This is a genomic window from candidate division KSB1 bacterium, assembly GCA_024655945.1.
Lineage (GTDB): Bacteria > Zhuqueibacterota > Zhuqueibacteria > JANLFK01 > Oleimicrobiaceae > Oleimicrobium.
The window spans coordinates 1-57,671 of sequence record JANLFK010000015.1; the positions used below are offsets into that span (position 1 = coordinate 1).

General features: G+C 62.5%; 49 protein-coding genes (1 of these 49 running past the window's edge). 17 read left to right on the plus strand and 32 right to left on the minus strand.

The annotated features are described in order from the left end of the window. Positions 1-70 precede the first annotated feature (70 nt). Together NUW13_14505 and NUW13_14510 are read right to left on the minus strand one after the other, a co-directional pair. Positions 71-1,549, minus strand: a complete 1,479-nt coding sequence (locus NUW13_14505; GenBank protein MCR4440230.1) for a transposase — start codon at positions 1,547-1,549, stop codon at positions 71-73. Positions 1,550-1,695: 146 nt separating this feature from the next. After that, positions 1,696-1,980: a hypothetical protein gene (locus tag NUW13_14510; protein ID MCR4440231.1), complete on the minus strand. Its 285-nt coding sequence runs from the start codon at positions 1,978-1,980 to the stop codon at positions 1,696-1,698. Between the two features lie 205 nt (positions 1,981-2,185). Between NUW13_14510 and NUW13_14515 the strand changes: the two genes are divergently transcribed. The 4 genes from NUW13_14515 (at position 2,186) to NUW13_14530 (ending at position 5,103) form a co-directional block, all read left to right on the plus strand. Beyond that, positions 2,186-2,581: a hypothetical protein gene (locus NUW13_14515; protein MCR4440232.1), complete on the plus strand. Its 396-nt coding sequence runs from the start codon at positions 2,186-2,188 to the stop codon at positions 2,579-2,581. Positions 2,582-2,971: 390 nt separating this feature from the next. Further along, on the plus strand, positions 2,972-3,310 hold the full coding sequence (locus NUW13_14520; protein MCR4440233.1) for a hypothetical protein: 339 nt from the start codon (positions 2,972-2,974) through the stop codon (positions 3,308-3,310). Positions 3,311-3,889: 579 nt separating this feature from the next. After that, a complete protein-coding gene (locus NUW13_14525) occupies positions 3,890-4,585 on the plus strand; it encodes a dual specificity protein phosphatase family protein (GenBank protein ID MCR4440234.1) in 696 nt (231 codons plus the stop codon). 98 nt (positions 4,586-4,683) lie between these two features. Continuing rightward, a complete protein-coding gene (locus NUW13_14530) occupies positions 4,684-5,103 on the plus strand; it encodes a hypothetical protein (GenBank protein ID MCR4440235.1) in 420 nt (139 codons plus the stop codon). 105 nt (positions 5,104-5,208) lie between these two features. On the opposite strand, the gene NUW13_14535 is transcribed toward NUW13_14530, so the two are convergent. Further along, positions 5,209-5,598, minus strand: a complete 390-nt coding sequence (locus tag NUW13_14535; protein ID MCR4440236.1) for a transposase — start codon at positions 5,596-5,598, stop codon at positions 5,209-5,211. Between the two features lie 177 nt (positions 5,599-5,775). Here NUW13_14535 and rlmB point away from each other — a divergent pair, with 177 nt between their 5' ends. After that, positions 5,776-6,522 carry a 23S rRNA (guanosine(2251)-2'-O)-methyltransferase RlmB gene (gene rlmB, locus NUW13_14540; GenBank protein MCR4440237.1) on the plus strand — a complete coding sequence of 249 codons (747 nt, stop codon included), beginning with the start codon at positions 5,776-5,778 and terminating at the stop codon, positions 6,520-6,522. 4 nt (positions 6,523-6,526) lie between these two features. On the opposite strand, the gene selA is transcribed toward rlmB, so the two are convergent. The 7 genes from selA to NUW13_14575 all read right to left on the minus strand — a co-directional run bounded on the left by selA (position 6,527) and on the right by NUW13_14575 (position 16,689). Continuing rightward, positions 6,527-7,987: an L-seryl-tRNA(Sec) selenium transferase gene (gene selA / locus NUW13_14545; GenBank protein MCR4440238.1), complete on the minus strand. Its 1,461-nt coding sequence runs from the start codon at positions 7,985-7,987 to the stop codon at positions 6,527-6,529. Between the two features lie 69 nt (positions 7,988-8,056). Next, complete coding sequence (locus NUW13_14550) at positions 8,057-8,740, minus strand: hypothetical protein (protein ID MCR4440239.1); 684 nt, start codon at positions 8,738-8,740, stop codon at positions 8,057-8,059. Positions 8,741-8,937: 197 nt separating this feature from the next. Continuing rightward, on the minus strand, positions 8,938-10,548 hold the full coding sequence (locus NUW13_14555; GenBank protein ID MCR4440240.1) for a hypothetical protein: 1,611 nt from the start codon (positions 10,546-10,548) through the stop codon (positions 8,938-8,940). Between the two features lie 48 nt (positions 10,549-10,596). Next, positions 10,597-10,878, minus strand: a complete 282-nt coding sequence (locus NUW13_14560; GenBank protein ID MCR4440241.1) for a hypothetical protein — start codon at positions 10,876-10,878, stop codon at positions 10,597-10,599. Between the two features lie 160 nt (positions 10,879-11,038). Next, the gene (locus tag NUW13_14565; protein MCR4440242.1) at positions 11,039-14,035 is read right to left on the minus strand and encodes a carboxypeptidase regulatory-like domain-containing protein; all 2,997 of its coding nucleotides are present in this window, start codon (positions 14,033-14,035) and stop codon (positions 11,039-11,041) included. A 50-nt stretch (positions 14,036-14,085) separates the two neighbouring features. Beyond that, positions 14,086-15,063 carry a hypothetical protein gene (locus NUW13_14570; GenBank protein MCR4440243.1) on the minus strand — a complete coding sequence of 326 codons (978 nt, stop codon included), beginning with the start codon at positions 15,061-15,063 and terminating at the stop codon, positions 14,086-14,088. A 138-nt stretch (positions 15,064-15,201) separates the two neighbouring features. Beyond that, the gene (locus NUW13_14575) at positions 15,202-16,689 is read right to left on the minus strand and encodes a hypothetical protein (GenBank protein MCR4440244.1); all 1,488 of its coding nucleotides are present in this window, start codon (positions 16,687-16,689) and stop codon (positions 15,202-15,204) included. 429 nt (positions 16,690-17,118) lie between these two features. Here NUW13_14575 and NUW13_14580 point away from each other — a divergent pair, with 429 nt between their 5' ends. From NUW13_14580 to NUW13_14620, 9 genes are all read left to right on the plus strand, one after another. Continuing rightward, the gene (locus NUW13_14580; protein MCR4440245.1) at positions 17,119-19,071 is read left to right on the plus strand and encodes a tetratricopeptide repeat protein; all 1,953 of its coding nucleotides are present in this window, start codon (positions 17,119-17,121) and stop codon (positions 19,069-19,071) included. A gap of 173 nt (positions 19,072-19,244) precedes the next feature. Next, positions 19,245-19,886: an outer membrane lipoprotein-sorting protein gene (locus NUW13_14585; protein MCR4440246.1), complete on the plus strand. Its 642-nt coding sequence runs from the start codon at positions 19,245-19,247 to the stop codon at positions 19,884-19,886. Beyond that, positions 19,883-20,833 carry a glycosyltransferase family 2 protein gene (locus NUW13_14590; protein MCR4440247.1) on the plus strand — a complete coding sequence of 317 codons (951 nt, stop codon included), beginning with the start codon at positions 19,883-19,885 and terminating at the stop codon, positions 20,831-20,833. The genes NUW13_14585 and NUW13_14590 overlap by 4 nt, the downstream gene beginning before the upstream one ends. An 85-nt stretch (positions 20,834-20,918) precedes the next feature. Then, positions 20,919-22,007 carry a glycosyltransferase family 9 protein gene (locus tag NUW13_14595; GenBank protein ID MCR4440248.1) on the plus strand — a complete coding sequence of 363 codons (1,089 nt, stop codon included), beginning with the start codon at positions 20,919-20,921 and terminating at the stop codon, positions 22,005-22,007. Continuing rightward, on the plus strand, positions 22,004-23,128 hold the full coding sequence (locus NUW13_14600) for a glycosyltransferase (protein MCR4440249.1): 1,125 nt from the start codon (positions 22,004-22,006) through the stop codon (positions 23,126-23,128). Before NUW13_14595 ends, NUW13_14600 begins: the two co-directional genes overlap by 4 nt. Before the next feature lie 17 nt (positions 23,129-23,145). Next, positions 23,146-24,546 (plus strand): glycosyltransferase, encoded by a 1,401-nt coding sequence (locus tag NUW13_14605; GenBank protein ID MCR4440250.1) that lies wholly within the window; start codon positions 23,146-23,148, stop codon positions 24,544-24,546. A 207-nt stretch (positions 24,547-24,753) separates the two neighbouring features. Then, positions 24,754-25,920 (plus strand): glycosyltransferase family 4 protein, encoded by a 1,167-nt coding sequence (locus NUW13_14610; GenBank protein MCR4440251.1) that lies wholly within the window; start codon positions 24,754-24,756, stop codon positions 25,918-25,920. Between the two features lie 44 nt (positions 25,921-25,964). After that, positions 25,965-27,893, plus strand: a complete 1,929-nt coding sequence (gene gatE, locus NUW13_14615) for a Glu-tRNA(Gln) amidotransferase subunit GatE (protein ID MCR4440252.1) — start codon at positions 25,965-25,967, stop codon at positions 27,891-27,893. A 100-nt stretch (positions 27,894-27,993) separates the two neighbouring features. Continuing rightward, the gene (locus NUW13_14620; GenBank protein ID MCR4440253.1) at positions 27,994-30,159 is read left to right on the plus strand and encodes an RNA-binding transcriptional accessory protein; all 2,166 of its coding nucleotides are present in this window, start codon (positions 27,994-27,996) and stop codon (positions 30,157-30,159) included. A gap of 579 nt (positions 30,160-30,738) precedes the next feature. Here NUW13_14620 and NUW13_14625 read toward each other — a convergent pair. From NUW13_14625 to NUW13_14695, 15 genes are all read right to left on the minus strand, one after another. Beyond that, entirely contained in the window at positions 30,739-32,331 is a 1,593-nt protein-coding gene (locus tag NUW13_14625) for a hypothetical protein (protein ID MCR4440254.1), read from the minus strand. After that, positions 32,328-32,876: a hypothetical protein gene (locus NUW13_14630; protein ID MCR4440255.1), complete on the minus strand. Its 549-nt coding sequence runs from the start codon at positions 32,874-32,876 to the stop codon at positions 32,328-32,330. The genes NUW13_14625 and NUW13_14630 overlap by 4 nt, the downstream gene beginning before the upstream one ends. Then, positions 32,873-33,964, minus strand: coding sequence for a hypothetical protein (locus NUW13_14635; protein MCR4440256.1), 1,092 nt, complete (start codon positions 33,962-33,964; stop codon positions 32,873-32,875). Before NUW13_14635 ends, NUW13_14630 begins: the two co-directional genes overlap by 4 nt. Before the next feature lie 511 nt (positions 33,965-34,475). Next, a complete protein-coding gene (locus NUW13_14640) occupies positions 34,476-35,036 on the minus strand; it encodes a hypothetical protein (protein ID MCR4440257.1) in 561 nt (186 codons plus the stop codon). Between the two features lie 31 nt (positions 35,037-35,067). Further along, complete coding sequence (locus NUW13_14645) at positions 35,068-35,487, minus strand: hypothetical protein (GenBank protein ID MCR4440258.1); 420 nt, start codon at positions 35,485-35,487, stop codon at positions 35,068-35,070. 3 nt (positions 35,488-35,490) lie between these two features. Then, a complete protein-coding gene (locus NUW13_14650) occupies positions 35,491-36,090 on the minus strand; it encodes a hypothetical protein (GenBank protein ID MCR4440259.1) in 600 nt (199 codons plus the stop codon). A 17-nt stretch (positions 36,091-36,107) separates the two neighbouring features. Then, positions 36,108-37,415 carry an N-acetylmuramoyl-L-alanine amidase gene (locus tag NUW13_14655; GenBank protein MCR4440260.1) on the minus strand — a complete coding sequence of 436 codons (1,308 nt, stop codon included), beginning with the start codon at positions 37,413-37,415 and terminating at the stop codon, positions 36,108-36,110. Positions 37,416-37,475: 60 nt separating this feature from the next. After that, positions 37,476-38,027, minus strand: coding sequence for a hypothetical protein (locus tag NUW13_14660; protein MCR4440261.1), 552 nt, complete (start codon positions 38,025-38,027; stop codon positions 37,476-37,478). Between the two features lie 252 nt (positions 38,028-38,279). Next, positions 38,280-39,509: an AmmeMemoRadiSam system protein B gene (gene amrB / locus NUW13_14665; protein ID MCR4440262.1), complete on the minus strand. Its 1,230-nt coding sequence runs from the start codon at positions 39,507-39,509 to the stop codon at positions 38,280-38,282. 48 nt (positions 39,510-39,557) lie between these two features. Further along, a complete protein-coding gene (locus NUW13_14670) occupies positions 39,558-40,811 on the minus strand; it encodes a DUF1343 domain-containing protein (GenBank protein MCR4440263.1) in 1,254 nt (417 codons plus the stop codon). Continuing rightward, positions 40,792-42,801: a LysM peptidoglycan-binding domain-containing protein gene (locus tag NUW13_14675; GenBank protein ID MCR4440264.1), complete on the minus strand. Its 2,010-nt coding sequence runs from the start codon at positions 42,799-42,801 to the stop codon at positions 40,792-40,794. The genes NUW13_14670 and NUW13_14675 overlap by 20 nt, the downstream gene beginning before the upstream one ends. A 141-nt stretch (positions 42,802-42,942) precedes the next feature. Then, on the minus strand, positions 42,943-43,440 hold the full coding sequence (locus tag NUW13_14680) for an SWIM zinc finger family protein (GenBank protein ID MCR4440265.1): 498 nt from the start codon (positions 43,438-43,440) through the stop codon (positions 42,943-42,945). A 37-nt stretch (positions 43,441-43,477) separates the two neighbouring features. Then, positions 43,478-44,644, minus strand: coding sequence for a M48 family metallopeptidase (locus tag NUW13_14685; protein MCR4440266.1), 1,167 nt, complete (start codon positions 44,642-44,644; stop codon positions 43,478-43,480). A gap of 109 nt (positions 44,645-44,753) precedes the next feature. Beyond that, complete coding sequence (locus tag NUW13_14690) at positions 44,754-46,820, minus strand: S8 family serine peptidase (GenBank protein ID MCR4440267.1); 2,067 nt, start codon at positions 46,818-46,820, stop codon at positions 44,754-44,756. Beyond that, on the minus strand, positions 46,821-47,477 hold the full coding sequence (locus tag NUW13_14695; GenBank protein ID MCR4440268.1) for a peptidylprolyl isomerase: 657 nt from the start codon (positions 47,475-47,477) through the stop codon (positions 46,821-46,823). A gap of 226 nt (positions 47,478-47,703) precedes the next feature. On the opposite strand from NUW13_14695, the gene NUW13_14700 reads away from it, so the two are divergent. The 3 genes from NUW13_14700 (at position 47,704) to NUW13_14710 (ending at position 51,348) form a co-directional block, all read left to right on the plus strand. Next, a complete protein-coding gene (locus NUW13_14700; protein MCR4440269.1) occupies positions 47,704-49,206 on the plus strand; it encodes a bifunctional metallophosphatase/5'-nucleotidase in 1,503 nt (500 codons plus the stop codon). A gap of 70 nt (positions 49,207-49,276) precedes the next feature. Then, positions 49,277-50,584, plus strand: a complete 1,308-nt coding sequence (locus NUW13_14705; protein MCR4440270.1) for an MFS transporter — start codon at positions 49,277-49,279, stop codon at positions 50,582-50,584. Between the two features lie 23 nt (positions 50,585-50,607). Then, positions 50,608-51,348 (plus strand): hypothetical protein, encoded by a 741-nt coding sequence (locus NUW13_14710; GenBank protein ID MCR4440271.1) that lies wholly within the window; start codon positions 50,608-50,610, stop codon positions 51,346-51,348. Positions 51,349-51,622: 274 nt separating this feature from the next. On the opposite strand, the gene NUW13_14715 is transcribed toward NUW13_14710, so the two are convergent. From NUW13_14715 to ptsP, 7 genes are all read right to left on the minus strand, one after another. Next, positions 51,623-51,904, minus strand: coding sequence for a co-chaperone GroES (locus NUW13_14715; protein ID MCR4440272.1), 282 nt, complete (start codon positions 51,902-51,904; stop codon positions 51,623-51,625). 55 nt (positions 51,905-51,959) lie between these two features. Next, positions 51,960-53,297 carry a P-loop NTPase gene (locus NUW13_14720; protein MCR4440273.1) on the minus strand — a complete coding sequence of 446 codons (1,338 nt, stop codon included), beginning with the start codon at positions 53,295-53,297 and terminating at the stop codon, positions 51,960-51,962. Positions 53,298-53,434: 137 nt separating this feature from the next. Further along, complete coding sequence (locus tag NUW13_14725; protein MCR4440274.1) at positions 53,435-53,947, minus strand: hypothetical protein; 513 nt, start codon at positions 53,945-53,947, stop codon at positions 53,435-53,437. Next, on the minus strand, positions 53,944-55,203 hold the full coding sequence (gene ahcY, locus NUW13_14730; GenBank protein ID MCR4440275.1) for an adenosylhomocysteinase: 1,260 nt from the start codon (positions 55,201-55,203) through the stop codon (positions 53,944-53,946). Before ahcY ends, NUW13_14725 begins: the two co-directional genes overlap by 4 nt. A gap of 20 nt (positions 55,204-55,223) precedes the next feature. Beyond that, positions 55,224-56,363, minus strand: coding sequence for a methionine adenosyltransferase (gene metK / locus NUW13_14735; GenBank protein MCR4440276.1), 1,140 nt, complete (start codon positions 56,361-56,363; stop codon positions 55,224-55,226). Between the two features lie 110 nt (positions 56,364-56,473). Beyond that, entirely contained in the window at positions 56,474-57,532 is a 1,059-nt protein-coding gene (locus NUW13_14740; protein MCR4440277.1) for a bifunctional phosphoglucose/phosphomannose isomerase, read from the minus strand. After that, positions 57,529-57,671, minus strand: partial view of a phosphoenolpyruvate--protein phosphotransferase gene (gene ptsP, locus NUW13_14745; GenBank protein MCR4440278.1) — the 3' portion only. It continues 1,639 nt past the right edge of the window; only the last 143 of its 1,782 coding nucleotides appear in the window; its start codon lies beyond the right edge, outside the window; its stop codon occupies positions 57,529-57,531. Before ptsP ends, NUW13_14740 begins: the two co-directional genes overlap by 4 nt.

A 57,671-nucleotide genomic window follows, 5' to 3' on the forward strand; every position in this document is an offset into this window, starting at 1 on the left:
GGGTATCGATCGCGAGCGGTCCTTTCTACCCTGTTACTCCACTGGCTCGGCCGCCTAAGGATGCCCACATTCATGCGCAAACTCGCCTGAGGAGCCAAGAAACAAAGGGACTGGTCCCCTCTTGAGACCGCACGTAGCCCCAGAACAGGCTCAAGTTGGCCACCATTGCCGTCAGAATGGCTTGCAGGAGCACTTTGTCCCTGCCGAAGTACCGCGCTTTTCGCATGCCCAACTGAGCCAGGCGGGCAATCCGATGCTCCACCACCACTCGTTTCCTGTATCGGTCACGGAAGCTCTCCGTCGCCTGCTCCTGTCGAGCCGCCGCCAGGTAGTCCTCAAAGGGGTGGACGGTGATCGACCGGCCGTTGCTGCGCCGACTGCTGACACACTGCCGGTAGAAGGGGCACTTCCTACAACCCCGGGCCGGAAACACGAACCGACGCCCTTCGAACTCCTTTCCCCCGATCTTGACCTTCTGAACCGACCAGGTGTGGGTGGTGTGGCCGGCGGGACATCGCGCCCACTGTTTGTCAGGGTCCGTGGCGAAAGCCTCTTTGGCGAAATCCCCCTTCTGTGCACTCCCAGGAACCTTCGCCGTTACTTTCACGCCGCGCTCAGCCCAATGCGCTCGACTGGCTTCATCCCCGAAGGTGCTGTCGGCGATGATTTCCTCGACTTTTTCGCCGATGGCTCGCTCGGTCTGCTCCACCAAAGTCTGGGAGAAGCTCCCATCGTGGCGGTTCGCAGGCGCTACCGCCACCGCGGCGATTACCGCCGTGTCGGTGTCGGCCGCCACACCCGACTTGTAACCATCGAAACGCACCGACTCACTTTTGCGCCCATGTCGCATCTCCGGATCTGTCGTCAACACAATGCGACCCCGCGCCACCCCTTGCTTCATCGTCGCGGTGCCGTCGCGCTTGTCCTCCACATTCTGCGTTATGATTTCGTCCACAAGCGACAGCTTCTCCCTGAGCTGTTGCTGCAGTCTCTCAGGCAGACGCTTCACTTGCCCTGTGGCCATCGCTTCATGGGCCAGGTGCCGTACTCTTCTCGCATCGGCCACCACCTGAGCCAGGAGCGTGTCCCGCTCGGTCGGATCGTCCCAATTGATGCGGCACATGCCCTTGAAACTCTTTCCAAAGTACCGCCCGAACTGGTGCTTCCGGGCCCATGCCGCCGGTTGAGAGCCTTTCGCCTGCGTCAGCAGGATCAGCACGGTGCGGATCAAGTCAGCCAGCAGATTGAACACGTCCTTGACGGCCCCGCGCCCGAACACCGGGGTGGTGTCCAGAGCGATTCGTTTTCCCCAGCGCCGCCCACGAGGCCTGCCCGGCATCGCCGCCTCGATTTTCCCAACGATCCGTTCGAACAACGCACGCTCCTTCTGCGAGCTCAAAAGCTTGGCGCGGAACACCACCAGGGTGCTCTTGGCCGTGAAGGGAATTTCCTCGGGCGCAATGTCCAGAGCCACCTTCCAGGACAGATCGGCCCGAACCCGACGCACCGCCGAGAATGCGTCTCGTTGCGGATTCCTGGCTCGAAACATCGCTCAGCTCCTTGATGTTGCGACGACATCTGATGGCTGAGCCCAAAATATCACAACAACAAACACTCAGCAAGTGATTTTTCGACCGGGTTTCTAGGCATCCTATGTTTTTCCGGGACGTGGTCTGTGACTTTCTCGATGTGTGCTCACGGCATCAACTGGATATTGGTTTCAGTTTTGCGCAAAATGAGTACAACAAGAAGGGCTGGGAACGAATAGAGAATGAGCAAGCTGCCGACGACACCGAAGCCAAGTGGCTCGATGCAATTCGTGAGTTTGTCAACAACTTGCGAAGCGGTAACCGCTGACAATCGCATGCAGCGCATGACGCCCGGCCCTGCTGCTAATGCCGAACGTTCGACCAGCGGAGGTTGTTGTTGTCGTCTGAGGGCGACAGTGAACGGGCCGTCTGCGTGATTGGCGATGTCCACGGGCACCTGCAACTGGGCCTGTGCGTAGCCGCGCGATGGCAACGCCATCTGGGGCTGGCGTTCGAGGCGGTGTTCCTCTGCGGGGACGTCGGGACGTTCACGTCCGAGGACCAACTGGACAGGGCGACTCGCCGGCACGGGAAGGCGAACCCGTGTGAGCTGGAGTTCCTGTACCAGTGGGCCGTGGACCCGCAGCCAGAGTGTCTTGCGAAGATCTTCGAGCCAGCTGAAGAGGGGGCTCGGTTTGCTCTGCCCGGTAGTCATGGTCCACGGCAACCACGAGGGGTTTGCCCACCTGCAAACTCTGGTTTCACCGCAAATCCCTGACGAGCCAGCCGAGTTACTGACACTACCGGCTGTCGAGCCGGGCCGGCACATTCGCTACCTGCCAAGTGGGTGGCGGTGCCGTACTCCGTCGGGGCTGGTGGTTGCGGGCGTCGGTGGGATCGAGCGCAACCAGCGGCGTGTCAACTATCATGAGATGGTGTACATCGACCAGGACGCCGTGGCCCATTTGTTGGGCCAGCCCGCGGTCGATGTCCTGATCACTCACCAAGGGCCCAGCGTCCTGCAGGGACAGAGTGGGTCGGACACACTGTAACTCCTTCTTGACGAGGAGGTGGCCCGGGTTTGGTTCCACGGTCACTCGATTGCCAACCCGGACATCATCCGGGCGGGCCCTCACCGGGCTACCTTGGTCGTCCCCCTGAAGGGTATTGGCTTTTCGAGCAGGGGGCCCAACGGTGATGATCCGGGGGAGGAGGGCTGGGCCCTCCTCTTCGGAGGTGGAGACGCGGTGTGCCGCCAGCGGCCGGAATTCTGGCGAGAATACCGAAAGACGAGGTGGAAGGTGGTCGATGAGCGTCGGCTGGTCTGCCCAGATCTCGTCCGCTTTGTTAGGCGCAAGAGGCTGGCTGAATAGCAGCATCCAACGGACGACGCTGCGCGGCGCCGGTGATCCCCCACCTTAACCAAAGTGGGAGGAGGGTACATGATCGTTTGCCATGAAGCCGCTGACAGGTTCTTCGACTGGCTCACTGCCTATGATCATGGTCCATATCACGATGTGGGAGATGCTCTTGCTTGCTGGCTCGTACACGACAGCGGCGTCCGGCAACTGGCCGATGATTACTCAATCTTCTTACTTACGACCATCTCTGTGCTCCTTGACAGCAGCCTTGCTGCCGGTGTAACGGTCAGGCAAAGAGGGGGGCGTTCTATTGCGATTCATCGTCCCAAAGAAGCTGATTGGATAGATAAAATCGGGCCCGATGTGTTCGCACGCGCAGTTGTGGAAGTTGCGGCATGGGATGCTCGGTTTCCGCGGTAGCCGCTAACAAATGCATTCAGCGGATCGCGCCCCGCGCCACCGCCGATGCCGGACGTTAGGCCCTTACCCGCAGGGGGGACAGGGGGTGAACAGCCAGGTTAAGGTCGCTCTCTCGGTGATGGGATTGACCTTGCACGTCAGCCCGGTGGGGGGCGGTCTCCCACAGCGGGTCAGGTGACTGGCCCGGTTGGGAGTGCGCGGAGAGAAGAGGCCCCGGGTGGGTACGGCGGGCGGATCGGGTGATGTGGTTGGGCTGCCAGAGCGGTGGTGGGGGGGCGGTGCCCCTACGGCGGGGGAGAGAGCGCTTGAGGTTGAGGCTGGCAGGCACTAGGGTGAGCGGGGCGGTGTTGATGGGGGTGGCAGATTGAGGACCAGGGCCTGGTTGTCGGTGGGGCAGTGAAGGCAGTATGGCGGTTGGGAAAAGTGGGGCTAAGTGCAGAGAGGTGGAAGGTCAGAGAGCAAGGGCGCGTCTATACTGGGTGGAGGTGCATGCTCAGGGGAGGCGGGCCTTAGCTGCGCGTCGAACCAACACCGCTTCGCTCCCTGGCTCGGCGCTGCGGCTGAGCTCGGTGCCGTTAGATGGTCAAAGACCGAATGAAAACCGAACAAGAGCTTTCACTCTTAGCGCAGCGCGTTGAAGAAGCCTTGGAACAGTTATCTGCAGATGCAGATGGCTGCGTGCAGCTAGCTGATTCAGTGCTTAAGGATCTTCGAATCACCTTAAGAGCAACATCAGCCGGCACCGTACATGGACCTTTGATCGGCGCTTTGGAGAAGGCGAAGAAGATTCGATCAAAGGGCGGCCCTCTTCATCGGCTGAAGGTGGGTAACGGTTTTATCACGATTGGACCTAGGCCGAAATTCAGAGCGATCCACTCTATGCGGTCGCGAGGCATCACCCATATTCTGACGATACTTGGGGAATCTGAAGGAGCCTTCGAGATTCGAAACCAAGCCAGAAAGGCGGGTATTGAGTGGCTCTGGTTGCCTTTAGAATGCGCGCAGCAACCGAGCAATCAGTGGCTGCCGAAAATCCATGATCTTTACCAGCAATTGGCAAAGATTCTCGACAAAGGCGGTGGAGTTTACGTACATTGTTCGGCCGGCATTCATCGAACAGGAATGATTGTATATGGTTTCCTGCGCAGTATAGGCTTCTCAAGATCCGAAGCGAAAGATGCCCTGTCGAAGCTTAGGTCAGCAACCGCAACTGATGTGGGGGAAGATCGCTTAGCTTGGGCCGATCAGTTCGCCGACAAGCAGACCGGTGATTAGCCATCTAACAACGGAATACAACGGGCACTGCTCCGCGCTGTCGCTGATGCTGGACGTTAGCATTGGAGAGACGCGAAGAATGAGGCTTTTTTTCCTACATCGTTCGACATGACACTGGATTCGCGCCCATCCCGTTCGGGGGCTATTGTACGCTTGCCAATTGCAAGGTGGCAACAAGACGGAAAGCGAAAGTGGGGGATTGGATCGTCGGACTGAGTCCAAAAAGTAGCGGTAATCGTGTCGTATTTGCTATGGAGGTGGAGGAGATTCTCGACTGTAAGAGTTACTTTAACCACAAACCTCTTGCCAACAAAAACCGGGCTGCACAAAGGGGGACGTGCTGTGAAGGGTGGAACAACATCTGGAGACCGCTATCAAATGGACACTTCCAAAAGTTGCGCTCCATGCACTCGATCGGCGACAAAGGGAATGCCGAAACGAAGGGCGATGCCTTGAGTGGCGTGAATCTTCTCGTGGCAGAGAAGAAATGCCCCCGCTCACGCGAATTTGTGCACTAATGTGGGCATCTTGACGCCGCCCAGACAGTGGAGCAATAGGATGGAAAAGGCCACCGGGGATCGATATGCCCCGTGCCCTGAGGCTGATCACGTTGGCACTGGCATTCATTGGCTCTGCAAGGCCGCTGTCAATGGGAAACGCAAAACCCGCACCCCATCGCGATGCCCTCTGCGCAGGGAGGCGAACTCGTGCATCGGCCGGAGCTGCGACTCCATGGCCATACTGACCCAGTGCCCCAGGAACGCCGTTGCCTCTGGGCGAGTCCGCTTCTCCCAGAGATGACGCAGCTGCTGCTTGAGCAGATAGGCGCGACTGATCTGGAGATTCAATCCCTCTAAGTAGCCGAGACGTTGCCGCTCCGGAGGAGTCAGCTGCGCAGGGTTTTTCAACCACAGATAGCGTGTCCCCTCCAGAAGCTGCGGATTGCTCTTGCGCAGACGGTGTGCCTCCTGCGGCGGCCGGGACCTCGTGCCGTCTGACCTGGTCCACGGCATGCATGAGCTGACGGACAACATGGAAGTTGTCAAAGACCAATGAGGGAGAGGGGACTACCTGCCGGATCATCTCCTCCACCTCCCAGTTTCCCCTTGACCAATTGCTGGACGTTTGGTATTTTTCCGACCAAGGAAGGTGGCGTCTTACTCGGCTGCAGTTACAACCAAGGAGGCCAATTGCAAGAGCTGGTCTACGGTCGCAATCCGGTGCGCGAGCTTTTGCGCAGCAGGCGGGGCGTGCGCCGCCTGTGGCTTGCTGCCACCCTGAGCCCGGCAGCGACGCAAGAGTTCCTCGCCCTGGCTGCAGCCGCCAACGTGCCGGCCGAACGTCTGCCCGCCGAAGAACTCACCAGAATGACCCAGACCTCCAAGCACCAAGGGGTGGCCGCCGAAGTGGAACCGTTCGCCTACGCCGGCATTGACGACATATTCCACCGTGCCGATGAGCACCACGAGCCGCCTTTGTTAGTGGTGCTGGATGGCGTAGAGGACCCTCACAATCTCGGCGCCATCATCCGCTCCGCCGAGGCAGCAGGGGCACATGGGGTCATTATCCCGCGCGACCGTGCTGTGGCCGTCACCCCAGCGGTGGAGAAAGCTGCCGCTGGGGCCACCGTCCATCTGCCGGTGACGCGGGTCACCAATCTGGCACGGACTATGGAAGAGCTAAAGGAAAGGGGCGTATGGTTATTCGGCGCAGCCGAAGATGCCCCGCAGGACTACACCGCCACAGATCTCACTGGGCCCACTGCGCTGGTCTTGGGCGCGGAAGGACGGGGACTCCGACGCCTGACGCGGGAAAAGTGCGACTTTCTTATTCGCATCCCCATGCACGGCAGGATTAGTTCGCTCAACGTCTCAGTGGCAGCGGGCATCCTCCTTTTTGAGGCCCGCCGCCAGCGCCAGCTCCGCGGCCGAAGGTGAGGGGCTACCTTCGCCCAGCCGCGGTTCTCGTGCCAGTCACTTTGCCCAGGGCTTTTGCGAGGAGCGGCACCTCGTCATCCCGCACCGTGCGCATGTCCAAGTAGAGCTCCTCTCCTTGCACATAGCCTATCACCGGCAGCGGCAGGCTGCGTAGCCGACTGGCCAGCTCGCTGGCGCTGAGGCCGTCGCAGCTCACCACCACCGCGCGGCTGGGGATCTGCTCCAACGGCAATGCCCCGCTTCCTGCCTGGGAGCTGCTCTGCTGGACGCGCAGATGGAGCCTGTCGGCGTGCGCGCCCACCAGGAGCTCCACGAGCCGCCGCGCACGAGCCTCCACCGTGCTCACAGGCGCCGAGAGCATGCGCAGCGTGGGGTTGTCGACGAGGAGGCGTTCCTCGTCCAGGAAGAGCCGCAGCGTGGCCTCTAAAGCGGCGATGGTCATCTTGTCACACCGCACTGCGCGCATCAAGGGGTTGCTTCTGATGGCTTCCACGTGGACACGTCGGCCCACGATGATGCCCGCCTGTGGCCCACCCAGCACCTTATCGCCGCTGAAGGTGACGACGTCGACCCCTGCCTGCACGCTCTCCTGCACGAGCGGCTCATAGGGAAGCCCAAGTTTGCGCAGGTCCAGGAGCACACCGCCACCCAGGTCGTGGATCACCGGCACATCGTGCGCATGGGCCAGCTCCACGATTTCCCGCAAGGCCGGCTCTGCGGTAAAACCCAGGACGCGGTAGTTAGAGGTGTGCACCACAACCACCGCGCCGGTTCTGTCGGAAATGACGCGCTCATAGTCGGTGAGCTTGCTCTTGTTGGTGGTGCCCACTTCCACCATGGCCGTGCCGCTCTTCTCCATGACTTCCGGCATGCGGAAGGAGCCGCCAATCTCTACAAGCTGCCCGCGCGAAATGATGGCCTCTTTGCCGTAGGCCAGCGTGTTCAAGGCTACCAACACCGCGGCGGCATTGTTATTGACCACGCACGCAGCTTCGCCCCCGCTCAGGCGACACAGCAACTCTTCCACGTGGTGCAGGCGATTCCCGCGCTTGCCGCTCTCAAGGTCAAGCTCCAGGTTGCAGTAGTGCTCGGTAACGGCCAGGACGTTCCGGCGCACTGCCTCAGCCAAGGGCGCCCTGCCCAGTCCAGTGTGCAGCACGATGCCGGTCGCGTTGATTACCCTCCTGAGCGAAGGACGCTGCAGAGCACTCAGACGCCTGCGCACCGTCCGCAGCACAGAGGTCACCACGGCTGGACGCGTGCCGACTCTGAGCTTCTGGCCCGCCAGCATGTGGCGGCGCAACTCGGCCAGCTGGTGCACCACTTCTTCCTTGACCAGCCAACGCGGAAAACGTGCGCAGAGCTTCTCCCCCTGCGTTGACGAAAGCACCGCCTCCACCGAGGGGAGCAAGCTCACGGAGCTTGCGCCTTCTTGTTGTGCCTTGACGTCCGGTTTGGCTCGCATATCACCACCGCAGTCTTCTCGTGCGCTGTACAATAGCCAAGCAAATCTTAAGAAAACTGCGGCCAAATGTCAAGCTGTTTCTTCGGGCGAGGCCTGCCCTCTGCTCTTCAGGCGGCGCAGATTGCGAGTGACCAGGAAGAGGCCCACCGCCAACAGGCAAAGCGGCACCACCAACTCGTCTCCCCTCGGCGCATGCCCCAGGAGCAGAAGAGCGGCGACAGCCAGCAGGCTTACGGCCGGATATTGTGCCCAGCGCAGACTTTGCGTTTGCCTGCCCAGCAGGTAGAGCACGCCAAAGGTGAGACCCAAGCCTGTGAAAAAGAGCACGCCATGATAGCCCCCACGCACAAGATGAGCACTCCGCAGAAGGGCGGTCACCCCAAGGGTGAACAACACTCCGCTGGGTATGAGCCACCACCACTGCTGACGCTGCCGGAGAAAGGCGCCGAGAAACAGTGCCCCGACGGCGCAGAGAGAGGCTCCCCGGATGAATCGCCGCTGGTCATGAGCGAGGGAGGGGAGTGTCCGCTCCAGCACCATCAGGCCGAGGATGCACGCCACCATGAGCGCCCACCACTGCTGGCGACCGCGGGAGTAACTGAGCGCGAAAGCCACGGCCGAGACGCTCAGCATGATGGTGCACACTGTCTCCTTCTCCAGAGGGAGAATCCCCAAGTTGGTCAGAAGAAGCAGTACGCCGAGGAGCGTGATGAGGGCCCCGGCCACGATCATCGTCTCGTTTGTCCTCTTCATGTGGCACCTCTCTTGCCAGCAAATGTGCTGCCAGGACAGCCTGCCAGTACAGGCAACGGCGCCCTCCGAGAACAGCGCAGACCCCTCGCCTCCCTGCAGATGCTGCATCCCGTTGAAACGGCCACGGAGAGAAATTGTTTCACGCAGAGTTTGGCCCCCACTGCGGCAGGACGGGTGATCCAGAGTGGAGTTGGAAATCAGAAGCGGTAGCGCAGTTCAAGTGTGAGGAAGGAAGCCCGCGAGTCGTAATCTTGTTCCCCGGTGTCGAGGTCGGCGTCATGGTTGGCCATGAGCTCCAGCTCCCAGTGCAGAGAAAGTGGCCAGGTAACAAAACACATCACTGCCGAGGCACGGCGGTCCGAAAAGAAGGACAACCCTGACGCCTCACGTGCGGGCGAGGCCGTGTACGCGACCTTGCCGACGCTGGCATTGGCCGAGACGAGCAGGCCGCCAGGACCACTCACCTCCACGGAGAGCGTCGGGCCTTGGGAGACGTATTCGTCGATGCGCGCGAACGGATCATCCGTCAGACTTGCCGTGTGCGCAGGCGTGCGCTTCTGCAGCTGATAGCCGACCTCGAGGGCACCGACTCTGGTCACGGCAAAACGGAGGGCCGGCGCCACATCCACCACGCGATAGTCGGGCGTTGCCGAGCTTGGGTAGGCATAGTCCCTGACCCACAGCTCTGCGCGGAGCACCAGACCCAGCCCCGGGAGCAGGTCCCGCCGCCACTCGGCACGTACCTGCGCCTCCAGATAGTCGTTGTTGTACAGGCTGTCCGCAAAAGGCGCGACAAACAAGCGATACCGGGCGCTGCCCTCGACGAACAGTCCTCGATGGAAAAACCGACTGCTCAGGCGATGGTCCTCAAGGTCTCGCGTTTGCGCGGACGGGTACCTCCAGTGCTCGAAACCATACCCCACAGACAGACGCGTCGCCGGCCCGGCAATAGCAGTGACCCCTCCGCCCAAGCGATGGGCAACGAAGCTGGCGTAGAAGGGCCCAGGGTTGGCGTAGCGCTGCAAGGACCCGGTGTAGGTCAGCGCGGTCGTCAACTCGGGTGCCAGCGCGTAGGTCAGCTCTGCCCGCAGATTGCCCCGCGCGTAGTCCGGTGTGCCGGGGTCCCGGAAAGCCGTTCCCTCCAGGTCATTTTGCAGCGCGAGGTAGTGCCCTTTCTTGAACCGCGCCCGGTAGCCGAGGGAAAGCCGCCCGGTTTGGTAGTCGCGGCTGGAGCGCAGTTCAAAGGAGCCGTCAACCAACCGGTCGCGCGGCGTGCCCCGTTCCATAGCAAGACGCACCCCAAGGAGGGGATTGCCCGAGCTCTCTGCCAGAGTGGTGTCCTGAAGCTCGCCGGGAAGAGAAAAGCGCTGTCTCCATCCCTCCATGCCCATGAACAGCTCGGGGTACCAGCGTGCGCGCCGAGCCGCCTGGTCATCCCCCTGGTCCTCCGTGGGCGACAGCGTGGTAGGGCGGCTCTGGGCGGCCGACACATAGTCGGCGACAACGCTCAGCAACGCCTCAGCAGCCGCCCATTCCCTTTGCCCGGCTAAGCGGAGAGCCTCCTGCAGCAGGGGACGAACCTCTGGGGCTACCGCATTGGTATCGCCGCGCGTCCAAAAGTCGGGCACGATGCGCTGCACGCGGAGGAGGGCGAGCTCGTAGAGGGTCTGGGCCGTCGCCTGATCCTCCCCCTGCATGCTCAGGCGGAGGGAATCCTGGGCGTGGAGTGTCCCTGCGCACAAGAAGCAGACCAGGAAGGTCATGCTCAGCGCGACCTTCCTGGTCAGGAGGGCAAGTCTATGAGCCACTGCTAAAAACACCGGCATCTGCCATTGTCGATGCGTATGTCCGCCTCGTCACCGTCGTGCCCAGTGCCCTTTTACCCACACCCAGCCGCGAGGCGTCTCTCGCCAGTATCCGGGCACCCAGACCTTTCCTTTGGGAGCTCTTGCCCAATGGCCTGGCCTCCAGACCCAGTTTCCGTGCCATTCCCAATGACCGGCTACCCACACCGCCCCTGCGAACGGAGGGCGACCAGCCACCTCCGCGCGTACGGCCGGCGGGGCCGTGCGTACATACACCGCCCTGCTCGCGCACCCCGCAGCAAGGGGAAACAAGACTGTCGTTATCACGAACATGATGCAGGCACCTCGCATTGCCAATGCCTCCTCTCCCACACTCCACGGAGCTCGCTTTTCGCTTGCCTAGCTGTCTCCCCGTGTCCGATTGCTCTTCTATATGGAGCGGAGGGGACCGGGCCGGATCCCAGTCCCCTCCTGGGAGGAGCACAGCATTCGCCTACTGGGCAAGCAGCATCTTGCTCACCAACAGATGCCGCCCGCCAGAGGCTGCCTGTGCCTCGAGCCTGCAAATGTAGACGCCGCTGGCGACCTGGTTGCCATGCCGATCCTTGCCCTCCCAGAAGATCGCATGCCGGCCGGTGTCGAAGGCAGCGTTTGCCAGTTCACGGATCGGCTGCCCAAGCACGTTGTAAATGGTGATCCTCACCCGTGCCGGCTCCGGCAGCTCAAACCTGATCGAAGTTCCGGGATTGAAGGGATTGGGCGAATTCCCTAAGAGAGCAAACCTCGCCGGAAGAGTTGGCTGGTCAGCGGGCGGACCGTTCGTCGGCGCAAGCGCCAGGTCAACATTGTTGCGCATCGGATCTGCCGCACTCAGTGTGACCGCCACCGGAGCTGTGGTTTGCGGTGGTTGCGCAGACCCATCGCCGATAGGGAGGAGCGCACAGATTGTGTAGCTGCCGTTGGGGAGCTCGTCCAGCGCGTATTGGCCGTTCTCGTTGCTCACGGCAGTGGCCACCAGCTCCTCGCCGCGGCGCGCCAGGACCACCCCCCCGGCGACCGACCGGCCCTCTTTGCTGGCGATCGTCCCTGCCACCATGAACGGCCCTCGCTCTTGCGGTGTGAGCGCAAAGTCGATGCCACTGATGCTATCCCCGGCCGCCACAGTGATGGGGGTGGCGTCGCGCCAAGAGTGGCTGTCTTCGTAGAATTCTGCCAGGTAGCCGGTCTTGAAGGCCCACACGATGTAGGCTCCAGGCCGGAGCCCGGTCAACAGGTAAAGCCCTTCGCCGTCGGTGAGGTCGGTGTAGACCTGACCAGGCCGCACCGGGCTGGCGAAGACGCGTACGCCGCGCAAAGGCTCCCCGGTGTGCTCATCGGTGACGCGTCCGGCGATGGTCGCCCCGTCCGGCACGCGAGAAGGCAGCAAGAAGTCGATCCCAGCTGTCTGCTCCGGGGCATTGACGGTCACCGGCGTGGCCCGCGCCCACGTCAGGACTCCGTCGTAGTAGATGGGCACGTGGTCCCGCGCCGAGGCGCGCACAAGGTAGCTCCCGCTGGGCAGCCCGGCCACGGCATAAGTGCCTTCACTGTCGGCAAAGGCCACCCGGGAGAACGGGCCTCCGGTGCTGAACACCTCCACGCGAGCACCGGCAATCGGCTGCCCGCTCCTCTGGCTGCGGACCGAGCCGCTGATGCTGCCGCCGCGCTTCACGGTGAAGTCGACACCCTGCACGGTGTCGGCCGCCGCCACGGCTACCGGGGTGGCGTCGCGGACAGTTTCGGCCTCCAGGTACCATTCGGCCAGATAGTCGGGGGCAGCAGCACGCACGAGGTAGTTGCCAGGCTGCAGATTGCCAATCAGGTAGCGACCCTTCTCATCGGTACGCGCTGAGGAGCAGTATGCTCGCGGGCCACCTTGGTACGCGGTGACCAGCGCTCCCACAATCGGCAAGCCGCCCGCTTCATCCGTCACACGGCCAGCGATGGCGCTCACCGCGCTGAGTCGGAAATCGATGCCTGAGGTGTGTTGGTCTGCCACGACCACCACTGGCGTAGCAAGCCGCCGGTCGCTCACCCCGTCGTACCATTCATCCGCGTAGCCGCGCGCGCTCGCCAGCACCTGGTAGGTGCCCGGACGCACGGGCAGAGTGTAGCAACCGCTGCTGTCGGTGTGGGTAGTGGCTATCCGGTCGCGGCCACTGCCGACCCCATCGAGGACATGGGCACAGACACGCGCCAGGGGAATCGGCGCTCCGGTTGCCTGGTCCACCACACGGCCGGTGATCGCACTGCTGGTCTCCAGGAAAAAGTCGATGCCGAAGGTAGTGTCACCTTCCGCCACTTCCACCAGCGTAGCGGTGCGCAACGTGGCGGCGTCTGCGTAGAATTCACCTTTGTAGCCGGCTGCGTTTGCCTCGACTACGTAGGAGCCGCGCGGCAGCGACCCAATCAGATAGCGGCCGCCGTCGTCAGTAACCGCGTGATACCGGACGTTGGGAAGGGTTAGCGAGTAGGCCTGCACATGGGCGCCTGGCAGCGGCAGGCTACCGGCCTCCGCAGCCACCATCCCGCCTATTGCCCCGCCTCGTGCCAAGGCAAAGTCGGTGCCCGTGACAGTATCCCCGGGCGCGATGCTGATCGACGTGGCCTCCCGGAGCGAGGGTGCATCGTCATAGTACTCGGGAAGGAAGCCGGCAGCACAAGCGTGCACCACGTACAGTCCCGGGGCCAGCACAGGGACGGCGTAGCTGCCGTCGGCGCCCGTGGTGTCGCGCCTTGCCCACGGCAAGGGACCCAAACGCTGCACAGTCACCAGCGCCCCGGCTAAAGGCGAGCCGTCGCGCCCGTCCATTACCAGCCCTGCGATCAGTCCATTTGCCCCCTGGCTGACCAGGACGCGCGCCGCTCCCCTCAGGAGCCTGCCATCCACAGCTGCCTGGGCAATGACCTGACCGGCCATGGCCACCGTCCCGGCGGTGAACAGGCCGTCGGGCGTTATCGTGCCCAAAGAGGTGGGCAGTACTTCCCATCGCACCTCGCTGGGGACGATGCTTAGGCCGCTGCTTGTCATCACGCGCGCAATGAACTGCTGCGACTGGCCGGGAGCCAGCACCACCTCTGCGGGCTCCACCAGGAGCTGCCTGCCAGAACCACGTCCTTCGGCCACAACCACATCGGCGCTGCCCCGATACTCCACGCCCGCCAGAGCGGCAGAGGCTATCACGCGTCCGACGCCCGGCTCCGGCCCGGCGATGAAGTAGCCGTCTTTGGTCACGGTGCCAAGGGAACTCGGTTCAACTGACCAGGTACAGGTGACTCCCCGCGCTGGTCGACCGGCGCGGTCAAAGAGCTGTGCCTCAAACTGCTGCCCCTGCCCAGGCTGCAACGTCACCTGGTGAGGTCTCACGACCACCTGCTGGGCCAGCGCTGTCCCTGCCCAGAGCAAAGCCACTGCCAGCAGGAGCCATCGAGAATACGTCTTCCCTTCCATAACCCATTGCCTCCACTGTGAGACAGACAACTACAAGAGCGGGTGGCCCACTACCATCCGCCTCTGCCCTCTCTTCCGTAGACCATCCCCCAGCAAACGGCGTTGTAGGGCGCCACGTCGTCGTAGATGGTGCCGTGGTCAATGGCATCGATCAGCATATGGCGCAGTCCCTGCTCATGCTTAGCCACCCAATATCCGCTGAACACCCCGTCGCCAGCGACCTGGTCAGGGTAGATTCCCTCGTCGTTGAGGGGGCGACGCGCGCGCTGCAGCCCGCGGTCCACGCCAAAGTGAACGAGTACGGTCGTACCAGGGGCCGGCGGATGGTTGTTGCTGTTGGTCACCGCCACGTAGAGCTTGATCGTGTCGCCCTGGGCGAAGCACGGCAGGCCGTCGTGTCGCTTCAGCCAAAAGTCCAGAGGAGCGGTAACCACGATGGGCTGCTGCCCAGGCGCCTCAAGAGCCATGCTGCTGATGCTGACGGTTGCCTGCTCCGCGACGCCCTCGCTCATCGACACCTCGACGAGCCGCCAGTTGCGCCGCGCATTCTCGGAGTACCCGACCCGCCGCAGTTTTGCCTTGCGGACGACGGTGCTGCGCACCGGCTTCTCATAGACCTTGAAGGTCTCGGGCGTGGTGCTGTCCGTATCCCTGGCAACAACGACAAAGGTGCCTGTGAAGGTCTTGGTAATGGTTGCTATGGCGAGGGTGTCCGGCTCTCCAGGCACGCCGGAGAACTGAATGTCCACGGACTCTAACGTGAACTTGCCACGCCGACCAAAGCGCACCGGCTCGATATAGTCGCCGGACTTGGGGAGGCCACCGGCCTCGTACTCAGGTGGCTGGGCCCCGCCATCATCAAGCCCCATTTCATGGAAAATGTCCACGTCGGCTAACACAAGCGTGCGGATGGCCGCCTCATCCTCGGAACGATCCGCAAGTCCAGCCGGGTTCTTGCTACAACTGAGCATGATCGCCCCCACCGCTGCAAGCACAAGCCCATACCCCAAGGTTAGTCTCCTGTTCATCCTCATTCCTCCAAATGCATGTTCATTTTCCAAACTTCCAACTTTCGCTAAGGTTCGAGGGAAGGCAACCGCCTGCTCCTCCATGGCTCCGATTCTTATGTCCCGCCTTGCCCTCCTTTCATTTCATTCTCTGTGGCTCTACTCATCCCTATGCGCGCGGACCTTGGCAAACAGGTCCGTGGCACTGTCAACGAGATGCCTGGCCACGTCTGGCGTTCCGCGCTGCAGAGCGATGGCTGCCGCCTGGCGCAGCGCCCGCACCTGGACAATGATCTCGCGATCTTCGTCGGTTTGCTCAGCCGTAGAAGTGAGCCGGTTCACTGCCTGGTCCAATTCTTCCAGCCGCTGGGCAACCTCGGTGGCTGAGCCTGCAGGGCCGGCCCCCATCTGCGGCGAAAGCAGCCTGTCGCCGGCCAGGACCCACACCAGTGCCATCCGGTAACGCCCAAGCCCCACGGCCTGTTCGGCGAGGTGAAGGAGACGCTCAGCCTGGGTTACCAATTCTTCTTGCCCCTCGCCGCCGGCCTGGCGCGCCCGCTCCAGGTCGAGGCGCAGGCGAGTGATTTCTTCCTCGACCCTCACTGCGAGAGCATCACGCGGCGTTGCGCCCCTGTGCAGCAAACGGTAGGCAATGCCTTCGGCAAGCTCCGCGTTTTGCAGCGCCATGGGGAAAGCACCGGCCGCTAAGTGCCGACGGGCGCGGGAGAGGAGTTCGTCTCCCTTGGGCAAAAGAAGCCGGCCCTCTGGCGACGGGGAACGCTGCTCCTCCCGTGCCGCTTCCTGGAGAAGTGCCTCGACGCGCTCTATTTCCTCCTCAGCTCGCTCGCGCGGGGAACCCATTTCGCCCTCGCTGATGCTGATGCAGCGCAGGAGAATGCGTATGCCTTGGTGGTAGAGCTCCCAGGCCAAGGCTGCGTCACCCCGGTGCAGGGCACGCCCTGCCAACAGCCCGTGACGACGCGCCTGTTCCAGTGAGCGCCTGGCCATGGGGTTGTCGCTTCGCGCCGCCGCCTGTTCCGCCACATCCAGCAGCGTCAGGTACTGCTCGCGCGCCTCCTCCAGGCGGCCGGCCCCTGTGCGCCCACCTCCTTGCACCAGGTCACGAGCGCGTTTGCTGCAGTAGATTGCCACGCGGTAGTGCTCTGCCGCTGCCTGATAGCGCTGCTGGCGGACCGCCTCCGCGGCCCGGGCCTGCTGTTGGCGCGCGCGGGCGAGCAGCCGTTCCGCTTCCATATTGCCGCTGCCCGGGACGACCTGCTCCGCGTGGCGCATCAGCTCCTGCAGGCGCTCGCCGAGCTGCCCCACGGGGCTTTGCAGCAGCCGTGCCATCAACTGGTCCAGCACCCTTCTGGCTGCCACAATGTGCGCGTTTGCTTGCGCGTGCCTGCCCTGGGTCATCTCGTTGGCGGCCTGCGCACGCAACTGCCGCGCCTGCTCAAGGAGCGCCTGGAGCGCTGGGTCGTTGCGGTCAGCCAAAAGCTGCGCCGCCCTTTCCAGCTGACGGTCGAGCTGGTCAAGCCCCGCCTGGGCACCGTGCTGTCCCTGAGCCAAGACCAGCGGCACCACCAGCATCCCTGCCACGGTGGCGAAGAGCAGAATCCATGGTCGCAAAATGATCCGTTCCATCCTCGTTAACCTCCCTCCAGTCGCCTCTACATTTGCAATGCACGTGCCACGGCCAAACCGAAGAAGCGGGCCACGAGAATACAAGGGGTTAAGCCTACCTCGTGGACAGCCAGCCCTCCCCGACCCTTGATCCTGTACCTGGCGGTACGGCCCTGTGTACCATGCGGTACAGCACATTGCCAGGCTTCGCTGCGTATTGGTGAGGGCTGCGTCGTGGGAACCCACAGGCACCGGTCGCGGTTCCAATGGTAGCTTACCCTTCGAACGGTGGGGCATCCGATTTTTTGCTTGTAAATGTTGGCTGCTTATGGTATATTACGCTTTGTCAAGCATATGCCACTACCCTTGCGAGGAACAATGATGAGCCCGCGTTCGTGGGCCGCACTTACTCTCTGCCTGCTCACTCTCAGCAGCGGCTGCAGCGGACCCTTGGCGACTCGGAATTCCGGCGCGGAGACCCCGCCTACCACCGCGCAGCCGCAGGTGGATCCGCTCGTCTCCCGTCTGGTGATTCGCGGCGCCACCGCAGAGGCGCTCGGCGACCTCACCAACGCTCTGTCCGCCTACCAGGAGGCGGCTCTCCATGCACCCCAGTCCTTCGGCATCCAGATGGCCATGGGCGAGGTCTATCTCCGCCTGGGCAAGACGGAGAGCGCACTGCTCTGTCTGCGAAAGGCCGCTGAGCTGAACCCGCGCAGCGCGGAGGCGCACGGCCTGTTGGGGAATATCTACGCCGAGCAGCGCAAACTCGATCTGGCCGAGGCAGAGTTCCGCGCTCTGCTGGAAGTTGACCCCCGCGATGCCGATGCTTTGGGCAGGCTCATCAGCCTAATGGTGGCCCAAGGCAAGACAAAGGCGGCTTTGCAGCAAGTCAAGCAGTTTGCAAAGCATCTGCCCCAGGACGTGGACTATTTGGTGCAGGTGGGCAATCTCTTCTACCAGGCAAGAGCCTATACCGAGGCGCGGGAGCTCTATCGCATGGCGATGGCGGTGGATCGACAAGCGGAAACGCCCTATTTGGCAGTCGCCGCTGCCTGCAAAGCCGAGGGCGACACCACGCAGGCCATCGCCTGGTATCGAAGAGCCTTGCAGGTGGACCCAACCTTCGACGAAGTGCAAAGCGAGCTGCGCGCGCTCTACGCCGCCACCAAGCGCTGGGACGAAGCGTTAGCGGTGTTCGCCGAGCTGGCGAAGACGGACTCGGCCAATGTGGAGCACTGGCTTGATATGGGCAGAGTGCACCTCATGAAGGGCGATACCCTTGCTGCCGCAAAGGCGTTCGCCCAGGCCCATGACCGTTTCCCTGATGATGAGCGCACCGCCATCTCCTTGGGCCTCTTGCAGGAAAGTCTGCGCGACACGGCTGCGGCCTTGGCTACCTATCGCCGGGCCCTCACGGCAAACCCCAACTTTGCCCGCGTACGCAAGCTCTGCCGCAACCTGCTGGTGGCGCGCAAGCAGTGGGAAGAGGCCATCCAACTCTATGAGCAGGCGGGCGCGCGGGACTCCAGTGACGTCGTCAACGGGTTGGAGATAGCTGAACTCTATTTCCAAAAGGGGGACACGGCGACAGCTCTGGCGCACCTCGAGGCACTGGCGAGCCGATTCCCCAACGATTGGCGCGTGCCGTTTGCTGCCGGTCGCATGGAGTTCATGCGGCGCAACTGGTCGCAGGCCGGGGCGTACTTTGAGAAAGTCATCGCCCTCAACGACCGCGTGCCGCCGGCCTGGTCGTTGCTCGGCCGCTGCCACCTCCTGCGCAACGAGCTGCAACAAGCCGAGGCGGTTTTCCGCAGAGCGGCGGGGCTCTTTCCCGATGATGGGGAGCTCAACTTCTTCTTAGGCTCAGTGCTTAGCCAGATGCGCAAGCCTGCTGAGGCACTACCCTTCATCACCAAGGCGTTGGAAGACAACGAGGACAATGTGCCGGTGCTCCTGGTGCTAGCGGCCTGCTACTCGGAACTGCGGCGGGACGAGGAGGCAGACTCGGTGTACACCAAGATTCTCGCCCTGGACCCGGAAAATCCCACGGCGCTCAACAACTACAGCTATAGCCTTGCTGAACGGGGCATCCGCCTTGATGAGGCACTGCTCATGGTGGAAAAGGCCCTGCAGGCAGAACCCGAAAACGGCGCCTTCCTGGACACCATCGGCTGGGTTTACTTCAAGTTGGGTGACTATCAGAGAGCACTGGAAAAGATCCTGAAATCAGTAGAGGTGCGTCCGGGGTCGGCAGAGGTCATAGAACACCTGGGTGACGTGTACGAGAAGCTGGGGGAACTGTCTAAGGCGCAGGAGTACTGGCAGAAGGCGCTCGAGCTCGACCCCTCGCGCACGCACTTAGAGCAGAAGCTGAAAGGCACATCGCACACACGGCCATGACGCGCCTGCTTGGGCACAAGAGACCGGCTTTCCAGGACTGGCTCAGAATTTGTGGGGTGGTCGCCGCGGCTGGCCTCGCCGTGTGTCTTGCGTGTGCGCCATCTGCGCGGGAAGCAGCATGGGACCTGTCGCAAGTCAGCCTGCCACAGCTGCAGCGCGACGTGGACAGGAATGTGAGCAAGCTCAAAACGCTCAAAGGGCGGGCCCGCATCTCCTTCGAGTCCCCGGTTGCGGGCTACTCCGGCTACACGCAGGTGGCGGTGCGCATGCCGGACTCGGCGCTCATCAAGGTCGAAGCGATCTTCGGCTTAGATGTGGCCTCGCTCTTCGTGGACGGCCGCTCGTTCATGGCCTATGTACCCTCCGAGAGGCGTGTGTACCGAGGCAGTATCGAGCGGCTGCGCTATCTTGACCCGCTGGTCATGGCCGTGGACGGCCGGCTGCTGGTCTCTGCCCTAAGCGGCCTGGTCTCCTTGCCCCGGGAAGGCGCCGGGGTAAAAGGTGTGGACAGTCACGGCCTGCTCGTCGAGAGGCGCGCCGAAGAGGGCCTGTTCCGGTACTGGGTCGACCGCCAGCGCGCCGTGGTCTCACAGATGGAATACGAGGACTCCCAGCTGGGCCTGCTCTATCGGTTGAGCTTCAGCCGCTTTGCCAAGACTTCCGGCATGCTTCTGCCGCGCATGGTGACCCTCGAGCGCCCGCAGCAGGGAGAACGCCTGACCCTTTTCTATCTCGAACGAACGGTCAACGTGCATCTGCGCGCCTTGGAGATGCGGCAGCGCCTCCCCGGCAATGTGGAGGAGGTCCTGCTATGAGACCCAGACCGCGACAATGCGCCCTATCGGTGGTGGTGCCCCTCTACAACGAAGCCGATTCCTTGCAGCCCCTCCACGCGGAGATAGTCGCGGCCGTCAGGAAACGCGTGCCCTCTTACGAAATCATTTTTGTGGACGATGGCTCCACCGATGGCTCGCTGGATGTCTTGCGACGTCTTGCTGCTCAGGACCGCCGGGTGAAGGTCATCTCGTTGCGCAGCAACTGTGGCAAATCGGCGGCCCTGGCCGTAGGCTTTGCCCATGCTCAAGGTTCCGCGGTGGTAACGATGGACGCCGACCTGCAGGACGATCCGGCGGAAATCCCGCACCTGCTCGCCAAGCTCGACGAAGGATACGACCTGGTTTCTGGATGGAAAAAGAAGCGGCATGACCCACTGCGCAAGCGCTGGAGTTCCAAGTTGTTCAACATGGTGACCTCGGCGGTCAGCGGCCTGCGGTTGCATGACTTCAACTGCGGACTGAAGGCCTATCGCAGCGAGGTGGTGCGCAGCATTCGCCTCTACGGACAGCTCCATCGCTTCCTGCCGGTCTTGGCCCACTGGCAAGGGTTCAAGGTCACCGAGCTGGTGGTCAACCATCGGCCCAGGCGTTTCGGCAAGACCAAGTTCGGGCCATGGCGGTTCTTCGCCGGCTTTTTCGACCTGCTCACGGTCATGTTTCTCAGGCGCTTCAACCGCCGCCCCATGCACCTTTTTGGCCTGCTGGGCCTTGTTTGCTTCCTTGCCGGAAGCGCGATCACCCTCTATTTGGCGGTCATGCGCCTGTTCTATTCGGTATACTTGAGCAATCGCCCCTTGCTGTTCTTAGGCATCCTGCTCATCATCGTGGGCATCCAGTTTGTCTCCATCGGCCTTTTGGGTGAGATGATCACCGAGTCGCGCAAAGACGAGCAGGGCTACCCTGTGCGCCTGAAAATCGGCTGGTGATTGGGAAGCAAGCGTTGCGGGATACGGGAATGCGACAGCATCACCACACCTGTGAAACAGCAATCCGGTTACTCCTGCGAGGACAATGACGTTCGCCTATCGCTCTGACTGCCGACATTTTGGCGGCGACGTGCCGTGTGCTCCCCATAAGGCCCACCAGGTGCACTGCAGTTCGTGCCAGTGGTACGAGCCCACTTCCGGGCGCATCCTGATTATCAAGTTGGGCGCCGTGGGCGATGTCATCCGCTCGACCCCCATTCTTCACCCTCTGCGCCGGGATTTCCCCCAGGCCGTGCTCCACTGGTTGACCCACACGCCCGAGGTAATTCCGGACATAGTCGACAGGGTACACCCGTGGCGTCTGGAGGACATTCTCTACCTGCAGGCCACTGAGTTCGATCTTCTCATTAACCTTGACAAAGACAGGGAAGCATGCGCCTTGGCCTCCATGGTGCGGGCGCGGCAGAAGAAGGGCTACTTGCTGCGCGATGGCATGCCTGCCCCTGCCGATGTGGCGGCCGAGGGCAAATTCCTGACCGGCCTCTTTGACGACGTCGCCAAGGCCAATAACAAGTCCTACCCGCAAGAGCTGTTCGAAATTTGCGGCTACACCTTTGCCGGCGAAAAGTACATCTTGAGCAACTTTGCCGACCTGGGCTTACAATGGCAAATCCCGCAGCCGCGGCCGCTCGTGGGCCTCAACACCGGCTGTGGCAGTCGCTGGAAGTCAAGGCTGTGGCCAGAGGAATACTGGGCGCAGTTGGCCAGGGAGTTGCGCGCCAAGGGACTGGGGGTCATCCTCTTGGGCGGACCCCAGGAGCACGAGAAGAACATGCGCCTTGCAGAGGCGACCGGCGCGACTTATCTGGGCCACTTTCCGTTGCGGCAGTTCATCAACCTCGTGGACCAGACTGACGTGGTGGTGACGGCGGTGACCATGGCGCTGCATATCGCCATCGGATTAGGGAAGAGAGTGGTGCTCTTTAACAACACATTCAACCGGCACGAGTTTGAGCTGTACGGGCTTGGGGAAACACTGGAGCCCGAGTTCTCTTGCAGCTGCTTCTATGCCGCCGAGTGCCCGAATAACTGCATGCAATATCTCTATCCAGCGCGGGTGTTGGCAAGCTGCCTGCGCCAAGTGCTCGCCTCAGGGGGGATGGCCGGCGTATGAAAATCGTGATTGTTGGCACGGCCTACCCGTTGCGCGGGGGCATTGCCCACTACAATGCGCTTCTCTACCGCGCACTGCGCGCCCGCGGCCATCAGGTGCACGTGGTCTCGTTCAAGCGCCAATACCCGTCTCTTCTGTTCCCCGGCCGCACGCAGCAAGATGCCGGCGAGGAGGCCATCCCGATTCAGGCGGAGCCGCTGCTGGATTCCATTGGCCCTGCTTCGTGGCTGCGCGTGGCCTTGCGCATTCGCCAGCACGCCCCGGACCTGGTGCTTTTCAAGTACTGGATGCCCTTCTTCGCGCCATGCTTCGCCGCAGTGGCCTTCCTCAGCAAGCTGCTCTGTCCGACGCCCGTGGTCTACATTTGCGACAACATCGTTCCCCACGAAGGCACGCCGCTCGATGTCCCCCTGACCAGGCTGGGGCTGGGCTTTGTGGACCACTTTGTGGTCATGTCCCACACGGTGCGGCAGGACTTGTTGCGCTTTGTCCCACATGCAGATTTCCGGCAGGTGCCGCATCCGGTCTACAGCATTTTCGGTGACCCCTTGCCCAAGGAGGAGGCGCGCCGCCGGTTGGGCTTGGGTAACGGCAACTTGGTCCTCTTCTTTGGTTACGTGCGCGCGTACAAAGGCCTGCATGTTCTTCTCAAGGCAATGCCCGAAGTGCTGCGACAGATACCTGTTCGCCTGCTGGTGGCCGGCGAGTTCTACAGCGACAAGTCAAGCTATATGGAGCTCATTGAGCAGCTGGGCATCTCCTCTGCGGTGACGGTGGTGGACGAGTTCATTCCCAACCAGGACGTCAAGCTCTACTATTCGGCGGCAGACGTGGTGGTTCTGCCCTACTTGGCTGCAACGCAGAGTGGCATCGTCCAGATTGCCTACCACTTCAACAAGCCGGTGATTACCACCGAGGTGGGTGGGCTGCCCGATGAAGTGGTGCACGGGGCAACTGGCTTCGTGGTGCCAGCAGACGATCCCCAAGCATTGGCTAAGGCCATCGTCAGCTATTTCGCCGAAAAGAGGGAGCGCGATTTCGCGGAAAAGATCGCATTGCACAAGGGACGCTACTCTTGGGATCGTTTGGCTGAGGCCATCGAATCGTTTGCCACGCCATGAACGGAGCCTGCGCGGACATGACCTCAGCGCTCTGGCAAGACCCTCGGCCGAAGAAGGTGCTGGTGGTCACGTACTACTTCCCCCCAAGCGGCGGGGCAGGCGTGCAGAGGAGCTTGAAATTCGTCAAGTACCTCCCCTCCTGCGGCTGGCAGCCGGTGGTGCTCACCGCCCGCGATGCCGACTATCCTGCCTTTGACCCCACGCTGCAGGCGGAGGTGCCGCCAGAGGCTCGCGTCTTTCGCACGCGCATCGTGGAGCCGTACCGCCTCTACCGGCGGTTGACGGGCAGGCGGCCGGATGAGGCCATGGATATCGCCTCGCTCACCCGCGACGAGCGCCAGCGTCGTTCCTTCAAGGAGCGGCTTGCAGAGGCGGTGCGGGCCTGGGTTTTTATCCCGGACGCGCGCCTGGGCTGGCTGCCTTTTGCCGTGTATGGCGGGCTGCGCGCGGCGCGCCAGGAACAGGTTACCGCCATCTACAGTTCCGCCCCGCCTTACACTTGCCACTTGATCGGCCTCTGTCTCAAGCTTGTGACCCGCCTGCCTTGGGTGGCAGACTTTCGGGACTCCTGGGTGGGCTGGTTGTCCGCAGCGCAACGGCCTCCGTTGCCCCGGGCTGTTGACTGCTTCTTGGAGCACCAGGCGCTGGCACGCGCCGACGCGATCCTGGCCGTTTCGCGGGGCGTGGCAGATGACTTGGCCAGCCGCCACCCGAAACTCTACGAACAGCGCTGGCGGATTCTGCCTAACGGTTACGACGGTGCCGACTACGAAGGTCTGACGCCTCACCCACGGCCGAACCGCCTGGTCATCACCTACACCGGCTCTTTGTACGGCCACCGCAACCCGGAGGCGCTACTGCGCGCGGTGAAATTGCTCATCGCCGAGCGGCCTGCTGTCCGCGACCGCCTGCTGCTGCGCTTCGTGGGTCGCACCGGTGGGTTCATCGAGGAGATGCTGCGCGATCCCGGCCTCGCCGGACTGGTGGAAGTTGTGCCCTATGTGCCGCACGCGGAGAGCCTGCGCTTCCTCTTGTCGTCGGACATATTGCTGCTCATCATCGACGATGCGCCTGCCAACAAGGGCATCCTCACCGGCAAGCTGTACGAGTACATCGGCGCGCGCAAGCCCATCTTGGCATTGGCCCCTGAAGGGGAAGCCGCCGCCCTCATTCGCCGCCTGCGGGTGGGGAGCGTGGTGGCCCCCAACGATGTGCAGGCGATCAAGCAGGCCCTGGTGCACGCGTACCAGATGTGGCAAGAGAGACGTCTGCATCTGGCCCAGGTCGACGAAGCCGGAGTGGCGGCCCTGGACCGTCGCCACCTGGCCAAAGAGCTCGCCGCGGTGCTGGACGCGGTGGTCGCTGGGCAGACTCGGTTCCAGCATCCGCTAGCGACAAGGGAGAAAGAACGACTATGAGGCACATGTCTGCTCCAGCAGGGCGTCGCAGTTCGGCCATGCGATCTGGGCGCAGGTCTGCCGTCCAGCGCTCTGGCTTGGTGGCCTTGGTCTTCCGCTGCCCCTGGAGACCCTTAGGTCTTCTCCTCGCGCCCGCATTGAGGGCCCGTCGCTCCTTCCGGCACGGCGCCGCACCCCTCTTTCGCACCGCATGAACGGGGAACAGCCGTGGCGAGGAGGCTGCGACTTCTTTACCTGGGTGACCCCGCTGCGATCCACGTGCAGCGCTGGCTGAGGTACTTTGCGGGCGTGGGACACAAAGTGGCGCTTCTGCCGTATCCGGGTTCCCTTGCCCATGTGAGTGCCGAGTCGCTTCCCAGTGTGCACCTGCACTGTCCGGGAGAAGGCCCTCTCCGCCATGTGGTCCGTGCCCGGCCGGAGTTAGCCACGAAGACGCTCATCATCGACAACGCCTTGCGGGTGCGCCAGCTGGCGCGCCGCGGGCGCGTCGACATCCTCCACGCCCACTACCTCTCGGCAAACGGCTGGAGCGGCATGCTCAGCGGCGTGCGCCCTTTCGTAGCCACGGCCTGGGGATCAGACCTCAACGTCGATCTGCATCGTTCCCCGTTCTACCGCATCCTCACCAAGCTCTGCATCCGCCGCGCAGACTTGCTCACCGCAAATTCGGCCGACCTGTGCCGGAAACTGGTGGAGGCAGGGGCCGACGAGCACAAGGTCCATCTGGTCCAGGCAGGACTGGAGCTTGCGCGTTTCCCGTTCAAGCGCGGCGATGAACGCCTGCGGCAGGCTTTGGGCCTGCGCAACAGGCCGGTGGTGCTGAGCACGCGCATGCTCGGCAAGGTGTACAATCTGGATATCGTCATCCGCGCCGTTCCCAAGGTGCGCGCAGCGGTGCCCGACGTCGTCTTTCTCTTCGCCTATCGCGGCAGCGCCGCGCAGGAGGAGGCTTTGCGCGCGCTGGTGACAGAACTCGAGGTGCAGGCCTCGGTGGTTCTCTTGGGACCTGTGCAGAACGAGCACATCGCGCCGCTCTACCATCTGGCCGAGGTGTTTGTCTCGGTACCCTCTTCAGAAGGGATGCCGGGGTCCCTCACTGAGGCCATGGCCTGCGGCTCCGTGCCTGTGCTTAGCGAGTTGCCGTATGTGCGGGAGTGGGTGCACCATGGGCGGAATGGGCTCGTGGTGCCGGTGCGCGATGTGGACGGCCTGGCCGAGGCCATCGTCTGGCTCCTGCGCCATCCGCGCCAGAGGGCTGCCATGGCGCGCCGCAACCGCCTTCTTGTCGAGGAGCGCGCCGACCACCGCTTGTGGATGGCACGAGTCGAAGAGCTCTACCTTTCCCTGCTGTCGGCACCGGCTTGCTGGAGGTGACGCCGGGCAGTCGCCAGGTCACAACTATGCACACCCGAGGCATTATGCACACCTTCCCCGAACAGATCGACTACCAGGAACTTGGTCTACAGGTAGGAGTGGAAATCCACCAACAGCTGCTCACGGAGCGCAAGCTCTTTTGCCATTGCCCGGCGGGCCGCTACTCGCGCGCGCACCAGGCCGAGGTCCTCAGGCACATGCGCCCCACCCTCTCCGAAATGGGCACCTACGACGGCACGGCCCTCATGGAATTCAAGACCAAGAAGAACGTGGTCTACCTCCTCAAGCCCGAGTCGGTGTGCACCTATGAGATCGACGACACGCCGCCATTCTTGGTCAACGAGCAAGCCCTGGACATCGCCATCCAGATCGCCTTGGCCTTGGAGTGCAAAATCATCGACGAGGTACACGTGGCGCGCAAGCAATACCTGGACGGCAGTATCCCCACCGGCTTCCAGCGCACCATGGTCGTGGGCATTGACGGAGCGGTGCCCTTCAAGGGGCGGACGATAAGAATCCTGCAGGTGAACTTAGAGGAGGATGCCTGTCGTGAGGTCAGCGACGTGGGCCACACCATCACCTTTCGCACCGACCGGCTGGGCATGCCGCTTGCGGAGATCATCACCGGGGCGGACATGCACACCCCCCAAGAGGCTGCCGAGGGGATCCGGCTCATCAGCCAAGTGGTGAGGGCCACAGGCAAGGTGCGCCGCGGCATCGGCTCGGTCCGCCAAGATGTCAACGTCAGCATCAGCGGAGGCACACGCTGCGAAATCAAGGGCGTGCCGAGGATAGGTCTGATTCCGGCGCTGGTGCACTACGAGGCCATTAGACAGAGGCGGCTCCTTGAGCTGCGCGACGCGCTGCGCCATCGCAGCCTTTTTGCCGCTTCTCTGCGCTTCGAGATCCACAAGCTCAATGACCTGTTCGCCCACTCGGAGTTCGCGCCTTTTCGGGAAGCGGTGCAGCGCGGCGAGATCGTGCGCGGCATCAAGCTGGTGGGCTTGCGTGGCCTGCTAAACCATCCCGTGGGTGCCGGGCGCACCTTTGCCGACGAGCTGGCCGGAAGAGTGAGGGTCATCGCCTGCCTGGACCAGCCGCCGATCTTGGTGCACACCGATTCCTACCCACACTACCCTGGCTGGGAAGCGGAGCTTGCGGCCATACGGGAGCGTTTCCGCATGTCGGTGCAGGACGCCGTGTGCATCTGCCACGGCAGCGACGCGGACACCAACACCGCAGTGGACGAAATCAGGGCACGGGTGGCGGAGGCCATCGAGGGGGTGCCCAACGAGACGAGGCAGGCTCTCCCGGGCGGCGCCACCGATTTTGAGCGCATCCTGCCCGGGCCGGACCGCATGTACCCTGATACAGATCATCCGCCTACGCGCATCACGCCCGAGCGCCTGGCCCGCCTGCAGACCCTGGTGCCGGAAAAGCCTTGGGCGCGTCTGGCCCGTTACCAACAATGGGGCCTCTCGCCGATGCTGGCAGAGCAAGTCCTCAATAGCCCCTACGCCGAGCTCTTTGAAAAGGCGGCCATAGAGGACCCTTTTCCGCCGCGCACCATAGCGGCACTGCTGGTGTATCGGGCTCCTGCGCTCCAGAGGCGAGGCGCTCGGGTAGCTTCCCTGTTGAACGACCACTTTCTCGAGCTGCTACGCCAAGCTGCCGCGGCACGGCTCAACGCCCAGCAACTGACCACTACCTTCGAGGCCTTGCTGCGCAATGAAGGTGCTTCCGTCCAGCAGGTGCTGGCCCAGATGCAGCGCGCAGGACAGGACAGGCAGGCGCTGCGCAAGGCCGTGGCAGAGGTGGTGCGCCAGCACAAGAACCTTGTCGCCGACCCCTCAGTGGCCGAGGCCAAGAAGCTCCGCTACCTCATGGGACAGGTGCGCCAGCGCGCTCCGCACGCTTTCGATGGCAAAGAGGCGCATGCATTGCTCACGCGCGTGCTCAGGCAAACGAGGTAAATTGGCTGTGTTCATCCGCCCAGCAGAAATGCCCCAAATCACGATCGCAGCAGGGCTATTTGGGCTCGCGCCGGGCACGATGTCTTGAGGTCAGTTGGTCATGGATGAAAATGCTCTCATCACGGTCTTAGCAGAAGAGCTACGCTTAGGCTGGCGTCAGGTGAAGAACACGGTGGAGCTGCTGGATGCCGGCAACACCGTGCCCTTCATTGCCAGATACCGAAAGGAACTGACCGGTAGCCTGGACGAAGAGGCCATACGCACCATTGAGACGCGCATCCGCTACCTCCGTAACTTGGAGGAGCGCAAAGCGGTGGTGCTGCGCAGCATTCAGGAGCAAGGCAAGCTGACGCCTGAACTCGAGGCGCGCGTTCTTGCCGCCACCAAGCTGCAGGAGGTGGAAGACCTCTACCTCCCCTACAAGCCAAAAAAGCGCACGCGCGCCACCGTGGCCAGGGAGCAGGGCCTCGAACCCTTGGCGCAAGTCATTCTGGCGCAAGAGGTGGAGAGCGGCGACCGTGTGGCCATCGCCGCCTCATACGTCGCTCCGGAAAAGGGGGTGAAGAGCGCAGAGGAGGCCTTGCGCGGTGCCCGGGATATCGTCGCCGAAATAGTGGCCGACGATGCGGACGTGCGCCAGATGCTGCGCCAGGCAACCTGGCAGAAGGGACTCCTCCGCACTGCCGCCAAAGGCCCGGCTCACGCCGGCGTGTACGAGATGTACGCAGAGCATGCCGAGCCGGTGCGCGGCATTCCGCCGCACCGCATTCTGGCCATCAACCGGGGCGAACGCGAAGCGGTGCTGCGCGTGCGGGTCGAGATCGACCCCGAACCGTTGCTCGCCGCCATTGCCGCCCGCTACATCACCAACCGTGCTTCCATCTTCGTGCAAGACCTTGCGGCTGCCATCGATGACGCCTATCACAGGCTGCTGGCGCCGGCCATCGAGCGCGACCTGCGCGCCCAGCTCACAGAGCGGGCCGAGGAGAAGGCCATCCAGACCTTTGCGGAGAACCTGCGCCATCTGCTCATGGTACCCCCCATTCGCGGCAAGGTGATCATGGGCATCGACCCAGGGTACCGCACCGGCTGCAAAGTCGCAGTCATCGATGCCACTGGCAAGTACTTAGAAGGCCAGACCATCTTCCCGCATGAGCCGCAGCGTCTGTGGAACGAGGCCAAGGAGGTGCTGCACGAGCTCATCGACGACCATGCGGTGGACATTGTGGCCATTGGCAACGGTACCGCCAGCCGGGAGACGGAGCTTCTGGTGAGCGAAGTCATCGCCGAGGAGGAGCGCCCGGTTGTCTACACCATCGTCAACGAGGCAGGAGCCTCGGTGTACAGCGCCTCGCCGCTGGCGCGCCAGGAACTTCCCGAGCTGGACGCCGCCATGAGGGGCAACGTGTCCATCGCCCGCCGCCTCTTGGATCCCTTGGCAGAGTTGGTCAAGATCGATCCCAAGTCCATCGGGGTGGGGATGTACCAGCACGACGTGAACCAGGCGCGCTTGGGCGAGGCCTTGGATTGGGTAGTGCAGTCGTGTGTGAACCGCGTGGGTGTCGATGTCAACACCGCCTCCCCTGCCCTGCTGCGCTATGTGGCCGGCATCAACCGCAGGGTGGCAGAGGCCATCGTCGCCCATCGCGATGCCCACGGCCCGTTCCGCACGCGCGAGGAGCTCAAGAGGGTCAAAGGGCTTGGCGAAAACATCTTTGTGCAAGCGGCCGGCTTCCTGCGCATTCTCGATGGCGACAACTTCTTGGATGCCACTGCCGTCCACCCGGAGTCGTACCCCGCCGCAGAAAAGCTTGTCAAGGAGCTCGGCCTGAGCCTTGATGAAGTGAAGAACAAGGGTGAGATAGTGCGCAAGCACATGCAGGAGCGCGGCCTCACCGTCGCGGAGCTGGCAGTGCGCTGCGGATGCGGCACAGAGACCCTGGCCGACATTGTGGAAAGCCTGGCGCGCCCAGGTCGAGATCCCCGGGAAGATATGCCCGGACCGATCTTCCGCAGGGACGTGCTCAAGATCGAAGACCTGAAGCCGGGAATGGTTCTGAAGGGCACGGTACGCAACGTGGTCGACTTTGGTGCTTTTGTGGACATCGGCGTTAAACAGGACGGCCTGGTGCACCGCAGCCAAATGGCGCGCACCTATGTCAAGAACCCCTTGGAAGTCGTGTCCGTCGGCGACGTAGTGGACGTCAAGGTGCTCAACCTCGACGTGGAGCGGGGACGCATCTCTCTCAGCTTCCTCCTGGACTGAAGAACCCAACCACCGAACTCTTCCTCGAGCAGCCGCGCGAAGGGCGCAAGCGCACAGCCACGCCACCAGAATAGCCCATGAGGCGACGCCTCTTGGGCGGCCCCTTTGCCCGGATCGGCCCGACCTCAGCCCCGGCAGGGACCGTCCTCTGGCTGATCGGCGACTAAACGATTAGGGAAGACCTACTGTGCGCTCCACTGTCCTCGTTCGGCGAGTGCTCCCTGGCCATGGTGCGACCTGCCAGCGAGCGCGAATCGGCGAGGCAACGTTCCGAAACCTTCGCGAACAATGCCATCCGCCGCGAGCGGCCGCCAATGCTCCTAACGCCACCGCGCCCGCGACGACATAGGTCGTCCCGCTATCGACCATGCAATCCGCCTGAACACCGGTTACCAACGGGGCTGATGGCCGTCGCACGAGGGGTCCTGGCAGCCACTGGCTCGACCGCCTGGGAGACCCTCCTGACAAACGAATCCCTCGGGGCATGCCCAGGAACAACGAGCTGGCAAGCCCACGACACGGAGCAGGTCCCGGGCTGCCCTGCTCGTGCCAACCGGGCGCGGCTCTTCACCCAGCAGCTCAGCGGACCAAGAAAAGCTTCCGCGTGACCTGCATCTTCCCGGCCTCGAGGCGGACGAGGTAGACCCCCGAAGCCACCAGCTCGCCCTTGCTGTCGCGGCCGTCCCAGCTCATCAGGTGCTCGCCAGGAGCGCACACTCCTTCCCAGAGCCTGCACACCAGCCCGCCGCGCACATTGAAGATGTCGACCCGGACATGCTGCTTGCTGGGCAGAGAGAAGCGAAAATGACTGGCGGCGTTGCACGGGTTGGGATACGGGTCTTCTATCTCGAGCTGAGCCCCCACGCTTGTGGCCCTCTCGCCGGCCACCCCAGTCTTGAGATTTTTGTACACCTCCACAGCGCTCCCGTCAGCAGAGGGAACGTAGAGATGGTCCTTGGTAATGGCGACGCCCGAGACCGAGCAAGGGAAAAATCCTCGCAGGCGCAGGGGCCCTGCGAGTCGGTACTCGGCCAGGTGTATGCCTCCCGCATACTGCACACAAAGCAGCTCTCCCAGGCAGACCACCGACCATACAGCGCCGATCATTTCGCTGTGCAGCAGGCGCGGCGAGGCCGGCGCGGAGACGTCGTAGAGTTTGACCGCGCTGTCTGCACCCCATGTACACAGGCGGTTTCCCATCGCCGAGATCCCTTTGACCCTGCCCGCATCGGGCACATGGGCAACCAGCCGGGGCATCTCCGGATTGGACATGTCGAACACGCCCCAATCGCCGCTGGCCACATACAGGTACGGCGGCAAGAAGAGAAGGCTGTCGATGCGTTCCGCCGCAAGACTGGGCGGAAGACGCCAGCCAAGCAACGGCACCGTGACAGCCTGCCTTATTCTGCCCAAGTCGCTCGCGTTGAGGACGATGATCGATCCCCGATCCGACTTTTCACTGAGCACAATCACATAGTCGCCGCAGATCACGAGGTCTCGAAAATTATAAAACCAGTGCGACGAGAGAAACTGCCGGAAGGTAAAAACCTTATCAGGAGAAACCGAGTAGGCGTACAGGACAGGGGTATAGACGAAAAAGGCGCGGTCATTGCCAATGGCAAATGGGTCATTTTCGGAGCCGCGGATCTCCTGGATGTTCCACACCTGGCAGGAATCCTGGTGGACGGCGATCACCGCCGGCTTCCAGCCCTCGTACTTAGAAGGGGCCGTCGTGTCTCGCACCAGGACGTACAGAAAAGGCTCCTCCGCGGCAAGGGCTTGCACCCGCTCGCTGGGACCGAGAGAGAGGCGGCACCGACTTTGCAGACTGGCGAATTGCAGGGAATTTGCCGTCGGGAGACTCATGGTAAAGGTGTCCGGAGAGGCGAAGCGGCCAGCAGGACTGCTGATGCACACCGTCCAGTGATAGGTGCCCGAAGGGGCCTCTGCCGAGAGCAGCGAGGTAGTGGGAAACTCCAGAAACACTCGCTCGGTGGACCAGCTGCGCATGGGCGGCCACAGGCAAAGCTCGAACTGGCGATCGATGTACCATGGGTAGGGGCACAAGGCGCCCCACCGGAAGGAGGTAGTCAAGGCGTCAACAAATTCCCCCTCAGCCGGGCTGAGGAAGTAGAGCGTCGGTTGGAGCAAGGCCGGGGGAATTCCTGTCACGCGGATAAGCCCGCTTGAGGTGTTGCAGGCCACCCCCCTGCCAGCACCGTCCAGTACTCACCCTCCAGGAGGCGAACGGGGATCCAAGCCGGCAGGGCTTCGTTGGCTACCTGGAAAAGAGCGTTCAGCAGAGCATGGTTGCCCGCGGGCGAAAGTGCTCCGGGCGAAAAACTCACTTCCACAGCGACTGTCCCCTCGTCCACCGGGTGGGTGACAACGTGCAGGGGGAGATCATTTTCTGAAGGTACCACCCCCGCAAATCGCAATAGTCGCGGCTCGAAACTCAGCGTGAACCTCAGCCTTTCTACCTGGGCAAAGCTCAACAGGTGCACCGGCATGGCCAGCGAATCGGCACCAGGAGCAGTGGCCGGCGTGCCGCAAAAGAGCCCTGCGCCGTGGCGGAAAGCCCATTGCAGCGCTTCGGCTTCCTGCCTCAAGGTCGCCACCGCCTGAAGTTCAGCGGTATCCTTCACCGCGATGATCGCTAAAACGACTGTAGCACTATCCCCCGGGGCCACGTCCACTGGCCCGCAGGAGAGCATCATCCTTCTGTCCTCTGCGCCATAATCGAGCCACCCCAGTCCAAAGATAGGATCCCCTTGGTGGCCCATGTGGTGGTGCGGCCAGTAGAGGGGTCCACCGCCGCCTCCCCGTTGGTAGCCAGGCACCGCAGCCGCCGGTACATCTCCAGGGCGGTTGTCGTCTGCTGGTAACTTATGTCCGCCCACTCGTGCGGAACGTGTTTCTCAGCTCGCGGCGAGTATACCGGCACGTGGCTGTAGCCTATCCGGGGACCGGAGAAGGTGAAGGCAGTGTCTCCTGGTGACGGTATGAGAGGGGATTGCAGCATCTGATAGCCAACGGCGTGCTTGACACGTTCCCACGGGTCCCTCCTCTGTGGAGCGTCAAAGGCGTATACCAGGGACAGGGTGCTGTCGCTGGCCACCAAGTCATTATTCGCCATGCCCACGTCGGGGTCCGCATAGGCACCGATGTAGCAATCCTGCCACAAATGGGAGCTCCTGTTGTGCAGCTTCCACTCCAAGAACATGATGTTGTCGATTTCTCGCCACCCCCACACCATGAGATGGACCTCCGCCCCCAAGGGTGCACAGATGTTGGCACTTCTTTCCTCCGGATACGAATCGACAAAGGAGCACCATAAGGTCTGATCGCCCAAAAGGAGAGGATTGCCGTGCTCGTCGCTGGGGGCACCCCCGGCAATGGGCCACTGGGCATAGTCAGGGTTGGTCACAGGGCTATCGCCCCGCGAGATCTTGTAGACGCGAAAAGTCGAATCCCCCCTGCCGAAAGGCTCACCAGTAGGCCCTATGGCACCGCCACAGAAGTCGGTCACGAAATCCGCGCTCGAGACGCGCATCTGTCCATCAACCAGCGCGCCCACCCAAATCCCGGAGGTGCAAATGAGCTCAACGCCATCGAGGGAGAAGTCAGAGTTCCCAGTAGTGGGATGACGGGCGAAGGTGCCATTATCATGGATGGAACACGAGATGCGGTTGGCGGCAAAGTAATTGTAGTGGGAAGAAACCTGTGATCCGCTTCGAGGCAGGGGGTTCTCTGCCCCAAGGAGCAAAGGGCAGGACAGAACAATCAGGAGAAACGATTTCCTCATTGTCGGCCCTCCTTGCACAGCCGGAGGGGGAGCCGGGCATGTGCGTCCATGCACCCGATTCGCGCAGACAGGTATGCCTGTTCACTGTTGGCGCAGGCCTGCGTCCCCGCTCCGACCAAAGGGCCATCGTGAGACATGCCCTTGGCCGGGACATGCGCAGTCACGCGCCTGCTTATGAGCTTGTGGCCCACTCCCTGCACGCGAGAAGCAGGAGGCTTTCCCGCACCCTCTGACAACAACAGCGATTCCCCATACGCATTGGCCTGGTCTGTGCCTGAACAAACAGCCCGTGGCTATCCCCAACTCCCGGGGTGTTATGGTTCATGCAAACTCGCGTGCACCTGCGAGGCGTGTTTCTCTCCACTCGCAGCAAGTGCTCTCCGCCTGTTGCCGGCCATCCCCGCGCTCGCTCTTGGCGCTCAATGGTCGTGCTCCGGCGCCGGCCACCCAGAGCCGGGCCTGCTGCCCCCACGCGCATCGCCTGCGGCACTTCTGCTGACCCCAAGGCGGCTCAAAAGAGCCCGCCCCACCGCACCGGGAGGTTTCCGCCAAAAATGAAGCCAGAGTCGCGCCGGTCGAGGAAGGCCCACACGCCCAGGCGGCCCATGGAGCCGCCCACCAGAAGGACCGGCACCAGTTCGTCCCGATCGTGGTCGCGCACCGCGCCCACACCGGCTTCGAAACGGAAAAAGGCCTCGCCTTTGATGCGCCGATAGTCCTGTGCTAACTGCCTATAGCCCGCGTAGAGCTGTTGCGTCTGCTCGATGAGGGCAGACTGCAGGCGGAAGTGCCGCTCATAAGCAGCGTTCATCCGCTCGTAGCAGGCCAGGAGGGAATCGGCCGCTTGGGCACGACTCAAGGCAGCGCTCAGCTCCTCGCGCGCTTTGAGCGCTTCTTTCGCGGTGGCCATGGGCACGGCCAGGTAGGTCTGGCCATTAATGTTCACCAAAAAGTTGCCGCCGCTGGAGTCCAACACGGCACACCTCTGGCCAAAAAGGCAGGGTGCGACAATTGCCACCAGCAACGCCGCGCCGGCCATGGTGGCTAAGGGATGTAGTCGGTGTCCGTGCATGTATCCACCTCCTGCGCAATGCGGGCCGTGCCTACCGCCTGTTGCCAAATGCCCTGCCGAATGCTTCCAGCACTTCCTCGGGGCTCATGCGTTCGATGGCCTCCACGCGCTTTTCCTTCTCGGCCTCAAGCATGAGGATGCGCCGCATGTAGGCGACCCGCTCTTTGCGCATGGCCTCCTGCGCCTCGCGCACCTCTTGTGCCGAGAGCGCATATTGCTTTTGCAGCTCTGCCAATCGCCGCTCCAGTCCTGCCAACTCCGCCTCTCTGGCCTGCAGCTGCTTGAGGAGCCGTCGCCGCCTGGCCTCGGCAAACACGGAGAAGCCGAGGACTGCAGCTAACGCCGCCAGCACAAACACCACTCCCGCCTTGACGCTCACGCGGAGCTGCCAAAGGACACCGCCCAAGATGAGCGCGCCAACGATGAGCAACGCCATGGTGTAGGCGTCCATGGACTACCTCCCCTCCGGGACAGCCGCGCCTGCCTCGGCCTGCGCCTCCTTGCGCTTGCGCCGACGCTCGACCTCCTGAATCAGGCTGTGCACGGGCTCCGAGCCAAGGCCGACAATGATGCCGCTGACCAGCATGGTCACCGCTGCGGGCAACTTCTCCAGGCGGTCGATCTGCAAATCCATGTTGAAGGTGCGCACGACGTCAATTGTGGTGACCACACATAGCGCGACCCCCAGCAGGCTGGCCACCACCCGGGTGGTCACCGCAATGGCTGCATGGCGAACGAGCTGCGGACTGATGATCGGGACCAGCCCCGAGTGCCCCGCCTTCTTGCCCAGCAGCACGTCCCTGATCAGGTAAAACAGGGCGGACGCATCACTGGCCTGGTACAAGGCCCCGCCCCCGGCACGCTGCGCAAGTCGCAGGCGTAACCTCTCCGCGCGCTTCTGCCACCAGCGATGCCAGCCGAACTTGTACTCCAGCATGTCGTAGCAGGCCATCAGCACTTCCATGATGCGCTCCACAAGCAGAGCCAACACCAGAATGAGCAAGTACAGGTAGGTCACGTGCAGAATGACCTCAGTCGTGGTCTGATTCTCCATGACCAGGCTCCTCCGGTTCAAACGTAGAGAAAAGGCTTCTTCTGGAAGAGGGCCAGCTCTCGACGCGCCTCTTCTGACTCTTGCCACCGGCGGCCATAGCCGGCTACCAGTTCCTGGAACAACGCGAGGGGAAAATTGGAACCGGGGCAGCTGGTGGCCACCAGCGCGCTATGGGGCACGATGGCACTGTCAAAGGCCAAAGGAATGTCATAAAGCAGCGTCCACAGTGCCACGACGCGCGCTGCCGCATCCAGTTGGGCGTCGCTGGGCGAGCGCAGGCCATAGCTGCCGTCGTAGTTGGCAAAAGGCTGGGCTGGGTCAGTCTCGAAATTGCCGTTCAGGGCGAGGCCCAAAGAGCGCAGATTGTAGCCCCGCACATGATTGCCGTAACGATCCCAGCGGCAGAAGGTATGGATAGAGCCGTCCTTCAGCACTACGCAATGGTAGCCTGTCACCCACCCCTTCTGCTTGATCAGACTCACCACATCGTTGAAGGTGGTGTCGCTGTGCATGCCGGTGTGATGGAAGACGATGAGCTCCGGGTTGGCGGGCCGCAGGTGCACGTGCTCCAACGCCTCCCTGTCGATCCCACCGGAGTAGGGGACGCCTATCACCCCCTGGCTCGAAAGCACAGGAGCTGCGCTCTGAGGAGCTCGCGCCTTCTCCTCGACGGCAGCGGCCTCTTCAGCTGGAGGCGACTTGAGACTGGTGATCTTGCGCCGCGTGATGAATTCGATAAGAAAGTGTACGGGCTGCGCCCCAGCTCCGATGAGCACACCGGTGAGCACCCAGTCCAGGCGCAGTGGGATGCCGGCCCGTGCCCCCATCAGCCTGGCCAGGAGCCCAAAGTGCGCCGCAGAGCAGACCACCACCCCCGCAAAGGCGCCGAGGATCTGCATCCAGAAGGTGCGCAAGACCTTGAGGCGGTCGGGAGCCGGCATCTCGTCAACAAGCGCTGTGCCCTCCGGGCACTTCTCCTCCAGCTCGGTCTTGCTCGTGTCGAGGTGCAACTTCTCCAGCTCGGCCAATCGCGCGCTGAGCGAGCCCCTGAGCGCTTTGGGCAACGTCTCGCCTTCCCTGCTGAGCTTGGCCCGGATTTCCTCCAGCTCCTCCACCTGCAGGTCGAGGGCGTCACGCTCATGGCGCGCCTGCATCGCTGCGATGAGCCGTTCCGGGGCTTCGGTTGCCTGTGGAGCTAACTCCTGCGCATGGAAGAGCACCTTGTCAAAAAGCGTTTTCACCACCTGCAGCACACGCTCGATGGTGAAGGCCAGACCCAAGGCAGCGGTCAGCGCCACCAGGATCTGCTGGTAGTCATGCTCCATCGCCTGTCTTCTCCCCTGGCTGCGTGAGAATCAGAAAGGCAACTGCATGGGACTCTGCGCTCAACCTTTGGCGGCGGTTGTCGGCTCGGGCACGTCGAACTCGAGTCCCACCGGGTGCACCTGTTCAGAGAAGAGGCGCACCAGCTGCTCGAGCTCGGGGATCCCAACTTGGTAGAGTTCCCCCTGCTTTGTCTCGACGCAGAGCACCTTGTTGCCTTCCGTCACCACGAAGGCACGCCGCCCATTGGCCAAGACAAAATGGCCGCTGCGCACGGTGCGCGTGACTGTGCCGCTTTTCTTCTTCACCGGGCGCCAGGGGTTGCCGCGATGCAGATCTTCCACCCAGGCTCTCGCCACGTCAGCCCCGGTGAGCACGCGCTCGCGATACATAGGCACCTTCAAGGTCAGCTTGCCCTGGTCGAGCCTCACCGTGCCTGGCGTGCGAAGGTGATACACCCAAAGACCAATGGCGATGCACACGGCGCCGCCAAGCATGTAGGACAGCGGATTCTGTCGCCCTCTGAGTATGCCCAGGAGCATAACACAACCCAACACCACCACGCCAATGCCAGCAGCCGCGACAAATGCGAGGACGGGAAGTGTGTAGGACATGGCCGCCTCCGAGGCTATGTGCAGTTCTCCCTTGGCGCGCGGCGGTCCTCAGGCCGCACGCGACCGTCTGTTCGGCCATAATATACGACCTTCGCCCAAGGAAGTCAAGAAAAAGAGTGGGAAAATCAAGACCCGTTCGGGGAAATGGGCGAGGGAGTCTGCTCGCGAAAACCCGCCAAGGCCAGCTTCGGGATGCACGGAGGCTGGGCCTGCTCGGTTTGCCAGGTTCCGCGCACTGCCCGCCCAGGCAGTTCAGAACAGTGCCACCGCCGCAAAGGTGACCACCGACCCCTGCGCGTCCATCACGGCGTGGCGGTAGTCGAGCACGGCTCCCCCTCGGATGTCCAGCGCCTGCAGCAGAGTGTAGATGGGCGGAAATCCGCACACGCGGAAACGGTTCTGCGATGCCACCATTCCCCTGGCCACTGCCCCGGCGTCGCCGCTGGCTACGGCCTGAAGCAACTCCTGGTCGTGGCGTCGGACAAGGGCGAGGCGATTACTGTCCCCCGCCCACGGATCGCCATAGCGCGGCCCGACGTGCGACAGGTCGGCACTGGCCAGCCCGATGACGCGCCCAGGGAAGCTCTGCACTGCGCCCCGCAGCGCCTGCACAAAGTCACGGACACGCGCGCCGGCGCCATCCTCCCCGAGCACCTGCTCCGCGGAGAAGGAACAGAGGACTGGGGCAATCTGCACCTCGGCACCAAACAGGTGTTGCAAGAAGAGCACCTGGAACTCGATGGTGTGCTCGCTGCGGTGGGCAAGTTCATCGGCGAACAGGTCGTCGCCCCATTGGCGAGCAAGGCTCTCCATGAAACCCTGGTCGGTGCGGGCTACTCCGAGCGGCGTCTGAAATGGCTTCATGGTGCCGGCGAACAGAGGAGGGAGCGGCGCATGGCTGGTGCCCAGCACAACGTAAAGGTCGGCCTTGCCCGCCGCCAGCGACTCGCGGTAGGCGCGGCCGTAGGATTGCCCTCCGGCGCGCAGGTCGATGTGCGGCACCACGCACCCTTTGAGCTGGTCCAGTTGGAAAGGCCCCCCACCGGGGCGCTCGTCCGTGGCGCCCTGGCAGAAGCTGCTTAGCAGCCGGCGGAGCTCATCCGCCTCAGCGGGGTAGCTTTGCCCTGCGTGCACACTCTCGCGCACCGGCGCGCGGCGAAAGGCCTCTTCTACTTCCCTCCGATGTTGGGCAAAGCGCTCGTTGTCCAGCAAGAGCTGCTCGTCCAGCATGCGGACAAGCTGGCTGAGCTGCTCCTCAAAAAGAAAGCTGCCGAAACGACGCATGTAGGCCGCCCGCAGGTCCAACAAGGAGTGGTGGCCGTCCATGAACTGCAGCACATAGGCCACGTCTTCTGACACCAGCACCACACCGTCGGAGAGGTGAGTGAGGTCGTGCACCGCCACCATGTTGCGACCGCCGTGGCGCACGGGCGTCGCATCGATGAGGCGCAGCTTGGGAAACTGGGGCAGGGGCTCACTCACGCGGCGCACAGCCTCCACGCGCAACCCCGAGAGGACGGCCGACGGAGTTCAATCATAAAGCAAGTATTTCTGGCGCAAGGAGAGGAAGGCCTGCAGCTCTTGACTCCACGAGGCGATGATGGCCTCCGGCGCGTCGCCACGCAGCAAGGCGGTGGTCACTGGCGTGGAGCCCGTCATGAGGCGCATGCCTGGCTCGCGGATAGTCAACTTGTCCTGGTGCAGGTCCCGCAGCGCGGCAATAAGGTGAATGCCAACATCGACCGCTCTCAAGGACTCTGGTCTGGTGACCCGCAGCCGCAAACCCTTGCAGAGCTGCCCTTCGTACTTGGGATTGGTCGCCATGCCGGGCAAGTCCACCGGCACAAAGGAGGTCGAAGCGAATGCCAGGCCTGGAAACGAGTGGGGCTGCAGGGCCTGGAGGAGCTTGGCCGTGTCGATCCACGGCGCACCGATGTTCTCGAAAGGCGCCTGCGTGCCGCGCCCCTCGGCCACGTTGGTCGCTTCCAACAGCCCAATGCCAGGGTAGAGCTGGGCGGTCGTCGGCGAGACGATGTTCGGCGACGGCTTGACCCACGGGAGGCCGGTGTCGGCAAAGAGCATGTGACGTCGCCAGTTCCTCATGCGCACCACGGTGAGCTCTGCCTTCTTGCCGCCGGCTAGCCATCCCTCTTCATTGAAGAGGCGCGCCAACTCGCCGACCGTCATCCCATGGCGCAGGGCAATGGGATGAATGCCCACAAAGGAGCGATTCTCCGGTGCCAACACAGGCCCTTCCACGATAACGCCCCCGATGGGGTTGGGTCTATCGAGCACCACAAAAGGGATCTGCTGCTCGGCGGCAGCCTCCATGGCTAAGGACATAGTGCTGATGTAGGTGTAAAAGCGCGTGCCCACGTCCTGAATGTCGAACACCAGCACGTCCAGGTCACTGAGCATCTCGGGGGTGGGCTTCTTCGTCTCGCCGTACAGGCTGAGGATGGGCACGCCGGTCTTGGCGTCCACCTCGGCACCGATCTGCGCCCCGGCTTCCGCAGTGCCGCGGATGCCATGTTCCGGGGCAAACAGCTTGCTCAACGTCACCCCAGCTGCCTCATGGAGCAGATCGGCAATGTGGCGCCCTTGCCGGTCGATGCCCGTGTGATTGGTGATGACCCCCACGCGCTTACCTTTGAGCAAAGAGCAGTCGCTGGCGACCAGCACGTCGAGGCCGCTTTCCACCGGAGCAGGGGCCGGCTCTCTGGCCGGCGTGCAGCTGAGGGCGCCGAGGACCAGCAGCCACCAGCTACAGAATCGAGCGAGCATCTGTCTTCCTTCCGTCTATCGCAGAGACCAGCGGGATCCGAACAATGTCGCCCGGACGTAGCTTCTGCAGATCCTTGCCCACGTTGTAGTCCACCACCAGCCAATAGGGCACGTCGTACACGTCCCTGCACAGCGAGTAGACGTTCTCTCCTGCCACGATCTGGTGGGTGCGCACGCTGTCCACCCGGAAGCGCTGGAAAAAGTCCTCCCGAATCCCCTGGTGGTACTCGATTCTGCGGCGGCGGAACTCCTCGACGGTCACCTTGCTGAAGTTAACAAGGATGCGCTGACCGATGTAGATATCCTCGTTTGCCTTGAGCCCGTTCAGGTTGCGCAAACGGCGCACCGGCAGGTTAAGCCAATCGGCAAAGTGGCCGATAGTCTCGTCGCTGAGCACCACCACCGTCCCGCCCACCGGATCCGGAATATCCACGTAGAAGGTATCCGGGCGCACCGCCGGTCCGTAAGGGCCAGCTGGCGCCACAGGAGTGGAAGCCGGCGCTCTCGTGCTTGCCGCTGGCTGGCCTGCGGTGTCCACGATGACCAGCGGCTGCGCCCCAGAAGCAGCACCACCTCCCTGCGCCTCACGTTCCCCACCTTTCGGCACCAGGGCCAACTTCGTCTCTGCCACAACTAACAACAGCTGTCCAGGTTGCAGCCGCTTCGCATCGTCTATGCCGTTTATGGCCATCAGTTCCTGGATGCTCACGCCGAACCGCCGCGAGATGCTCCACATGCTGTCCCCCTCGCGCACACGATAGTACCCGGAGGCGGTCTTCTCATGCACCTGCTCTTCGGAGCGCTCCTCCTTGGGAATCTCTGCGTACAAGGCTTCGGCCACACTGGCTTTTTCTGGAGGCAACCTGAGCTCGTAGCCTTCCGGCACATAGCGGCGATCCTCAAGCACCGGGCTGCGCAGCGCAGGGTTGTAAGCCATAAACTCCTGCTTGCTCAGGCCGAACTTTCTCATCAAGGTGGAGGCCTTCACATAGTGCGGCACCCGGAAGACCACATAGCGCAGCGGTGGTTCCGTTTCCACTGGGCCGAAGTACTTCTCTCTATTCTCCATCACATGTTTCGCCGCCAGGAATTCCGCGTAAAAGTTGCGCGAGGCAAAACCGAAGGCGCGCCCACGATAGTTTGCAGCAATGTGGCCGAGGTCGGAGCTTTCCAACAGCTCCTGGGCCCGCTTCATGCCGTTGAGGCCGTGATTGTATGCGGTGACTGCCAGCGGCCAGTTGCCCAGTTCCTCGTAGTTCTTTCTCAGCAACTTGGCGGCAGCTTCGGTCGCTTTGATATGGTCAAAACGCTCATCGACGTCATAGTTGATCTTCAGGAACAGGCGACCGGTGCTACGCGTGAACTGCCAGATCCCTGCGGCGCCCGACTTGGAGTACGCCCGAGGGTGGTAAAGCGACTCCACCAGGGGCAAATGGACCAGTTCCTCGGGTACTTTGTGGCGACGAAGGATCTGGCGCATCTCCTCCAAGAAGCGTCCGGAGCGCCGCAGCCCCTCCATCACCGCATCTTTCTGCCCCTGCTGCCAGCGCAGGTTGGCCGCTGCCTTCCGGTACTTGTACGGATCCTGGCAGTCGCGCCACAGCAGGTAGGCGCGCTTCTCGCGACCTCGCAAGCCGCCGGTATCGATGGGCGGGTTGTGGTCAAAGTGGGTCAAAATGGCCCGATACTCATTTTCGATGGGCCTCAGGCGGGCATAGCCAGAACCCTGGCTGTGCTGCCACAAGCTATCGAGGTCGACTACCTCGTAGACGATGTCCAGCCGCTCCGCGTCGTGGAGGAGCATCTGGCGGCGGGTGTAGACGGCGTAGACCTTCGTCCAAAAGTCAACGTTGGCCTTGAGGTTGGGCGGCACCGGGAAGAGTTCCTCGCTCTCCGGCCCACCCGTGGGCAGGGCAATGCCCGCCCCCATACCCACCAACCCAATCCCCAGCAGCAAGACGATGTGCCGTGCAATGACCTGTCCTCTCATGGCGCTCCCGAACCAGCCTTTCCCATTTCCTGCTGATGGTAGTCGTCGCAATTGTTCCGCATTCGCCGAGTCGCTCGCACCCTGCGCTGGCTGCACTGCGGCCTTGCGCCCTACGGTGCGAACGCGCCCAGACGCCGCGCTTCACTCCACCTCTTGGTCGAACAGCGGGTCGTCCTCGAGGAGGGAGTCATCATCATCGGCGGCGTCACGACCGAGGGCGAGGGAGAGAAACTTGGGCTCTCGCACCAAAATGCGCCGCACGATGCGCAGCAGGTCGCCCTTGTCCAACTTCTCCAGCTCGTCCATGGACTCCCCCACGTCCAGGAAGCTCTCCCCATCGTTGATCCAGGAGTACAGAAGCGCCAATGCATGATTGCAGATGCCACCGCGGTGGGAGCAGGTGCAGGAAGTGTAGATCTCCCGCCCCCGCACTTTGATCTCCACGATGTTGACCATCGCGAATTCGCGCACCTGACCGATGAGCGTGTTGCGAAAGACCGTCGCGCCGCTCACGAAGCCATTGGCGTAAAACTCCCAGCCGCGGCCGCCCGTGCACTCCTGGTCCAATTGGGCGATCTGCTCAGGCGTGATGCTGAGAAGCTCGGCAGCGATTGGATACTTTGCAGATTGCCTCAACATCTTCGGTCCATGCGCCTTGTGGTTCAAACCAAGATCGCTACGCCCGTCCTGCCTCCGGAACACTCGGCAGCGTCTCCCCGCGCTCCGGTACCGCTTGCCGTGTGGCCATCTTCAGTCTACGCCGCAAGCTCGGATGGCTGGAGAAGAGGAACTCCACCGCCGGATGCGGGTCCGGATCGGACATGTTCATCACCCCCAGTCGCGCCAGGGCCGATCGGAAAGCCTCGCTCGAGCCCTGTTGCAAGGCGAACTGGTCGGCCTCCGCCTCAAAGCGCCGCGAGAGCGTATGCAGCGCAGGCGCGGTGAGCACCTGGTAGGCCGCGAAAAGGCAAATCAACAGCGGCAAGGAGGCAAAGCCATGCGGCGAGCCGGCGACCCTGGTCACCAGGCAGCCATAGAGCAACGCGCTGGCCCCCAGCCCCATGGTCACCTGAGCTGCAGTTGCGGCCAGCATCTTCCACAGGTGGCCGTGCACGTGATGGCCGAGCTCGTGGGCCACCACGCTCTCGATCTCCGCCGGTGTAAAGTGGTCAAGCAACGTGTCGCTGACCACGATGCGCCGCGTTCGCCCCATGCCCACCAGTGCCGCATTCGCCTTTCGCGACTTCTTGCTGAGGTCAAACCGCAACACCTCACTCACGCGCACGCCCAACGGTGAAGCCAGGCGGGATAGCCGCTCTTGCAGCTCCTGATCACCGATGGGCTGGAAGCGGTGAAAGAGCGGCAAGATTAGGCGCGGCCCAACCACGGTAAGCACGACGCTTATCGCCACCATTGCCGCCGCATACGGGGCCCACCAGGCAGTGGGCAACGTACGAAAAAGGTAAAAGAACAAGAACAACGCGGGCGCCCCTACCATCGCCGCAATCGCTACACCCTTTGCCTGCTCAAGCAACCACTGAGCGAAGCCCTGCGTACACAGGCCGTGGCGCCGCTCAAGGAAAAAGTCCCGCCACACCTCTAAGGGAGAGACGGCCACGAGCTGCGCGGACCCTACCAGGCATGCGAAAAGGAGGAAGGACAGATAGGGGTGAGCACACGCTGCGGTCGCCACTCCTTCCAGACGGACGGTCAGACCGCTGAGCACCGACCCCAGCAGGACGGCCCATGAGAGCACCGTCTCCGCAATCCCTAAGAGCAACTTGTTCCGTTGGTAGCGGGCTGCCTCACTGTCCACGGCCACCTCCTCACCGTCCCGCCGCACCTTCCTTCCCTCAGCTCTAATGTACGAATTTCTTGCCACTTTTTCAAGAGACAATTGCGACCATCGCCCCGCTTACCGCCCTCTCGCCACTTCCTGCTGGCGAGCAAGCTCACCTCGCCTTCACCACCTTCTGCACGCGCCACCTATCCCCGGCCTCCACCCGGCAGAAGTAGACGCCTGACGGCAGCGCCCTTCCCGCGTCATCATTGCCATGCCAGGTGAAGCGATGCACTCTCGCCGGTAGCGGGCGCCCGTCCACCACCGTCGCCACTCGTCGCCCGACAAGGTCGTAGATGCTCACGGAAACAACCGCGGGCTCGGGGAGCTCAATCTGGATCGTCACATATCTCCGATCTCCTGCTGGAAACGGATTCGGATACAGGGCACGCAGTTGAAAACTCACCGGCACCAGTGGCGATGGTGGCGCCGAGGAATCCCCTGGCAGATGAACCAGGCGCAGAGCGGAGTCGCCTGGCAGCAGATAGAAAAGGTTCTGCGGAGCCCCTTGTGGGTGCACAAAGACCTTGCCGCGCACATCCTGAGCGGCAAAGTACAAGAAGAGCGTATCGCCCTCCCCCGGACGAGGCAGTTCGGCGAAAAAGTGATGCTCTTTTTCCGCCGGCACCATGTACACCAGCTGGTCGGCTGCTGCCGCATGGCGGCCCCAGAGCACGGCCACGCCATCGGACACAATAGGCGGCTCGCCAGCCACGGCCAGGCGCACCTCCACCGTGTCGCCTGACCGAGAAGCAACCCATGGCCGTGGCGTGAAAGCCGGGCCGTAGTAGAGAAGGGCCTTCCAGGCGTCGACCAAACCCCAGCCATAGTCGTTGTCCGGGCTCTGCGCACGATCGGCCGTCCTCCTGAGCGCCTCGACGACTTGCATGGGCGTCAGGTATGGGTGAGCATCCAACATCAGCGCCACCACTCCTGAGAGCAGCGGACAGGAAAAGGAGGTACCGCTGCCTATGCGAAAGTCCGTGGCGTGCACCGGGCCGGCCATGTACACCCCCACCCCCATGGCCACCACGTCCGGCTTGGTGCGCCCGTCGGCAGTAGGACCCCGCGAACTGAACGAGGCCAAGACCCCGCTGCTGTTCACGGCCCCTACTGCGATCACGCTATCCCCGTCGGCCGGGGCGATAATGTAGCGCCAGGCACTATTGCCCTCGTTGCCCGCGCTGTTGACCACCACCACCCCCTTACCCACGGCAATGTCGGCGGCGCGAGTAGTCACCGCGGTGTTGCCGTCCATGTCCTGGTAGGTGTACCAATCAAGATAACCCAGGGAGCTGGAGACCACATCAGCCCCCATGGCCTCCAGCCACTCGATGCCCGCCACCCAAAAGTCCTCCTCGATGGCCGTCTCGCTGGGCACATACTCTGTCTTGGCCAGCAGGTACTCGGCACCGAAGGCGGGTCCGATGAGCCGTCCAGGGCTGAAACCGCCTATGACCGACAGCGTCCCGGTACCATGTTGGTCTTGGTTGGCGGCGTCTTGCCCTTCCTGGTTCTGGGTCACGCTGTCGCCGTTGATGAAATCGAACTCCGCCACCACGCGCAGGCGCTGAAAGGCCTCGTTGAGCTGGTGGCGAAAGCCGGTGTCCAACATGCCGATGCGCACCCCCGTGCCGTCGATGCCCAGGTCATGCACCTCAGGCACGCGCACCAGCCTGTTCTGCTCGTAGGAAGGGCCGTAATCCAGGGTGTGCTCCAGGCCTTTGCCCAGTCGGGGCTGTTCTGCGAGCGGCGCAGGCTCTGGCCTCGCCAACCGCACAGCCACCGGCTGCACCGCTCTCACGAAAGGCAGGCCGCGCACCGTCGCCAGCTGCGCCGTGTCCACCGCGGCACTCACCGCGTTCAGCCACCGCGAACTCACCAGCGGCTCAACTGCTAATGCGCGGAGCCTTTGCACATAGGGCTCGTAGACCTGGAGGTCCCTCTCATCGACAAGCGCCTGGGCTGGCAGCACCTTGGCCCGCCGCTCGAGCGCCCGCGGCGAAAGATGCTGCGATGCCGCGCCCGATTTCATCAGGGCCTCCGACTCCGACACAGGACCCTTGTCGACAAAAAAGATCCAATACCGCTGGCCCCCCGCGCGCCCGGGCATGGCACTGTCCAGGGGACCGAAAAGCGACAGCAAACCTGCGACGATTAGTCCAAGGCGGCGCGTCATCTACCGCTGCTCCATGTGGATCTCTTGGATGAAGAGCGGCGTCTTGGGCACCGCAAGCTGAGGATTGACTTGCACCGTCTCCAAGGCGTTGATCTTGTCCAACACCTCCATCCCCTGGATCACCCTGCCAAACACAGTGTACTGGCCGTCAAGGAAGGCAGTCCGTTGCCGTGACAGGCAGATGAAGAACTGACTCCCGGCGCTGTTCGGGTCTGGGGTGCGCGCCATGGAAAGGATGCCCTTGTCGTGCGGCACGTCGTTGAACTCGGCAGGCAAGGTGTAGCCCGGATTGCCGGTGCCATCGTTCTGTGGATCTGCGTCCCGAGAAAGGATGTCGCCTCCCTGTACCACAAAGTCCTTGATCAGCCGATGGAACTTGGTGCAGTTGTAGAAGCCGGCGTTCACCAGTCGTTTGAAGGCCGCGCAGTGCACAGGAGCCTTGTCCGGGAAAAACTCGATGACCATCGTACCCAAATTGGTGGTCATCACCGCCACTTCGTTGGCATTTAGCTGTTCAAGGGGCATTGCCTTCACCTTCTCTTTGAGTGCCTCGATCTGTTCTGCTGTCAGGGTCGGACACTCCTTGGCCTTCTTGGACGTGCAGGACGCCACTGCCAGCGCAGCAATGAGCGCGATGAGCATGAGTCGGGGGTACATAGCGGGTCCTCCTCGGGAAAAGTTCGCTCCTCGCATGCCACCTTCTGTCTGTCTGACGGCTGTCAAGTTACCAAAATGCTCCGTCAAAATCAAGCCCAAACACGACGCGACCCCCGCGCCGCACACTTTTCGGTTGCAAATGTAAGCGGAGTTTTCTATCTTGGTGTGACCTCACCGAAGCAAATGGTTGCTGCACACGTCTTCAACTGAGGAAAGGACGAGTTTGATGAGCACACGCAGGTGGCTGGTCTTTGCGCTGTCCGCTCTGACACTCACCTCCGCTGGTGCACAAGCGCCCCCGGCGGAGCTTGTCATCCTGCACACCAACGACATGCACGCGCAGTTCCTGCCCTCCTCGCCGGAGCAGGGCCGCACCAAGGTAGGCGGCATGGTGGCATTGGACTACTTCGTGCAGAAGGCGCGGAGTGAAGGGAAACCGACCCTCTTGCTGGATGCTGGCGACTATATGACCGGTACTCCTCTGGCAAGCATGGAGGCCCACGGTGCGCGCGGCGGCGGATTCGTGGAGATGATGAACCTCGTCGGCTACAACGCCGCCGCCTTAGGCAACCACGAGTTCGACAACGGCCAGGACAATCTCAAGAAGCTCATCGCCCTTGCCGACTTTGACGTGCTGTGCGCCAACCTCTGGCGCGGCGATTCGCTTTTCGCCCTGCTTCCCTACAAGGTCTACCAGGTGGGCTCTCTGCGGGTAGGCGTCATTGGCCTCATTCTGGAGAAACTTTTTGACGAAGTGGCACGGCGACAGGTGGAGGGACTGCGCGTGGAATCGGTCGTGCAGGCAGCGCAGCGAGCCATTGACGAGCTGGACCCAGTGACCGACCTCATCATCCTTCTCACGCACCAGGGCGACTATGAGGATCGCGCCTTAGCCAGCGCCATTCGCGGCGCGGATGTCATCATTGGCGGCCACAGCCACACGCGCATCCCCAATCCCCAGAAAGTTAACGGCGTCATCGTGGCGCAGACGGGCTCGAACCTGCAGAGTTTGGGTCGCCTCGACCTGCAAGTAGCCGCCGACTCGGTGGTGAGTTTCCGCGGGTCACTCATCCCCCTCCTGGTCGATAGCGTGCGCACGCCCAATTTGCGCATGGCGGAGCTGGTCGAGGGCTATCAGAAGCGCATCGACGAGGGTTACGGGCAAGTGATAGGCCGCCTTCTCACCGACTGGCGTGGGTCCCGGTACGGCGAAAGCAACGTGGGCAACTTTGTCGCCGACGTGATGCGCAAGGCAGTAGACGCCGATTTTGCCACCATCAACAGCGGCGGCATTCGCAAGAGCATCAAGGCGGGCCCGCTGCGCAAACTGGACATTGTCGAGCTCCTCCCCTTTGCCAACACCCTGGTGACCTTCGAGTGCACAGGCAAGGAGCTCCTCACCTTCTTGGAGTTCAACGCCAGAAACGTCGCCTGGCGACGCGGCGGCCTCATGCAGGTGTCAGGCCTCACCTGCGCTTACCAGGTGGCCGATAGCGTGGTGCGCGTGGTGAGCGCCTCAGTAGGCGGCAAGCCGATCAATCCTCGGGCCACCTACCGCGGCGTCACTGTGGACTTTGTGATCTACGGTCAGGCCGGAAGGTACATGGGCTTCGAGCCGAGGAACCCGCAGAACACGGGCCTCGTGCTGTCCGAGGTAGTCATCGACTACATCAAGAAGCACCCGCGCGTCTCTTCCAAGGTCGAAGGGCGCATCAGAAGAGTGGGTTAGGGCGTTTCCGGTCAGAAACTTGCGTTTGCGGAGATTCTGCAGAGCAGAAGCGGAAAGGAGAGAGTGAGCGGTGACAGAGCAGAGACATGAGGAGGCACCCCGCCATTCCTGGGCGTTCCGGCGGCGACGCTTCGCCAACTGGTTCCCCTTGGGGCTGACCTACGCCACGTTCTACATGGGCCGCTACAACCTGTACAATGCCAATCCGGAGCTGTGCAAGCAATTCAGCTGGAGTAATGAACAGATAGGCTGGATTATCACCGCCGGCTTCTGGACCTATGCCCTCAGCCTCATCTTCAACGGCCCTCTGACCGACAAGATCGGCGGCAAGAAGGCGATGCTCATCGGCGCCGCCGGCACCCTGACCATGAACTTGGCCATCGGCCTGATGTTGGGCCTGTCCGGCTGGCCTTTCAAAGTGCTCATCACCATGGCCATGCTCTTTGCCGTCAATAGCTACTTCCAGAGCTTCGGCGCCATCTCCATCGTCAAGGTGAATGCCCACTGGTTTCATGTGCGCGAGCGCGGGGTGTTTGGCGCCATTTTCGGGGCGATGATTCAAGGGGGCTACTACCTGGCCTATGGCGTGGGTGGGTTCATCTTGGTGCATTTGCCCCTGCAGTATGTGTTTCTCATCCCATCGGCGGCGATTGCCTTCATGGCGCTCATCGACCTTTTCGCTCTCAAGGACACACCCCAGGAGGCCGGGTTCCCGGAGCTGGAGACGCACGACGCCTCCTTTGGCGACGACGCGCCGGTGGACTGGGGCTTCATCGTCAAGAAGATTTTCACCAACCCCATCCTCATCACTATCGCCTTGGCTGAGTTTTGCACCGGCTTTGTGCGCTCCGGCGTGCTCGCCTGGTGGACAAAGTACCTGGACAACGTGTTTCAGATAGGCAAAGACACGGCCATTTTCAGATTCGTCTCCACGGGCATCCCGCTGGCAGGAATTGCCGGCGGCTTTGTGAGCGGCTTCCTGTCGGACAAGGTGTTTGGTTCGCGACGACCGCCGGTGGCCTTCCTCTTCTACTGCGGGCAGGTGCTCTTCCTGTTTGTGCTGGCCCAAGCAGGCAGTCCCTGGGCAGCGGCAGTTCTGATTGTGACGGTCAACTTTTTCATCAACGGCGTGCACGGAATTTTGTCGGGCACCTCTTCCATGGACTTTGGCGGGCGAAAAGGGGCAGCCAGCGCCACCGGCATGCTGGACGGCTGCCAGTATCTGGCCGCCGGCTTCGTCGGGTTCGCCATGGGCAGGCTGCTGGACACCTTAGGTTGGGGCGCCTGGGCCTACAGCATCATGGGCTTTGCCGTGATCGGCGCCTTCCTCATGACGCGCCTTTGGCGGGCAGTTCCGTCATCGGCCATCAAAGGGTAAAAGCAGCTTCAAGGAGGCTGAGCATGAGCCAGGAGCACAGCGGAAAATCGACCTTCGACGTCATCGTCCTCATCGCCCGGCCGGCCGCTGGCAAGTCGGAGGTCATCGACTTCCTCAAGAAAGTGGACGTCAATGAGCGCATCCGCCGCTTCCACATTGGCCAGTTCGAGGAGATCGACGACTTCCCTTACGTCTGGGAGACCTTCGAGATCGACGACATCCTGAGCCGCCACGGGCGCAAGCGGCTGTGGACCGATGAGCGCTACTACTTCACCGACGAGTGGGTGTGGAACCTGTTCATCGAACGCATCAACTTGGCCTACGCCAAGAAGTTGGCCAAAGACCCGGCCTACCACGAGCACACCACGGCCATTGTCGAGTTCGCGCGCGGGGGCAAGAATGGCTTCCGCGAGGCCTTTTCTTACCTCAGCGACGACATTCTGAAGCGCGCCGGGATTGTCTACATCAAGGTCTCCTACGAGGAATCGCTGCGCAAGAATCGCCTGCGCGCCCGGCCCGGCATGGAGGACTCGATCCTCTACCATTCGCTCCCGGACGAGAAGATGGAGTACTACTACAAGACCAACGACTGGGACGAATTGAGCGCCGCCGATCCGCATTTCATCACTATCAAGGGGCACCGGGTCCCGTACGCGGTGTTCGACAACGAGGCCGACCTGACCACCACGCACACCGAACTCTTAGGCCCTGCCCTTGAGCAGGTATTTGGCCACCTGTGGAAGCTGTGGGTCGCCTCGCGCTGAGGCTGATCCGCCCAAGTAGCTGGTACTCAGCGGGCAGTGTTGCAAAACAGGCGATGGAGGCGTGACCCCCAGGCGAGTGTTCAGCCAAGGACGGCGGCGTGCCTCCCACCGCCGAGTGGCAGTCTCAAGTCCCTCGCACCCCCTTCCGACGGGGAAGGCCCGCAGGTGTTCCCCCGACCGGCGACGCGTGTCCGTGGGGGGAGACAAGAAAAAGGCCGCCAAAGCTGAGAAGGGCGGCCGCGCGAATGCCCACGTATCGGCTCCGGCAGTCCTCCTACAGAACCGCCAGAATCTCGTCCTCGGTGAGGAAAAGGTACTCTTCGCCCTCAATAGTCCACTCGTTTCCGGCCCATTTGGCAAATAGCACGGTGTCACCCACCTTGACGCTGGGCGGAATGCGCTTGCCTTGCTTGTCGATGCGCCCCGTGCCCACGGCAATGACCTTGCCGCGCTGCGGGCGTTCCTTGGCCGTGTCCGGCACCACGATGGGGCCGCGCTGCGCCGGCTCCTCTACTCGTTGCACGAGAATCTTGTCGCCTAAGGGTCGGAGCTTCATCAGATTTTCTCCACTTGGGGCTGCCTCGGCGCTCCAATGGCAGCCCGGTTTCGCTTCAGCGATGGCGGAACAGAGGTTCCAGCTGCCGTACACTGCAGGGGTGGCCACCGTTCTGATACTCGCAGTCGCCCCAGTAGAAGCAACGCACCGAGCAGATGGTCTCGGACGCCTCCAGGGCTTGCTCCGGGTACTCCTCTGCGCTCTCTTTGGCCTCCTTGCGGATGCGGCGCCCGATGCGTCTGCCTTCCCAGCCTTGCTTGCCCAGAATCTTGAGGGAGATGATCTTTGCAAAGCTGCGCGATGCCTTGGAGCGCGGATTGTTGAGGATGAACGGCCGCAGGCGCTTGGAGGACTCGCGCACGCTCTCGTCGTATTCGATGTAGCCCAAATAGTCCACGTCGATGGAGAGAAGCTCAGCCGCAGCAGTTTTGATGGCCAAGCCGTCGCGCACCTCGTCGTGTTCATAGACCATGTTCAGCAGCAGCCGAGGACGAAAGCCCTCCAGCACCGCCTCGAAGGTGGCGCCAGCCGCCGCATCCACCTGCTGCACCTGCTTGAGAAGTTCCTCCATCGGCGTGCGCATGAGCCCCGCCTGGGTAAGCTGGTGCTGCTCCAAAAGCTTGAGCACTTCCGCATCATTGCGGAAGGTCAGGTACAGCTTGCGCAGGAGACACACCTTGAGGAAATTGAAGCACTCCTGCACCGCCATCGGGTCCGGGATAGTGACGACGATGCCCTCGTCACTGGCCAAAAAGAAGTCGATCACGTTGTAGCTGGAGCCAGCACCGAGGTCTAACAGGATGAAATCGGCATTGATGCCGCGCAATTGGTTGATGAACTTCAGCTTCTGCCAATAGCGCGGGTTGGCCAAGCCGAGGGTGCCGCATGCGCCGCTAATCATCTGCAGGTTTTCCACAGGCGTGTCCAGGATGATGTCTTCTAACCTCTCTCGGCGCAGGGTGTAAAAGTCAAAAAAGGTATATTGCGGCTCGATGATCCCCATGCAGGTGTGGAGGTTGGCCCCGCCCAAGTCGGCGTCCACCATCACCACGCGGTAGTCGAGGGCAGCCAAGCCCACGCCCAGGGAGGCGGTCACCACAGTCTTGCCCACGCCCCCTTTACCACTGCCCACGGCGATCACTCGCCGCTGGCGCGCAGAGGGCTCCGCCTCCGGGAAGATCTCGCGCAGCTCCGCCAGTTTGGCAGCTTCCACCCACTCCTCGAGTTCTGGATGCCACACCAGGTCCCGGGCGGTGAACTTGCCGCTCCTGGCCATCTCGCGCAGCTCGTGCTTGCTGAATGGACCAAACTGCCTGTCCGGCGTCTTGACGAAGATATTCCCCACCAGTGTGCCTAAGGAGCGACGTTTGCTCTGCATCGGCAGCGTGTTCATCTCACCCTATCCGACCTCTCCATTTCCACCGGCAGCTCCATCACCCCGACGCAACATCTGGACGAATCTGTTCTCTGCGCATCCATTAGCAGCACAAAGGTAGCAAAAACTGCGCTCCTGTGCAATCGGAAAGTTTCTCAACGCAGGGGAGCCTCCACCAGCAGCCGCACCTCGTTGCCTGATGTGTCGCGGTGCACAATCTGCACCCCGGGCACCGTTGCCTCCACGGAGCCGAAATCCGGCGTGCGGTAGTCATCCTTCCATTTCAGGAGCAGGGCAACCCAGCGATAGGCATCGGTCAACGCGGCGCGTTCGGCCGCCTGCAGGGCCGCCGGCCGGCTGGCTGCCCCGCTGGGGGCCAACCCACGCCCTGTGGCCCAGAGGCGCCGCCCTGCCGTATCGACTGCGGCTATCACCAATTCGCGGCGCAGTTCGGGGTCCGCGGGGTTGGCGCGCACCCGCTCCTGCAGCTCTCCAATCTGCTGGAAAAGGGCAGCGTAGTCACTCTTGAAGCTGGCACTCTCCTCTGGCGCCACCTGACCGCGCTCTTCGTTCTTGCGGCCGCAACCCCATGGCGCTGCCCACAACACGGAAAGCACGCACAGGGCCAGCAGGACCCTCCCCCTGCCGACTGCACCAGCCTTGCTCATGTTCCCATCTCCCAGGAGGCCAGATACTGGCGCTGCTCTTCGGTCAGCTCGTCGATGGTGATGCCCATGGTTTGCAGCTTGAGCCGGGCGATCCAGTCCTCGATCTCCGGCGGCACGCGGTGCACCTTCACCTCCAAAGCGCCAGCCTTCTGCACGACCCACTCGGCGGCCAGCGCTTGCGTGGCAAAGCTCATATCCATCACCGAGGCAGGATGTCCCTCCGCTGCGGCCAAATTCACCAGGCGCCCCTCTGCTACCAAATTGATGCGGCGCCCGTCAGCCAGCACGTACTGATCCACAAAGCGGCGCACCCCTTTGCGACACTCCACGGCCATCGCCTCCAGGCCAGGGATGTCGATCTCCACGTTGAAGTGGCCGGAATTGGCCACGGTGGCGCCGTCTTTCATCACGGCAAAGTGCTCAGGGCGGATGACGTTGATGTCGCCGGTAACCGTGCAGAAGAGGTCGCCGATCTTGGCGGCCTCGGCCATGGGCATGACCCGGAAGCCATCCATGGCGGCCTCCAAGGCCCGGATGGGATCCACCTCGGTGATGACCACGTTAGCGCCCATTCCTTTGCAGCGCGCCGAGAAGCCCTTGCCGCACCAGCCGTAGCCGGCCACGACTACCGTCTTTCCAGCCAGCAGGATATCGGTTGCCCTGATCAGGCCATCCACCGTGGACTGTCCGGTGCCGTAGCGGTTGTCGAACAGGTTCTTGGTGAGAGCGTCATTGACGGCGATGACCGGGAACTTCAATGCACCGTCGCGCTCCATAGCCCGCAGGCGGATCACCCCTGTGGTGGTCTCTTCCATACTTCCCATGACCTGGGGCCAGAGGTCCGGGTAATCGAAATGGATGGTGGAAACCAAATCGGCGCCGTCATCCATGGTGATGACCGGCCCATGCGCAATCGCCGCGCGAATGTGGCGATAGTAGGTCTCGTTGTCCTCGCCTTTGATGGCAAAGGTGGGGATGCCATAGCTGCTCACCAGGGCAGCCGCCACGTCGTCCTGGGTGGACAGAGGATTGGAGGCGCACAGCACCACTTCGGCGCCACCTGCTTGAAGCGTGCGCATGAGGTTGGCCGTCTCGGCAGTGACATGGAGGCATGCCGAAAGACGCTTGCCTTGCAGGGGCTTTTCCTTGGCAAATCGTTCGCGGATCAGCCGCAGCACCGGCATGTCGTTGTCAGCCCAGGCAATGCGCCGGACGCCCTCCTCCGCTAAGCGCAAGTCCTTGACGTCATAGTCCACCGCTCTCCTCCGTCCGTTGGTCATGCGTCCTTGGCCAGGTCTTTGGCCTTGTCGGTGCGCTCCCAGGTGAATTCCTTCTCGGAGCGCCCGAAGTGCCCGTATGCGGCAGTCGCCCTGTAGATTGGTCGGCGCAAGTCCAACATCTCGATCATGCCGCCCGGAGTCAGGTCAAAGTGTTTACGCACCAGTTCCACGATGCGGGAATCCGGCACCTTGCCTGTGCCGAAGGTGTCAACGCTAATGGAGACCGGCTCCGCCACGCCGATGGCGTAGGCCACCTGCAGCTCGCATTTGTCCGCGAGGCCTGCGGCCACGATGTTCTTGGCCACGTAGCGCGCCGCGTACGAGGCCGAGCGATCGACCTTGGTGGGGTCCTTGCCAGAAAAACACCCACCCCCGTGGCGCGCATAGCCGCCATAGGTGTCAACGATGATTTTTCTGCCCGTCAGGCCGGTATCGCCTTGCGGGCCACCGATTACGAAGCGACCAGTCGGGTTCACATAGTATCTGATGGCATCCGGCTGGATCAAGGACGGCGGAATGGTCGCCAAAATGACGTGCTCGATGATGTCATCGCGAAGCTGGTCGTAGGAGACATCTGGTTCGTGCTGCGCGGAGATCACCACTGCCTCGACCCGCGCCGGTTTGCCGTCGGCATAGCGCACAGTGACTTGCGACTTGCCGTCCGGCCGCAGGTAGGGCAGCTTGCCGGTCTTGCGCACCTCGGCCGACCTGCGCGTCAGCTTATGGGCCAGCATGATGGGCAGGGGCATGAGCTCCGGCGTCTCGTTGATGGCAAAGCCGAACATCATCCCTTGGTCGCCCGCCCCGGCGCGATCCACGCCGAGCGCAATGTCCGGCGACTGCTGGTCAATGGTGGTGATGACTGCGCAGGTGGCGTGGTCAAACCCGTAGCGCGCGTCCGTGTAGCCAATCGTGCGGATGACCTCGCGCACCAACGTGGGGATGTCCACGTAGCAGTCCGTGGTAATCTCGCCGCCCACCAAGGCAAGGCCGGTGGTGACAAAGGTCTCGCATGCAACTCGACCAACAGGATCCTGCTCGAACACTGCGTCCAGAACCGCATCGGAAATCTGATCGGCGATCTTGTCCGGATGGCCCTCGGTCACCGACTCCGAGGTGAAGAGTCCATCAACCATGGGGTATTCTCTCCCTGTGCAAGTGAAGTGTAGTGCGGCGCCTGCTTCCCTGGTCAGTTGCCTTTCGCCGCATGAATTACCAGCATCCCCCGCAATTGCAGACGACAAGATTACAACTTGTGCAAATGCTCCTTGAGCAGATCGATGTTCTCCACCGGGGTGGGATCCACGCCGTTGTAGAGCGCCAAGTAGTAGCTCACCCAGTCCCCGAGGTGAATGAGCGAGAGGATGCGCGCCAGGCGTGATCTGCCCTGGGCAAAAAGTTCAACCGGCGCGCTGGAGTAGCGAGCGATGAACTCCTTGATGAACTCCATGCGCACCTGCACGCGCGCGTGGTCCCCGCTGTCGCGCAACAGCACTACCTGCACCATCCGCTGTACCGGCTTTAACAACCCCCATCCGACAATCTCATTGTGGTTCATTTCCGGCAGGGTGCTGCTATAAGCGAGCACCTTGCTGTTTTCGGAAAGCTGTCCCCGCCAGCGCATGCCGACGACCTCAAAGGCATTCGCCGTGTAGACGAGGGGTAACTTACCCTTGAGCCGCTCGGCCACGCTGAGCGCCACGTTGCCCTGCTGGGCTTTGCCATACTCGGCAGCCAGCGAGGCCAGCAGCCCAGTCGCCTCCTCAATCGCCCGCTCCTGGGCAGGAACCAGTCCCAGTTTTTCCAGCACCGCCAGCGGGGGCATGCTCAGATACGCCAAAGCCGTGCGCGGCGGATAGCCCTGGGGAATGGTCACCTGCGGCACGTCGTCTGCCTGGGCGCACCTGGCGAGCTCGCCACCGGAGGTCACGCACAGAAGCTTTGCCCCACGCTCTTTGGCCTCGTGGTAAGCCGACAGCGTCTCTTCGGTGTTCCCAGAGTAGCTCGAGGCAATCACCAGAGCGTCGCGACCGACAAAGGCCGGGTTGCCATAGTCGCGGTTGACGACGATGGGAACCTTGATGACGTCGGACAGGTAGCAACGGAGCAGGTCGCCACCGATAGCAGAGCCGCCCATGCCTAAGAACACTACCACCTGCACGCGAGAATAGTCGGCAGGCACGGCAACGCCCTGGCCGAGTCGATACCCCTCGGCAAGCTGCGTGTGGAAAGCGCCGATGATCTCCCGCATGCCCGCCCTGTCTAGCGCGAAATCAGGTCCGCTCTGTGACTTGTCTCCCTTCACGAGGCCTCCAGCAAGTCCGGGAACTTTTGCCGCATCACCCCCTGGAGGTAGGCCTTTATGTCGGCAGCTGAGCGCAGGCGCAACACCTCCTCTGCTACCTTTCGCGCGTCTTCGTAGGAAATGGCGCGCACGATCTCCT

Bases quoted from the DNA above. Each gene is read 5' to 3' on its own strand.
- NUW13_14710 (MCR4440271.1), top strand. From the start codon at position 50,608: ATGAGCCAGGAGCACAGCGGAAAATCGACCTTCGACGTCATCGTCCTC.
- NUW13_14720 (MCR4440273.1), bottom strand. From the start codon at position 53,297: ATGAACACGCTGCCGATGCAGAGCAAACGTCGCTCCTTAGGCACACTG.
- gatE (MCR4440252.1), top strand. From the start codon at position 25,965: ATGCACACCTTCCCCGAACAGATCGACTACCAGGAACTTGGTCTACAG.
- NUW13_14640 (MCR4440257.1), bottom strand. From the start codon at position 35,036: ATGCACGGACACCGACTACATCCCTTAGCCACCATGGCCGGCGCGGCG.
- NUW13_14650 (MCR4440259.1), bottom strand. From the start codon at position 36,090: ATGGAGAATCAGACCACGACTGAGGTCATTCTGCACGTGACCTACCTG.
- NUW13_14635 (MCR4440256.1), bottom strand. From the start codon at position 33,964: ATGAGGAAATCGTTTCTCCTGATTGTTCTGTCCTGCCCTTTGCTCCTT.
- NUW13_14630 (MCR4440255.1), bottom strand. From the start codon at position 32,876: ATGATGCTCTCCTGCGGGCCAGTGGACGTGGCCCCGGGGGATAGTGCT.
- NUW13_14590 (MCR4440247.1), top strand. From the start codon at position 19,883: ATGAGACCCAGACCGCGACAATGCGCCCTATCGGTGGTGGTGCCCCTC.
- NUW13_14535 (MCR4440236.1), bottom strand. From the start codon at position 5,598: ATGCCGTGGACCAGGTCAGACGGCACGAGGTCCCGGCCGCCGCAGGAG.
- NUW13_14620 (MCR4440253.1), top strand. From the start codon at position 27,994: ATGGATGAAAATGCTCTCATCACGGTCTTAGCAGAAGAGCTACGCTTA.
- NUW13_14660 (MCR4440261.1), bottom strand. From the start codon at position 38,027: ATGTCCTACACACTTCCCGTCCTCGCATTTGTCGCGGCTGCTGGCATT.
- NUW13_14715 (MCR4440272.1), bottom strand. From the start codon at position 51,904: ATGAAGCTCCGACCCTTAGGCGACAAGATTCTCGTGCAACGAGTAGAG.
- NUW13_14675 (MCR4440264.1), bottom strand. From the start codon at position 42,801: ATGAGAGGACAGGTCATTGCACGGCACATCGTCTTGCTGCTGGGGATT.
- metK (MCR4440276.1), bottom strand. From the start codon at position 56,363: ATGGTTGATGGACTCTTCACCTCGGAGTCGGTGACCGAGGGCCATCCG.
- NUW13_14520 (MCR4440233.1), top strand. From the start codon at position 2,972: ATGATCGTTTGCCATGAAGCCGCTGACAGGTTCTTCGACTGGCTCACT.
- NUW13_14605 (MCR4440250.1), top strand. From the start codon at position 23,146: ATGACCTCAGCGCTCTGGCAAGACCCTCGGCCGAAGAAGGTGCTGGTG.
- NUW13_14550 (MCR4440239.1), bottom strand. From the start codon at position 8,740: ATGAAGAGGACAAACGAGACGATGATCGTGGCCGGGGCCCTCATCACG.
- NUW13_14670 (MCR4440263.1), bottom strand. From the start codon at position 40,811: ATGCTCGCTCGATTCTGTAGCTGGTGGCTGCTGGTCCTCGGCGCCCTC.
- NUW13_14560 (MCR4440241.1), bottom strand. From the start codon at position 10,878: ATGTTCGTGATAACGACAGTCTTGTTTCCCCTTGCTGCGGGGTGCGCG.
- NUW13_14645 (MCR4440258.1), bottom strand. From the start codon at position 35,487: ATGGACGCCTACACCATGGCGTTGCTCATCGTTGGCGCGCTCATCTTG.
- NUW13_14575 (MCR4440244.1), bottom strand. From the start codon at position 16,689: ATGGAACGGATCATTTTGCGACCATGGATTCTGCTCTTCGCCACCGTG.
- NUW13_14700 (MCR4440269.1), top strand. From the start codon at position 47,704: ATGAGCACACGCAGGTGGCTGGTCTTTGCGCTGTCCGCTCTGACACTC.
- selA (MCR4440238.1), bottom strand. From the start codon at position 7,987: ATGCGAGCCAAACCGGACGTCAAGGCACAACAAGAAGGCGCAAGCTCC.
- NUW13_14690 (MCR4440267.1), bottom strand. From the start codon at position 46,820: ATGACGCGCCGCCTTGGACTAATCGTCGCAGGTTTGCTGTCGCTTTTC.
- NUW13_14565 (MCR4440242.1), bottom strand. From the start codon at position 14,035: ATGGAAGGGAAGACGTATTCTCGATGGCTCCTGCTGGCAGTGGCTTTG.
- NUW13_14505 (MCR4440230.1), bottom strand. From the start codon at position 1,549: ATGTTTCGAGCCAGGAATCCGCAACGAGACGCATTCTCGGCGGTGCGT.
- NUW13_14725 (MCR4440274.1), bottom strand. From the start codon at position 53,947: ATGAGCAAGGCTGGTGCAGTCGGCAGGGGGAGGGTCCTGCTGGCCCTG.
- NUW13_14525 (MCR4440234.1), top strand. From the start codon at position 3,890: ATGGTCAAAGACCGAATGAAAACCGAACAAGAGCTTTCACTCTTAGCG.
- NUW13_14680 (MCR4440265.1), bottom strand. From the start codon at position 43,440: ATGTTGAGGCAATCTGCAAAGTATCCAATCGCTGCCGAGCTTCTCAGC.
- NUW13_14570 (MCR4440243.1), bottom strand. From the start codon at position 15,063: ATGAACAGGAGACTAACCTTGGGGTATGGGCTTGTGCTTGCAGCGGTG.
- NUW13_14655 (MCR4440260.1), bottom strand. From the start codon at position 37,415: ATGGAGCATGACTACCAGCAGATCCTGGTGGCGCTGACCGCTGCCTTG.
- NUW13_14595 (MCR4440248.1), top strand. From the start codon at position 20,919: ATGACGTTCGCCTATCGCTCTGACTGCCGACATTTTGGCGGCGACGTG.
- NUW13_14695 (MCR4440268.1), bottom strand. From the start codon at position 47,477: ATGTACCCCCGACTCATGCTCATCGCGCTCATTGCTGCGCTGGCAGTG.
- NUW13_14600 (MCR4440249.1), top strand. From the start codon at position 22,004: ATGAAAATCGTGATTGTTGGCACGGCCTACCCGTTGCGCGGGGGCATT.